At 60.4% G+C, this 57,671-nt stretch carries 49 protein-coding genes and 1 pseudogene (1 of these 50 running past the window's edge); 27 read left to right on the forward strand and 23 right to left on the reverse strand.

What is annotated here, in order from left to right; all coding sequences use genetic code 11:
• The coding region (locus J3489_RS23505; RefSeq protein ID WP_207002169.1) for an aminotransferase class IV at positions 1 to 276 on the reverse strand (276 nt) is incomplete at its 3' end.
• A 373-nt stretch (positions 277 to 649) separates the two neighbouring features.
• Between J3489_RS23505 and hpaH the strand changes: the two genes are divergently transcribed.
• The 3 genes from hpaH to J3489_RS23520 all read left to right on the forward strand — a co-directional run bounded on the left by hpaH (position 650) and on the right by J3489_RS23520 (position 2,874).
• Positions 650 to 1,453, forward strand: a complete 804-nt coding sequence (hpaH, locus tag J3489_RS23510; protein ID WP_207002171.1) for a 2-oxo-hept-4-ene-1,7-dioate hydratase — start codon at positions 650 to 652, stop codon at positions 1,451 to 1,453.
• A 139-nt stretch (positions 1,454 to 1,592) separates the two neighbouring features.
• A complete protein-coding gene (locus J3489_RS23515; RefSeq protein ID WP_207002172.1) occupies positions 1,593 to 1,997 on the forward strand; it encodes a pyridoxal-phosphate-dependent aminotransferase family protein in 405 nt (134 codons plus the stop codon).
• 190 nt (positions 1,998 to 2,187) lie between these two features.
• Entirely contained in the window at positions 2,188 to 2,874 is a 687-nt protein-coding gene (locus J3489_RS23520; RefSeq protein WP_207002173.1) for a FadR/GntR family transcriptional regulator, read from the forward strand.
• Positions 2,875 to 2,934: 60 nt separating this feature from the next.
• On the opposite strand, the gene J3489_RS23525 is transcribed toward J3489_RS23520, so the two are convergent.
• The 14 genes from J3489_RS23525 to J3489_RS23590 form a co-directional block, all read right to left on the reverse strand.
• Positions 2,935 to 3,837, reverse strand: a complete 903-nt coding sequence (locus J3489_RS23525) for an SMP-30/gluconolactonase/LRE family protein (protein ID WP_207002319.1) — start codon at positions 3,835 to 3,837, stop codon at positions 2,935 to 2,937.
• 79 nt (positions 3,838 to 3,916) lie between these two features.
• The gene (locus J3489_RS23530; RefSeq protein ID WP_309491410.1) at positions 3,917 to 6,025 is read right to left on the reverse strand and encodes an ABC transporter permease; all 2,109 of its coding nucleotides are present in this window, start codon (positions 6,023 to 6,025) and stop codon (positions 3,917 to 3,919) included.
• 40 nt (positions 6,026 to 6,065) lie between these two features.
• Positions 6,066 to 7,595 carry a sugar ABC transporter ATP-binding protein gene (locus J3489_RS23535; RefSeq protein WP_207002175.1) on the reverse strand — a complete coding sequence of 510 codons (1,530 nt, stop codon included), beginning with the start codon at positions 7,593 to 7,595 and terminating at the stop codon, positions 6,066 to 6,068.
• Between the two features lie 57 nt (positions 7,596 to 7,652).
• Positions 7,653 to 8,804: a sugar ABC transporter substrate-binding protein gene (locus J3489_RS23540; protein WP_242540239.1), complete on the reverse strand. Its 1,152-nt coding sequence runs from the start codon at positions 8,802 to 8,804 to the stop codon at positions 7,653 to 7,655.
• 22 nt (positions 8,805 to 8,826) lie between these two features.
• The gene (locus J3489_RS23545; protein WP_207002322.1) at positions 8,827 to 9,576 is read right to left on the reverse strand and encodes an N-acyl homoserine lactonase family protein; all 750 of its coding nucleotides are present in this window, start codon (positions 9,574 to 9,576) and stop codon (positions 8,827 to 8,829) included.
• 133 nt (positions 9,577 to 9,709) lie between these two features.
• Entirely contained in the window at positions 9,710 to 10,642 is a 933-nt protein-coding gene (kce, locus tag J3489_RS23550) for a 3,5-dioxohexanoate:acetyl-CoA acetone transferase (RefSeq protein ID WP_207002176.1), read from the reverse strand.
• A gap of 40 nt (positions 10,643 to 10,682) precedes the next feature.
• Positions 10,683 to 11,480, reverse strand: a complete 798-nt coding sequence (locus J3489_RS23555; RefSeq protein ID WP_207002177.1) for an SDR family oxidoreductase — start codon at positions 11,478 to 11,480, stop codon at positions 10,683 to 10,685.
• Positions 11,481 to 11,620: 140 nt separating this feature from the next.
• On the reverse strand, positions 11,621 to 12,304 hold the full coding sequence (locus J3489_RS23560) for a GntR family transcriptional regulator (protein ID WP_207002178.1): 684 nt from the start codon (positions 12,302 to 12,304) through the stop codon (positions 11,621 to 11,623).
• Positions 12,305 to 12,530: 226 nt separating this feature from the next.
• On the reverse strand, positions 12,531 to 13,352 hold the full coding sequence (locus tag J3489_RS23565) for an ABC transporter permease (RefSeq protein WP_207002179.1): 822 nt from the start codon (positions 13,350 to 13,352) through the stop codon (positions 12,531 to 12,533).
• A gap of 13 nt (positions 13,353 to 13,365) precedes the next feature.
• Positions 13,366 to 14,622 carry an ABC transporter permease gene (locus J3489_RS23570; RefSeq protein ID WP_207002181.1) on the reverse strand — a complete coding sequence of 419 codons (1,257 nt, stop codon included), beginning with the start codon at positions 14,620 to 14,622 and terminating at the stop codon, positions 13,366 to 13,368.
• Between the two features lie 17 nt (positions 14,623 to 14,639).
• A complete protein-coding gene (locus tag J3489_RS23575) occupies positions 14,640 to 15,701 on the reverse strand; it encodes an ABC transporter substrate-binding protein (RefSeq protein WP_207002183.1) in 1,062 nt (353 codons plus the stop codon).
• A 2-nt stretch (positions 15,702 to 15,703) separates the two neighbouring features.
• Positions 15,704 to 16,891, reverse strand: a complete 1,188-nt coding sequence (locus J3489_RS23580; protein ID WP_207002185.1) for an ABC transporter ATP-binding protein — start codon at positions 16,889 to 16,891, stop codon at positions 15,704 to 15,706.
• A 33-nt stretch (positions 16,892 to 16,924) separates the two neighbouring features.
• Complete coding sequence (locus tag J3489_RS23585) at positions 16,925 to 18,076, reverse strand: SRPBCC family protein (RefSeq protein ID WP_207002187.1); 1,152 nt, start codon at positions 18,074 to 18,076, stop codon at positions 16,925 to 16,927.
• A 123-nt stretch (positions 18,077 to 18,199) separates the two neighbouring features.
• Positions 18,200 to 19,126: a LysR family transcriptional regulator gene (locus J3489_RS23590; protein ID WP_207002189.1), complete on the reverse strand. Its 927-nt coding sequence runs from the start codon at positions 19,124 to 19,126 to the stop codon at positions 18,200 to 18,202.
• 199 nt (positions 19,127 to 19,325) lie between these two features.
• On the opposite strand from J3489_RS23590, the gene J3489_RS23595 reads away from it, so the two are divergent.
• The 4 genes from J3489_RS23595 (at position 19,326) to argE (ending at position 23,041) form a co-directional block, all read left to right on the forward strand.
• Entirely contained in the window at positions 19,326 to 20,666 is a 1,341-nt protein-coding gene (locus tag J3489_RS23595; protein WP_207002191.1) for a flavin-containing monooxygenase, read from the forward strand.
• A gap of 93 nt (positions 20,667 to 20,759) precedes the next feature.
• Positions 20,760 to 21,197, forward strand: a complete 438-nt coding sequence (locus J3489_RS23600; RefSeq protein ID WP_207002323.1) for a RidA family protein — start codon at positions 20,760 to 20,762, stop codon at positions 21,195 to 21,197.
• 10 nt (positions 21,198 to 21,207) lie between these two features.
• On the forward strand, positions 21,208 to 21,885 hold the full coding sequence (locus tag J3489_RS23605) for a DUF1028 domain-containing protein (RefSeq protein ID WP_207002194.1): 678 nt from the start codon (positions 21,208 to 21,210) through the stop codon (positions 21,883 to 21,885).
• Positions 21,878 to 23,041, forward strand: coding sequence for an acetylornithine deacetylase (argE, locus tag J3489_RS23610; protein ID WP_207002196.1), 1,164 nt, complete (start codon positions 21,878 to 21,880; stop codon positions 23,039 to 23,041). Before J3489_RS23605 ends, argE begins: the two co-directional genes overlap by 8 nt.
• A gap of 42 nt (positions 23,042 to 23,083) precedes the next feature.
• Here argE and J3489_RS38620 read toward each other — a convergent pair whose 3' ends face one another.
• Positions 23,084 to 23,575 (reverse strand): helix-turn-helix transcriptional regulator, encoded by a 492-nt coding sequence (locus J3489_RS38620; RefSeq protein WP_309491412.1) that lies wholly within the window; start codon positions 23,573 to 23,575, stop codon positions 23,084 to 23,086.
• 196 nt (positions 23,576 to 23,771) lie between these two features.
• Entirely contained in the window at positions 23,772 to 24,710 is a 939-nt protein-coding gene (locus J3489_RS23620) for a S1C family serine protease (RefSeq protein ID WP_207002200.1), read from the reverse strand.
• A 317-nt stretch (positions 24,711 to 25,027) separates the two neighbouring features.
• Here J3489_RS23620 and J3489_RS23625 point away from each other — a divergent pair, with 317 nt between their 5' ends.
• The 6 genes from J3489_RS23625 (at position 25,028) to J3489_RS23650 (ending at position 32,289) form a co-directional block, all read left to right on the forward strand.
• The gene (locus J3489_RS23625) at positions 25,028 to 26,002 is read left to right on the forward strand and encodes an NAD-dependent epimerase/dehydratase family protein (protein WP_207002202.1); all 975 of its coding nucleotides are present in this window, start codon (positions 25,028 to 25,030) and stop codon (positions 26,000 to 26,002) included.
• Between the two features lie 335 nt (positions 26,003 to 26,337).
• Positions 26,338 to 28,272, forward strand: coding sequence for an SMP-30/gluconolactonase/LRE family protein (locus J3489_RS23630; protein ID WP_207002204.1), 1,935 nt, complete (start codon positions 26,338 to 26,340; stop codon positions 28,270 to 28,272).
• 538 nt (positions 28,273 to 28,810) lie between these two features.
• Positions 28,811 to 28,951, forward strand: coding sequence for a hypothetical protein (locus J3489_RS23635; protein ID WP_207002206.1), 141 nt, complete (start codon positions 28,811 to 28,813; stop codon positions 28,949 to 28,951).
• Positions 28,952 to 29,136: 185 nt separating this feature from the next.
• Complete coding sequence (locus tag J3489_RS23640) at positions 29,137 to 30,147, forward strand: CobW family GTP-binding protein (RefSeq protein WP_207002207.1); 1,011 nt, start codon at positions 29,137 to 29,139, stop codon at positions 30,145 to 30,147.
• On the forward strand, positions 30,125 to 31,438 hold the full coding sequence (locus J3489_RS23645) for an alkene reductase (RefSeq protein ID WP_207002209.1): 1,314 nt from the start codon (positions 30,125 to 30,127) through the stop codon (positions 31,436 to 31,438). The genes J3489_RS23640 and J3489_RS23645 overlap by 23 nt, the downstream gene beginning before the upstream one ends.
• A gap of 11 nt (positions 31,439 to 31,449) precedes the next feature.
• A complete protein-coding gene (locus J3489_RS23650) occupies positions 31,450 to 32,289 on the forward strand; it encodes an SDR family NAD(P)-dependent oxidoreductase (protein WP_207002211.1) in 840 nt (279 codons plus the stop codon).
• A 9-nt stretch (positions 32,290 to 32,298) separates the two neighbouring features.
• Here the strand turns inward: J3489_RS23650 and J3489_RS23655 are convergent, their stop codons facing one another.
• Positions 32,299 to 33,249 carry a LysR family transcriptional regulator gene (locus J3489_RS23655; protein ID WP_207002213.1) on the reverse strand — a complete coding sequence of 317 codons (951 nt, stop codon included), beginning with the start codon at positions 33,247 to 33,249 and terminating at the stop codon, positions 32,299 to 32,301.
• Positions 33,250 to 33,349: 100 nt separating this feature from the next.
• On the opposite strand from J3489_RS23655, the gene J3489_RS23660 reads away from it, so the two are divergent.
• Positions 33,350 to 34,768: an aldehyde dehydrogenase family protein gene (locus J3489_RS23660; RefSeq protein WP_207002215.1), complete on the forward strand. Its 1,419-nt coding sequence runs from the start codon at positions 33,350 to 33,352 to the stop codon at positions 34,766 to 34,768.
• 371 nt (positions 34,769 to 35,139) lie between these two features.
• Here the strand turns inward: J3489_RS23660 and J3489_RS23665 are convergent, their stop codons facing one another.
• Complete coding sequence (locus J3489_RS23665) at positions 35,140 to 36,546, reverse strand: replication initiation protein (protein WP_207002217.1); 1,407 nt, start codon at positions 36,544 to 36,546, stop codon at positions 35,140 to 35,142.
• A gap of 1,045 nt (positions 36,547 to 37,591) precedes the next feature.
• On the opposite strand from J3489_RS23665, the gene J3489_RS23670 reads away from it, so the two are divergent.
• From J3489_RS23670 to J3489_RS23680, 3 genes are all read left to right on the forward strand, one after another.
• Positions 37,592 to 38,803 (forward strand): ParA family protein, encoded by a 1,212-nt coding sequence (locus J3489_RS23670; protein ID WP_207002219.1) that lies wholly within the window; start codon positions 37,592 to 37,594, stop codon positions 38,801 to 38,803.
• Positions 38,800 to 39,768 carry a ParB/RepB/Spo0J family partition protein gene (locus J3489_RS23675; protein WP_207002221.1) on the forward strand — a complete coding sequence of 323 codons (969 nt, stop codon included), beginning with the start codon at positions 38,800 to 38,802 and terminating at the stop codon, positions 39,766 to 39,768. Before J3489_RS23670 ends, J3489_RS23675 begins: the two co-directional genes overlap by 4 nt.
• A gap of 3,011 nt (positions 39,769 to 42,779) precedes the next feature.
• Positions 42,780 to 43,187 carry a hypothetical protein gene (locus J3489_RS23680; RefSeq protein WP_207002223.1) on the forward strand — a complete coding sequence of 136 codons (408 nt, stop codon included), beginning with the start codon at positions 42,780 to 42,782 and terminating at the stop codon, positions 43,185 to 43,187.
• 731 nt (positions 43,188 to 43,918) lie between these two features.
• On the opposite strand, the gene J3489_RS38940 is transcribed toward J3489_RS23680, so the two are convergent.
• Together J3489_RS38940 and J3489_RS23690 are read right to left on the reverse strand one after the other, a co-directional pair.
• A complete protein-coding gene (locus J3489_RS38940; protein ID WP_207002225.1) occupies positions 43,919 to 44,527 on the reverse strand; it encodes a group II intron maturase-specific domain-containing protein in 609 nt (202 codons plus the stop codon).
• A gap of 545 nt (positions 44,528 to 45,072) precedes the next feature.
• Positions 45,073 to 45,217, reverse strand: a pseudogene (locus J3489_RS23690) (IS6 family transposase); the annotation flags it as partial.
• A 393-nt stretch (positions 45,218 to 45,610) separates the two neighbouring features.
• On the opposite strand from J3489_RS23690, the gene J3489_RS23695 reads away from it, so the two are divergent.
• The 3 genes from J3489_RS23695 (at position 45,611) to J3489_RS23705 (ending at position 48,925) form a co-directional block, all read left to right on the forward strand.
• A complete protein-coding gene (locus J3489_RS23695; RefSeq protein ID WP_207002226.1) occupies positions 45,611 to 45,880 on the forward strand; it encodes a hypothetical protein in 270 nt (89 codons plus the stop codon).
• Between the two features lie 812 nt (positions 45,881 to 46,692).
• Positions 46,693 to 47,622, forward strand: coding sequence for an EAL domain-containing protein (locus J3489_RS23700; RefSeq protein WP_207002228.1), 930 nt, complete (start codon positions 46,693 to 46,695; stop codon positions 47,620 to 47,622).
• 58 nt (positions 47,623 to 47,680) lie between these two features.
• On the forward strand, positions 47,681 to 48,925 hold the full coding sequence (locus J3489_RS23705; protein WP_207002230.1) for an EAL domain-containing protein: 1,245 nt from the start codon (positions 47,681 to 47,683) through the stop codon (positions 48,923 to 48,925).
• Between the two features lie 111 nt (positions 48,926 to 49,036).
• On the opposite strand, the gene J3489_RS37810 is transcribed toward J3489_RS23705, so the two are convergent.
• Positions 49,037 to 49,231 (reverse strand): oxidoreductase, encoded by a 195-nt coding sequence (locus J3489_RS37810; RefSeq protein ID WP_207002232.1) that lies wholly within the window; start codon positions 49,229 to 49,231, stop codon positions 49,037 to 49,039.
• Between the two features lie 31 nt (positions 49,232 to 49,262).
• Positions 49,263 to 50,369: a LacI family DNA-binding transcriptional regulator gene (locus J3489_RS23715; protein WP_207002234.1), complete on the reverse strand. Its 1,107-nt coding sequence runs from the start codon at positions 50,367 to 50,369 to the stop codon at positions 49,263 to 49,265.
• A 440-nt stretch (positions 50,370 to 50,809) separates the two neighbouring features.
• Between J3489_RS23715 and J3489_RS23720 the strand changes: the two genes are divergently transcribed.
• The 7 genes in view from J3489_RS23720 to J3489_RS23750 are tightly spaced (at most 55 nt apart) and all read left to right on the forward strand, a layout consistent with a single transcriptional unit that may run on beyond the window.
• Complete coding sequence (locus tag J3489_RS23720) at positions 50,810 to 51,574, forward strand: SDR family NAD(P)-dependent oxidoreductase (protein ID WP_207002236.1); 765 nt, start codon at positions 50,810 to 50,812, stop codon at positions 51,572 to 51,574.
• A gap of 53 nt (positions 51,575 to 51,627) precedes the next feature.
• Positions 51,628 to 53,166: a sugar ABC transporter ATP-binding protein gene (locus tag J3489_RS23725; protein ID WP_207002238.1), complete on the forward strand. Its 1,539-nt coding sequence runs from the start codon at positions 51,628 to 51,630 to the stop codon at positions 53,164 to 53,166.
• Positions 53,163 to 54,140 (forward strand): ABC transporter permease, encoded by a 978-nt coding sequence (locus tag J3489_RS23730; protein WP_207002240.1) that lies wholly within the window; start codon positions 53,163 to 53,165, stop codon positions 54,138 to 54,140. The genes J3489_RS23725 and J3489_RS23730 overlap by 4 nt, the downstream gene beginning before the upstream one ends.
• 1 nt (position 54,141) lies before the next feature.
• Positions 54,142 to 55,206 (forward strand): ABC transporter permease, encoded by a 1,065-nt coding sequence (locus tag J3489_RS23735; RefSeq protein WP_207002242.1) that lies wholly within the window; start codon positions 54,142 to 54,144, stop codon positions 55,204 to 55,206.
• Positions 55,207 to 55,246: 40 nt separating this feature from the next.
• On the forward strand, positions 55,247 to 56,491 hold the full coding sequence (locus tag J3489_RS23740) for a sugar ABC transporter substrate-binding protein (RefSeq protein ID WP_242540240.1): 1,245 nt from the start codon (positions 55,247 to 55,249) through the stop codon (positions 56,489 to 56,491).
• A gap of 55 nt (positions 56,492 to 56,546) precedes the next feature.
• Positions 56,547 to 57,122: a hypothetical protein gene (locus tag J3489_RS23745; protein WP_207002244.1), complete on the forward strand. Its 576-nt coding sequence runs from the start codon at positions 56,547 to 56,549 to the stop codon at positions 57,120 to 57,122.
• A gap of 22 nt (positions 57,123 to 57,144) precedes the next feature.
• Positions 57,145 to 57,671: the 5' portion of an N-acyl homoserine lactonase family protein gene (locus J3489_RS23750; protein ID WP_207002246.1), read on the forward strand. It continues 367 nt past the right edge of the window; only the first 527 of its 894 coding nucleotides appear in the window; its start codon is at positions 57,145 to 57,147; the stop codon falls past the right edge of the window.

Below are 57,671 nucleotides of genomic sequence, written 5' to 3' on the forward strand. Positions count from 1 at the left end.
CACCTGCAGATAAACAAGCCCATCGTCGAGCTTGTTTAGTGAGATCAGCTCTTCGTGGATCTCCTTGAGGCGCGTCCCACTCATATCGAGCACCATTCCCACTTCGTTCAGGGATCTCATCAAACGCGCCATATGTGCGTCGAACTCGAGCATGCGTCCCTGCATCACGGAGGTCACTTCGTAGACGCCGTCTCCCATTGTGAAGCCGCGGTCGAAGATCGACACGGCGGCTTCGGATTCGCGAACAAATCGCCCATTTACAAAGACTACTCGCATACGCTGAACTCCTGCCATTTACAGTAAGTATTGAGCGCCAGTCAGCACACCGACGCCCGTGGCCTCCGAGCGCAATGCCGGGCCATCGCTCGCCGCTCTCCACGTCGAAGCTTCGTACACAACTTCTCTCACTGAGGCGCACACCTCAGTGGAGACGGCCTTCCTCTGAAGGGCGCGTATCTACGATCGACGCTTCCTCCATCTTTCCTCGCACGATTTCATCGAGCCCGGTCACCCCCGCGCCACCGGCGGGACCCGACATACACTTGGTCGGACCATTATTGCACGGAAGCGATATTTTCGCTTGCTCGCACGCAAATCACAGATTAGTATTGGTCCTACCAACATCAACATACGCCAGTTCGAGGACCCTATGCTTGACGCCAAAATCATCGACAGCCTTGCCCACGCTTACGACGATGCGGAGAGGGAGCGGCAATGCATCCGCCCCTCTTCGGTGGTATATCCGGGCTTCACCAAAGAAGATGCTTATGCCGTGCAGCGTCGTTGGATAGAGCTCAAGGTGGCGCGGGGCAACCAGGTTAAAGGCCACAAGATCGGCTTCACCTCACGCGCCATGCAGCGCCAGGTGGGCATCGATGAGCCTGATTACGGTGCGCTAATGGCCGATATGTTCTACTTAACGGGGGACGATCTCCCAATGTCCCGTTTCGTACAACCGTGGCTGGAATGCGAACTGGGATTCGTGCTGGGCAAGCGACTAGAGGGCCCCAACTGCACGATCTTTGACGTGTTGAACGCCACCGACTACGTCACGCCCGTCTGTGAGATCGTCGATAGTCGTACTCATCGCCTGGATCCCGAAACTGGCAGGCAGCGGTGTGTGCTTGACAACATCGCCGACAACGCCGGCAACGCCGCACTGATCGTGGGCGGCCGGCCGATCAAGCCCACAGAGCTCGACCTGCGTTGGGTGTCCGTGCTATGCCATCGTAACAACACCATCGAAGAAACCGGTGTGGCCGCAGCCGTAATGAACCATCCGGCCAACGGCATTGCTTGGCTTGCCAACAAGCTCGCCCCATTTGACATTGGGCTCGAGCCCGGCCAATTTGTATTGGCCGGCTCCTTCATTGGCATGGTCGAAGCGCGAGCTGGCGATGTTTTCCACGCCGATTTTGGTTCTCTGGGCTCGATTTCGGCACGTTTCGTTTGAACGTAACAGTGACGTCGAACCGTGAGATATTCCCGTTGGTCATCGTATTTTCCTCTTCCGTGAAGGGAAAACGCCCTACCAGAAGTTCGGCGGCACGCCGCCTGAGCACCTGCTGTTCGGCCTGCGGCAGGCGTTCGACATGCTCTTTGAGGAGGCACTCGGCAATGTCTTTCGTCGCCACAGACTGCTAGCAGAGGCGGTGCGCTGCGCTGTCTCAGTCTGGGCCGACAGCCAGGCAATCGATTTCAATATCATCGAACCCAACGCACGCTGCGACACCATCACGGCCGTGCTGACGAACGGCCACTCGAAAATAATCCGGGACTACGCGGAGAAACGGTGCGGTGTCATCTTAGCTGACGGCATCGCTGAACTTTCGGGGAAGGTTTTCCGCATCGCCCATATGGGAATGCTCCTCGCGGCCCGCGAGGCAAGCCCCTTCGCTGCCAAACGCTCGAACACCATCGATGACTTCTGGAGGGAATATCGACCGGCCCCCGACTGCATGCGAGTTCGCCGAATGCGCCACGTTGCCTCCTCGTGACAACGCCCCCATCCGCGCGTCAAACTTCTGATCCTGCGAAAGAGACTCCTAACCGAAAATGGGACGGGTCCGCTGCCCCATGTATACTTCTAGCCCCTACCCTCGCTTTCGCGTTCAGACATCCTGGATGTAATGGGCTAGTACAGTTGCCGACACACTCCAGGACACGAACTACCTCACCTTCATCACCATGACGTCGCTTCAGCTTTTTCATGTAAGACAATCGGACGCCATTGTCTCTCACATCAAGACCCTGATCGCGCAAAGGGTGTTGAAGCCGGGCGATCGGATTCCGTCAGAGCGCGATCTCGCAGCGGAACTCGGACTTGGACGGGGCACCGTACGTGAGGCAATGCAACAACTAGAAGCACTCGGCCTGGTTGAGCGCAAGCAGCGGGATCGATACGTTAGTACGGGCAAAAGTGAGCCCAATGCCGCCAAGACTAGAGCAGTCGAGGACCAGCGTGAATTTCTACTGCAGGTAATCGATGTCCGAATAGGGCTAGAAAGTTGGGTCGCCGCGGAGGTCGCCGCGAAAGCGGAGGCGGCCGATGTTCGGAAGCTGAAGCGCATAGTCAGTGAATTGGATCGCGCTGCTTCGCTTCGGAGCGACATGTTGCTTCTTGATAGAGAGTTTCATCGCACACTGGTGGAGGCCACCAGAAATCCCGTCGTTCTGCAAGTGCTGGACAGCTTGTTGACAATGATAAGCGCCATTGCAGCCTTCAAGAAGTTGACCCTTGATCCCGCCCACGCATTTCGCACGGATCTTCATCATGCAGTTGTCGATGCGATTGAGCGACACGATCCATCTGCTGCCCGTGCCGCAATGACAGCGCATCTGAAGTTCGTGCGCGATGCAGTTCAAGGGTTGTAGCACCGGAAGCAAATGCCGAACGCTTGAAGTATTGCGCTGCCAGACAGAGCGCTCCTTCCTCTAACCAGCAAAGCGCGGTTCCGGCAAGCCTTTCACGCCTATCCCCGTTATTGCAAACAACCCGCCTTTGTCACGCTCCTTCTGTGGAATGCCCCACATTGGCCTGCCCATCGTCGTCACATAGAGCACATCCAGTTCGGGGCCACCGAACATGACACTGGTTAAATTGCGTATCGGAAACGGCACCACGCGATCAATGCGGCCATCCGGCGCAAAGCGAAGAATCCGGCCGCCAAAGACCAGCGCTGTCCAGACGTACCCCTGCTCATCCACCGTTGCACCATCAAAGGTTCCGGCCATGCCCTTCGCTGACGCAAACACTCTGCGGTTTGACACCGCGCCGGTCTCGATGTCGTAATCGTAGGCGTACATCGTCCTGTCGAAAGTGTCGGTAAAGTAGAGCGTCCGGTTATCCGGGCTCCAGCATGGCCCGTTCGAACAACTGATCCCGCCCTCTAGACGTGTCACTGTGCCGTCGCAGTCGAGCCGATAAAGACCTCCGCTGCGAGTGGGACGCTGGCCGCGGTTGGCGTCGTAGCGATCGAAGTCGTAAGCCATCGTGCCTGCTATGAACCGCCCACGCCGGTCCACCTTTCCGTCGTTGAAGCGCGTCTCGGGTTCATCGTGCTCCGGGTCTGCGATGCAACGCACGGTTTGCGCCTCGAAGTCGTAAAAATGCAAACCGTCAGCCAGCGCCACCACGGCACCGCCCTGCTCGCGCAACGCCATTGAACCGATATGCGCCGGCACGAAGTAGCGGCGTACATCGCTTCCATCCGCCTGACAACTGTAGATTTCCGCGGCCGTGCTATCGATCCAGTACAGCCGTTGCTCCTTTACGTCCCACAGAGGCCCTTCACCCAAGTGATTTTTAGCGTCGACCAGCAAGCAGATCTCGACCATCAACGTCCCCATTTCAAACCCCCGAGCCGATGACCGCAGTGACTCGAGTACTGTTCACCCTAGCCAATTCCCGAACATCTCAGGACTTCTTGTCGCGTAACGTGATCACCGCGGCTAGCACTACGATCCCGTTTATGATGTCACGCACGGCTGGCGGAACCGTGGTGCCGGCAAGGAGCGTTCCCAACGCGGTCAATAGCAGTGCGCCGCCGAAGACGCCCAGATAGTGACCTCGCCCGCCCGTGATCAGCGCGCCGCCCACCACCACGATCGCAATCGAAGGTAGCAGGTAAGGGTCGCCCATGCCGAGGAATGCCTGGTTGCTGAAGCCAGCCAACAGAAGACCCGCGAGCGCAGAGCACACACCCGACAGGCAGTACACCGCAATCAGCGTCGGTCCGACACGCACACCGGCAAGCTTCGCGGCGACCTGCGAATTACCGATCGCATGAACGCGGCGTCCAAACGGCGTGCGGTGCAGCAGCAACAATGCGACGACCAGGAACAGTGGAACGGACCACGCAGCCGGCGCCAGAGGGCCGATCCGGCCGTTCGTAAATCCGCTCAGCAGCGGAGGTGCCCAGCCCTGCGGCGACCCGTTGCTGTAGATTAGCGTCAGCCCCTGCAACAGACCATTCGCAGCAAGCGTAACGACGATGGGCGGCAACCCGAGCACGACCACACCGACGCCATTGAACAAGCCAGCCAGCAAGCCAACGCCCAGCGCCAGCGGCACCGCCCAGAGCGCGTCAACGTTGACGCCGTGCGTGATCCCGGTCAACAACACACCGGACAGGGTCATCAGCCACGGCACCGACAGGTCGAGTCCGCCCGTCATGATCACCGCCCCCTGGCCGAGGCCGAGGATAGCGAGGAACAAGGTGAGCGTCAGCATGCTGCTGACGAAGTTCGCGCTGACGATCACGCGCGGCCCGTACACGGCGCCGGTTATCACCAGCACTACGGCGAGAAGCAGGTATGCAGGAACGATGTACTGCACCCATTCGCGGTTCTGTTCGATCCAGTTAGCGATGGCACTGCCTTTCAGTTCCGCGTTCTCCGCCAGACGAGTTGTACCGCCGGCAAAGCGTACTTGCCGTCCAGTGCCGTTTCGAGCGCGCGTACCGGTTCTCCAGGCTCGCATCCAGACGCCGACGTAGCGCACGCTCTGATGGACCGCCGAGTGTTTGCCGACGGACGAGCCAAGTACCGCGAGAATCAGGATCGTCGCCTCCGCGATAGTCGTATAGAACGCTGACACGTTCAGCACGAGCAAGATATTGACCGTGATCATCAGCGTCATCGACGCGAACACCGTGCCGAGGCAGCCACCGCGCCCGCCGCCGAGCAGCGTGCCGCCTAACACCACCGCGGTGAACATCGACAACATCAGCGGACGTCCGACAAGCGGATCCGCCGAACCTGTCTGCCCTGCCACATAGAGACCGGCCAGCGCGTAGCACGCGCCCGCTACCGCGTAGGTCGCGATGCGATAGCGCGTGACCGGCACGCCGTTGGCATAGGCCCCTTCGGGGTCGCTGCCTAGCGCGTAGATGCCGACGCCGAAGCGTGTCTGGCGGATCAGCCACCATGCCAGAAGCGCCGCGGCCACGATGCCCGCCGACATCGGCAGTTTGTTCGGAATCAGATCCGCCGTGACGAGGTTGACGAACTGATCGCCGACGCTACCGCCTGGCTTGCTCTGGATCAGCAGCGTCAGTCCTTGCAACATGAACATCGTCGCCAGCGTGACGACAATGGATTGCAAGCGAAACCACGCGATCAACGCGCCGTTGACAAAGCCCGCGCCCGCACCGATTGCGACGATCAGGGCGACACCGGCGAACTGTTCAAGCGGCGTGCCCCGCACAAAGTGCACAGCCAGCACGTTTGCGAGGGACACCACTGCGGCAGCGGACAAGTCGAAACCGCCGGTCAGTATGACGATCGTCTGGCCGATCGCCGCAAGTGCAAGCGTGGAGCCGCTCGAAATCACCGATCCGATGTCGTACAGACCAACGGGTGTCGCGGACAATGAAATCCACGCCACCATGATGGCGACCAGCGCGAGCACGGCAATGCCCAGTCCGCGATAACGATCGAATTTTGCAATGAGCTTGCAGATCGCGCTCGGACCCACGAGGTCCCCGCCGGGAACCGCAACGGGGTAGTTTGCGATGGTCTTCACCCCTGTCTCGTTACTGCTGCATGTCATGGGCGGACTCCGTCTAGGTCGCGAGCATCTTGCGCATCACGTTCTCTTCGGTCAGTGCGTCGCCCGACAAGGCCGCGACGTTACGACCACGATAAACGACCGACACCCGGTCGCATACGTTCACGAGTTCCGGGACATCCGTCGAATAGAACAGCACGGCTCCGCCGGCCTTCGCAAACTCGCGCATCAACACGAAAATCTGATGCTTGGTGCCTACGTCGATGCCGCGGGTCGGATCGAACATCAGCCACACGCGGCTTTGCGTGAGCAGCCATTTCGCCATGGCGATCTTCTGCTGGTTGCCCCCCGAGAACGAAGAGCATGGCTTGTACAGTGCACGTGGATGGACTTCCATCTGGGCAAGCGCGCCGCCAATCGCCTCTCGTTCGCGCTTGCGGTCGATCAGTCCCAGTCGGGTGTAGCCGCCGATCGTCGGCAACGACACGTTGTCGCCCCCTGACAAACGCAAGAACAGACCTTCCGTCTTGCGGTCCTCCGGCAGGAAGCTCGTCGACACGCCACTCTTGAGCGAGTCCGCCGTCGACGTCAGGGTCAATTTCGTGCCGTCGATGTAAATATCGCCCTCGTCGATGAGCCGCGCGCCGAAGAGCCCTTCGAACAACTCGCGTTGCCCCATCCCCTGCAGCGCGGCGATCCCGTGCACCTCACCGGCCCGAAGGGTCAGGTCGAAGCCATTGACGACCCCGTCGATGTGCACGCCGCTCGCTTCGAGCGCCGGGGCGCGGTCGTTCTCCACACTCGGCGCGAGCGTTTCCGGCGCGGGCTCTTTCGGCGGATACTTCGCCTGAAGCGACCGGCCGATGACAAGCCGGATGACCTCATCGTCGGAAATATCCGCAGCGTCGAATGCGCCCACGTCCTTGCCATTGCGGTAGATCGTCAGGCTGTCGCAGTACTCGCGAACTTCCTGCATCCGATGCGAGATGAACACGAAGGTGACGCCGCGCGCCTTCAGCTCATCGATCCGGCGCGCGAGCCATTCGACGTCATGGCCCGACAGCGCCGAGGTCGGTTCATCGAGCAGCAACACATCCGGATGCCGAACGATTGCCTTGGCGATCTCGATCTTCTGCCGCACCGGCAATGCAAGATCGCCGACAAACGCGCCAGGCTGCACATCGGTCAGCTCGAGCCGCTCGAGCCACTCGGCCGTCATCCGTTGCGCCTCGCGCCGCCGTATCCGGCCGAGCCAACCCGTCGGCTCATACGACATCAAGAGGTTTTGCGCGACCGTCAGGTCGGGCACGAGCGTCATCTCCTGAAATGCCGTCTGCACGCCGGCACGGTGGGCATCCCTCGGGCCGTGCATCTGCACCTCCTTGCCCATGATCGAAATACGCCCCGAGTCCGGCTTCAGGAGCCCGGACAGCAGCTTGACGGTGGTCGATTTGCCCGCTCCGTTTTCACCCAGGAGCGCGTGCACGGCTCCGCGCCGCACGCGGAAAGATGCGCCGTCGAGCGCGACGGTTGCGCCAAAGCGCTTGGTCACATTCGACAAATCGAGCGCAAGATCCGTCTCCATGACACCCTCCTTCAGGCCGCCGCGCGACGCCGCGCGGCGAGCGATTTCCGACTCGCTTCAGTCCGGTTTGCCGTTCAAGGCAGCACTCAACCCCAGGTTCGAAGTCTCATCCGAGTAAATGTCGGCAAACCAGCCCGGCGGCACCTTGTCCGGAGAGATCGCCGTGCAGCCCCCACGCAGTTCGTCGATCGAACCGGTCGTGCACAGCTTGGCCTGCGACGTTTCGACAAGCGGGAGCTTCAGCGTCACATGATTCGGAAAATCCTTTCCTTCGAGCTTGGCGACGGCGAGCTTGAGCGCGTAGGCGCCCGAAAACGGCGGCGACCCATACGCGATGGACGGATAGCCGATCGATCGATACGACCCGTTGCCCTTTACTGTTCCGGCCGGCAGCATCTGCACGAGGTGGCCGTTGGACGACTCACCTGCGCACGGCCTGATCTTGCCGTCCGGCACGCCCGCCTCGAGCTGCATCGAAGCCGCGGTGAAGCAGCCGACTTGCATCCATAGCCCATTGATCTTGTCCCAGCTGTTTGTCGCGAGAATCTTCGACAGCTCGGTCTTCGCGGTTGCCTGACTCCACATGCCGACGCCCTCTGCGACGACCTTGATGTCGGGATACTTCGCGAATACCTGCTTCGCTGCTTCGGTGCGCGCGCGATCGACGGAAGTACCGGGCACGCCCGTAATCATGACGATATTGCCCTTGCGGTTGATCGTCTTCGCAAGCCACTCGGCGGTGGCGCGGCCCGCCTCGTGCTGATCGATCGTAATGTTGTGCGCACAGGGTTCGGTGACCTCGGAGTCGTAGGCGGCAACCACCACGCCTTTGGAACAAGCGTTCTTGATCGCCCGGTTCAGTGCGGTTGGAGAGACCGGGTAGACAATGATCGCGTTCGCGCCGGCCTGCACCATCGAATTGATCTGCTGTATCTGCTTCTGCGCGTCGGTCCCGGCTACCTGGACCTCGAGATCAACCTTGTCGCGCATTTCCGGGCTGGCCGCTTCTGCCTTGACCATATTGGCTGCCTCGGTCTGCCAATCGTTACCGACATAGCTCATCGACAAAAACACCTTGTACTTCCCTGCCGCGGCTGCAACGCCCGGCGTCGCAAGCGCCGCGGCACACGCCATGCCGAGGACGGTTTGGCACGCAATCCGGTTCGCGAGTGGCCTCGCGCGACGGTTCAACTGCATCAATCGATTCATGTCTTCCTCCTAATCTCCATAGTCATTGGGATGCAATGTGAGGCAATCGCGCGGACAACGGCAGCGTCAACCCGCTCGTGCCGGGCACGACGTCCGGGTCGTGTCCAGGTATCACGAAGTCGGCAATCTGCCGGATACGCCTGAGCGACGCGAGTTCCGCCGCGGTTTCGTGGACAATGCCTACCGGCGTCGCATCGACGATGTTCTCCATGCAGTTCGCACAGTCGCCGGTGATCACCACGCAGCCATCTGCGGTCTCCACGGCAACCGACTGATGCCCGGGCGTGTGCCCGGGCGTCGGCACGACCCGCACGCCACGCACAATGTCCGCGACTCCGTTGACGAACTGCCAGCGGAAATACGCAAGCGGTTCCCGGCCGAGCAGGAACTCCTGGTAATACGCGGACTGCGTCGGCAGCGGCTGTCCGGCGTATTCCCACTCCGCGTATTGCACGACGAAGCGCGCGTTGCGAAACAGCGTATTGCCGCCGGAGTGGTCGTAATGCAGATGGGTGTTGATCACGATGTCCACCTCGTCCGCACTCCAGCCCACGTACTCTTTCAACGCGCGTTCGAGACGCTCTTCGGGTGCTTGCTCGCACGGGCACACAAAGCTGCTCACCCAGCCCGGGTCGTGGATACCGGTATCGACGACGATTTTTTTGTCGGCGCCGACAATGGCTGTCGACCATACCGGCACCTTCACGGACTGGCCGAAATAACGTCCGTAGACTTGCGTGGAGCGATCGACCGTCAGCCAACCGGTCGGCATCGCCACCACCTTCAGTCGTGAAATTGCCACTGTCTTCTCCTATCGCACTTTGCGTCGCGGCAATCCGCGAGTGCAACCTTTCGAACCGGCACAGCACATCCCGTCGATGTCTCGCGACTGACAGCGATCGCGATCAGAAGTTGACCTCGTTCGCACCTTTCAGACCCAGCATGGCTCTAGCCTCGGCAGGTGTCGCAATCTCAAGTGAAAGACCTTCGATCACCTGTCGAATCTTGGCGACCTGCGCGGCGCTCGACTCCGCGAGCTTGCCCGGTCCAATCCACAGCGAGTCTTCGAGTCCGACACGTACATGAGACCCTTGGGCCACGCCCGTTGCGCCGAGAGGGAGCTGATTTCGTCCCGCGCCAAGGATTGACCAGACGTAGTCCTTGCCGAACAGGCGGTCGGCCGTGCGCCGCATGTGCATCAGGTCTTCCGGGTGGCCGCCAATCCCGCCGAGCAGGCCGAAAACGCTCTGGATGAAGAAGGGCGGCTTCGCAAGCTTGCGCTCGACGAAGTGCGCAAGGTTGTAGAGATGTGAGATGTCGTAACATTCAAACTCGAATCGTGTCCCGTTCGCCGCACATGACGTCAGGATGTACTCGATATCCGCAAAGGTGTTCTTGAACACCAAATCTCGACTGTTCTCGAGATGCTGACGCTCCCAGTCATACTTGAGGTCCATGAATCGATCGAGCATCGGGTAAAGCCCGAAGTTCATCGAACCCATATTCAGCGATGCAAGCTCCGGTTGGAAATGATGCGCGGGGCGCAGTCGCTCCGCGACGCTCATGTGCGGACTGCCGCCCGTCGTAATGTTGACGACGGCATCGGTTCGCGCCTTGATGTTCGGCAGAAACTCGTGGAACACTGCCGGATCCTGTGTCGGGTGCCCATCATGCGCATCGCGTGCATGGAGATGCAGGATTGCCGCACCTTCCCTTGCGGCAGCGAGCGCCGCATCCTCGATTTGCTTCGGGGTGACCGGCAGAAAGGGCGACATCGACGGCGTATGGATTGCACCGGTTGGAGCACAGGTGATAATGACTTTATGTTGGGTGGCCACGAAATGATTCTCCTGTTAGTCACTTGATTCGCAGAGCGTGCTACAGCACTTCGACGTTGCCGCATACCGAGATCGCCTGGCCGGAAATCCCGCTGCCCGCCGGCGAGCAGAGGAACAAGGCCGTTGCCGCGACTTCTTCCGGTGTGGTCATGCGTCGCAAGGAAATCTTTTCCAGATACTTCGCTTCCATTTCCTGGTAGCTCAGTCCCAGCTGTTCGGCGCGCGCCGCAATCACGCCCTGCATGCGGGGGCCGCGCACGATGCCCGGCTGGATTGCGTTGACGCGAATACCGGACGGCCCCAGTTCGATCGCAAGGCTCTTGGTCAGGCCGACCAGCGCCCATTTGGTCGATGAATAGGGAGTTCGGTAGGCATAGCCGAGCCTCCCCGCAACGGATGACAGCGCAATGATGGAGCCGCCGTCAGGTGCCGCGCGCAGCAACGGCACTGCTCGACGCGCAAAATAGAATTGCGCATTGAGATTGATCGCGACGGTCTCTTCCCATTCGCCTACATCTATCTCATCGATTCCGCCTGTCGGCCCCGCAATGCCTGCGTTGTTGACGAGCACGTCAAGTCCGCCCAGCTCGCGCTCGACGTCGCGAAAAACGCGTTCCACTGCGCCCTCATCGGCGACGTCGGCAAAGGTGCCCGAAATCGAACCGTTGGCCCCGTGTTTGGGCAACGCATCGAGCGCATCCTGGTTAGCGTCGCAAACATGCACACGTGCCTTCGCCTCGAAAAAGGCCTGTGCAATTGCCAATCCGATTCCTGAGGCGCCGCCTGTCACCAGGACACGCAACCCATTTCGTGGCTGCAGCAGCTGTAAAACAGTCATCTCCCTTTATCTCCATTTTTGGCTGCCTTTCGGCGCGCCTTCAATTCCATCCGGCAATTATAAGGATGACTAATTGCTGTGTTTGTAGCTCGAGGCAATGAAGCACGAGCATCTGCTTCTTCCTATTTCGGCTAATGGAGCTAGCCGCTGGCGCGTTTTGGCATTGCCGCGGATTCGACGCTCAGCCGTCCCTTCAAATCCTGCGCCGCATCGCCAATGTCTTTCGCGATGCCGGCGTGGGCGCCTGGACCATCGCGGTTCCACAGCGCATCGACGATCATCTTGTGGGCAGTCATCGAGCGGCGCATGTGCCGGACGTCCGGCGCGACCATATTCAGAAACGGGCCGATTCGCATCCAGAGGTTCTGGATGATGGCGAGCGTGACTTCGCTTGCCCCTTGGGCATAGATCGCCGTGTGAAATGCGAAATTGGTGCGTAGGTACGCCGCCGCGTCCCCTGCATTGACGTGCGCATCCATCTCGTCGTAGATCTGCTGGATCGCATTCAAATGCTCATCCGTCATCCTTGAGGCGGCGCGTTCGGCCACGCAGCCTTCGAGGGCAATCCGGACGTCGCGTAGCTCTTCGAGCATCTCGACTGTGATTGGCGGCACCATCAAGGCGCGCCCCGGACCGTCGACGAGCGCGCCTTCAGCCTGCAATCGCGTCAGTGCTCCGCGGACCGGCATCGTCGACGAGCCCACCGCCTCGGCAACGCCACGCAGGCTCAAGGGCTGACCAGGCGGAAAGCGGCCGCTCATGATCGCTTCGCGCAACTGCTGGTACACCTTCGTCCCCAACGTTTCATGAACCACGGTCTTCATGGAGGGAACCACACGCGAGACCGAACGAGCCGCCACGACCTACTCCCTTAATTTGAGAAGTTGTGATGTGTGATCACAGGCGAACTCAGTTTGATCTTCGGATTTCGGAAAGTCAACGCGAAAGCCGTCAGGGAAAACGCGAGCATGGGTTGCGTCGCGTCTGGCTTCAGCTTCGGTCGTGACAATATCGGCTGCCGCCCACGAAACGCTCGGGCGCGGCCGGCAGTCAGGTCGAGGACGCAGCGGCCGCCCTGCTGCGCAGCCAGTTCATCGCGGTGAAGAGTAACGTCGCGAACACGATCAGCACCGTCGCCACCGCAAGAATCGATGGATCGATCTGGTCGCGGATGCCGCTCCACATCTGACGCGGCACCGTGCGCTGCTCAGGGCCGCCGATGAACAGGATGACGATCACCTCGTCGAACGACGTGGCGAACGCGAAAACGCTGCCCGTCGCGACAGCCGGCGCGATCAACGGCAGCGTGACGCGGCGAAACGTCGTCCACGGTCGCGCGCCAAGGCCGGCGGCTGCGCGCAGCAGGCTCTGGTCGAACGACAGCAGCGAGGCGGTCACCGTGATCACGACGAACGGCGTGCCGAGCGCCGCATGCGCGAGCACCACGCCCAGATACGAGTCAACGAGTCCGAGGGGCGAGAAGATGAGATAGAAGCCGGCCGCAACCACGACGATGGGGATGATCATCGGAGAAATCAGCAGCGGCATCACGATCGCGCGAAACGGGAACACCGAACGGCTCAGCCCGAGCGCAGCGAGCGTCCCAAGGCAGGTCGCTACCAGTGTCGCGACCGCCCCGATGCCGATGCTGTTCGCGAATGCAATCTGCCAATCGTGCGAGCCGAACGCCTGCGCGTACCACCGCAGCGAAATGCCGTCCATCGGATACGAAAAGAACGAGCCCGAGTTGAACGACAGCGGCACGATTGCGAGGATCGGTGCGACGAGAAACAGGAAGATCAACGCGCAATGCACGCGCAGTCCCGCGCCCGCGATACGCTCCGACAGCATTCGGTGACGTTGGGGTTGCATACCGGTCTCCCCGCTAGCCGAATCGCAGCCGGTCGATACCGACCAGCCGATTGAAGACGAAATAGAACACGGCCGTGAAGATCACGAGATAGCACGACAACGCGCCCGCGAGTCCCCAGTTGAGCTGCTCGTTCGTCTGCGATGCGATCAGCTGGCTGATCATCTCGTCCCCCGCGCCGCCGAGTAGCGCAGGTGTGATGTAGTAGCCGAGCGCGAGCACGAAGACGAGAAAGCAGCCCGCGCCGACACCCGGCAGCGTCTGCGGAATATAGACCCGGACGAACGCCGTTATCGGATGCGCGCCCAACGACTGCGCGGCGCGCACGTACATCGGCGACACGCCCTTCATCACCGAGTAAATCGCGAGGATCATGTACGGCAGCAAGATGTGCGTCATGCCGATCAGCACGCCGGTGCGGTTAAAGATCAGCGGCACCGGTCGATGGACGATGCCGAAGCGCATCAAGGCGGTGTTGATAACGCCGCCCGGCTGCAGCAGCACGTACCACGCGGTCGTGCGCACCAGCAGCGAAGTCCAGAACGGCACGATCACGAACAGCATGAGCCGGTTACCCTGTTTCGGCGGCAGCGTTGCGAGCAGATACGCGACCGGGTAACCGAGCAGCAGGCACAACAGCGTGACGGCCGCGCTGATCTGGATGGTGCGCACAAAGGCGGCGCGATAGACGGCGCTGTCCGCGGGCACCGACGTCACTGAGCCGTGCGGCGAGACCTGCGCGTCGATCGCGTTGAGCAGGTAGTCGGGCGTCGGCGACGTAGCGGCGCGCTTCAGCAACCGCCATGTTTCGGTCTCGCCCCAGCGCGGGTCCATATCGATCAGCGCCGGCTTCCACGCGACGGGCGTCAGCGAGCGCGACTCGCGTGCCGTTTTCATCAACAGGCTGCGGAATTCCGGCTGATAGAAATTCATCCGGCGTGCGACGTTGCCGAGTTCGCCGGCTTCGGCCGACTGCCGCAAACCTTGCGCGAGCGCGGCAAATGCCGGCTCGCCGGGTACGCTGCTGCCATCCCACGCCCGCAGCGCCGCCGTCAGTTGCGGCATGCTGCCGCGCACTTCGGGATTCTGCACGCTGCGCGCAAGCAGGCTGGCGATTGGCGCGATGAAGGTGGCAAGCAGGAACACGAGCAGCGGCAACGCCAGCAGGAGCGCCTGCACGGCAGCCTTGCGACGCGCCCGCCGCCAGGCGTGACGATCGCCGCTGCGGTGGCTGGCGCCGATCGATGCCGTGGGTTGCACTGACGTGTTCATCGTCGCGCCCATTCGCGTCATTGCGTGAGCCACACCTGGAAGCGCTTGTCGATCGCATCCGCGTTGTCGGCCCAGAACGTCGCGTCGATCTGCAGCGGCCGCTTGAAATTGGCCGGCGCGGTCGGCAGGTCACCAAGGCGGTTCTTGTCGATCAGCGGAATCGCGTCCTTGCGCGGCGGCGCATAGGCGATGTACTTGGAGAAGTCCGCGTAGGCCTGCGGGGTCGATGCCGAGACGATGAACTTTGCCGCGTCAGCCGCATGCTTCGCGCCTGCCGGGATGCCCCACCACTCGTAGTCGTACACCTGCGCGTCCCAGACGATCTTGAACGGCTTGCCGTCCTTGTGCGCCGCATCGTCGATGCGGCCGTTATACGCCTGCGTCATCACGACCGCGCCGTCGGCGAGCAGCTGCGGCGCCTGCGCGCCGGTGTCCCACCAGACGATGCTCGACTTGATCGTGTCGAGCTTCTTGAATGCACGGTCGACGCCTGCGGGCGTGCCGAGCACCTTGTAGACGTCCTTCGGCGCGACGCCGTCGGCGATCAGCGCCCATTCCATCGCCACCTTCGGCGATTTGCGCATGCCGCGCTTGCCGGGGTATTTCTTTAGATCGAAGAAATCGTTGATGGTCGTAGGCGCGGCCTTCAGCTTCGTCGTGTCGTACGCATACACCGTCGACCACACCATCGCCGACACGGCGCACTCGCTGATCGAGCCGGGCAGAAAGTCGCTGGTATTGCCGAGCTGCTTGCGGTCGAACTTCTGCAGCAGGCCGTCGTCGCACGCCGTGATGGCGTCGTTGGTTTCGAGGTCGATCAGATCCCACGTGGGGTTCTTCGCCTGTTCCATCGCCGACAGCTTCGCGAGGCCGCCGTCGTACGATTCCGTCGAGAAACCCACGCCGGTCTTCGCGGTGAACGGCTCGAACCACGCCTTGTTGGCGGCGACCTCGTAAGCGCCGCCGAACGTGACGACCGACAGCGTGTCGGCGGCATGCACCGTCGACGACAGGAAGGAGAGGACCGTGACGGCGGTGAGAACAGCGCCGTGGCGGATACGGGAGCGGGTAGCGTGCATGTTTAGTTGACTCCTGCCATGAGTGGCGATGAGGACGATGAAGGCGAAAATACGGGGCTGTCGCCGGCAGTGACCGCGACACGCGACGCAACGGCGGGAAGTACCTTGCAGTCGTCGCGGCGCCACGTCACGGCTGTGGTATGGCCGAGTGCGGGCAGATCGTGATGCTGCGTGTTCGGCACCTTCACGACGACGCTCTCGCCGTGCGCCAGTTTCAGATGCACGCGATGGTGATCGCCGCAATAGACGAGCTCCTGCACAAGTGCACGGACGACATTCGATTCGCCTCCGCCGCGCACGGCCGCAGCCGCCGCCGCGATGTGCGCGCGTTCGGGCCGCAATGCCAGCATCGCTTCGCCGCCGGTACGCAGGCCGGCGCCCGCACGGCCGCTGATGGTGGTGCCGTCGGCAAGCTGCAGCGTGGCCCACTCGGCGTCGCTCGCGACGACGCGGCCTGTCAGTCCGTTGTTTTCGCCGACGAAGTTCGCAACGAACGCATTCGCGGCGTTCTCGTAGAGTTCGGTCGGCGTCGCGGCCTGCTGGATACGGCCGTCGGAAAACACCGCGACGCGGTCCGACATCGTCAGCGCCTCGTTCTGGTCGTGCGTCACGTAGACGATCGTCAGCGACAGCTCGCGATGCAGCCGCATGATTTCGTATTGCATGCTTTCGCGCAGGCGCTTGTCGAGCGCGCCGAGCGGCTCGTCCATCAGCACCACGCCCGGTTCGAACACAAGTGCGCGCGCCAGCGCGACGCGCTGCTGCTGGCCGCCCGAGAGCTGCGCCGGCCGCCGTTGCGCGAGGTGCGGCAGCTCGACCATCTCGAGCACCCGCGCCACGCGCGCCTTCCGTTCGCTGCGGCCGACCTTGCGTACCGACAGCGGAAACGCGACGTTCTCCGCGATCGTCATGTGCGGGAAGAGCGCGTAGTTCTGGAACACCATCCCGATATCGCGCTGATGCGGCGGCTTGTCGTCGAGCCGCTTGCCGTTCAGGCGGATCTCGCCGCGCGTCGGCGACTCAAATCCTGCAAGCATCATCAGCGTGGTCGTCTTGCCCGAACCGGACGGACCGAGCAGCGACACGAATTCGCCGCGCGCAACGTCGAGATCGAGACCCTCGACGACGCTGTGCACGCCGTCATAAGACTTGCTGACGCCTGCAAACGAAATGAACGATTGGCTGGACATGGTCGTGATCACCCGGTGCGCGGCTCTCGCGCGTCATGACGTGGCGGTTCGCCGCGCGAGATAGTGCGCGAAATCGTAGTTCGGTCGCTCGAGATGGCTCAGGTTGCCTGGCTTCGCGAGCGGTGCATGCACGCCGCGAAACACGGCTTCGACGCCGCGCCGGTCTTCCGCATTGACCTCGTCGAGCAGCGTTTTCAGCGTGGCCATGTATTCGGCCGCTTTCGGATCGTCGAGAAACTCGGGCGAAAGTCCGCCACCGAACTGGATCTGTACCTGGCCCACGCCGCGCGGCTGCAGCACGAGGTACCAGAAGTAGCCCGGCGTGAGCGTCACGAGATGCGTCGGATAGATCGCAAGTAGCGCGGTCGTGCGCCGCCAGTGTCCCTGCAGACGCGTGTTGTCCGGGTGCGCGTTGCCGATCGGCAGCGACGCTTCCTTCGTGATCCAGTGATAGTTGAATGTCGGTCGCCCGGGCGCACACTCCATTTCATCGAGCCGCGAATGCGGGCCTACCGTCGCGCGATGCAGCATCGGCAGGTGGTAGCTTTCCATGAAATTTTCCGCGAGGATCTTCCAGTTGGTGTCCCACACGTGCTCTTCGTGGAAGGTCTCAACGTAGTCCGACATGCCGTACGGCTCGATCAGCCGCGTGAGCTCCTCGAGCTGCGTCGCGACGGGCGGCACGTCGGCATCGAGCGTGACGTAGATCCAGCCCAGCCAGGTTTCGCAGCGAATCGACGGCAGGCGGTAGCTTTCCTTGCAGAAGCCTGCCTGCCGGTCCATCATCGGCGCGCCGGCGAGCGTGCCATCAAGCGTGTAGTTCCATGCGTGATAGGGACACGTGATGCGTCTGACGTTGCCGCGCCCTTCGAGCAGCACCGACATGCGATGCAGGCACACGTTCGACAGTCCGCGCAGGCCACCGTTTTCGTCGCGCAGAACGACAATGGGCTGCTCGTCGATCTGCGCGGTCAGATAGTCGCCGGGATTGCTGAGCGCGCTGGCGCGCCCGACGCACAGCCATTCCTTGCGAAAGATCTCGCGCTGCTCGAGCGCGAGAAACGCGTCGGACGTATAGACCCGCGGCGGCATTGCGCGCGCGTCGTCGAACCGCCGCTCGCAGTTCGCCTGCAGTTCGTGGGCGATCTCGGGTCCAGCATCCGGCGACGTTGCAAGGGTATCCATAAGGCCTCCGGCTCAACATTGCGTTGCGATGGACACCAATCTATCAAGTCAAATTGCCAGCCAAAATATTGTTTTCGGATGTAAAAGCCAGCTTTTTCCTATGCAGCCCGCCAGGCGCCCGATTCAGCCATTGCGATGCAGTTCGCGGATCTGCGTCTCGCAGAACTCCGCGAAGCGCTTCACTACCTGACGCGGTTTCAGTTCGCGCGATTGCGCGACGCCAAGCATCGTTGCCGTTACGTCTTCCTTGAACGGCTTGACCACGAAGTCCGCTCCGTCCACGGTTCTGAACGATTTCAGCGGGAAGTTCAGGATGCTGTAGCCGAGCCCGTTCGCGACCATGCCGCGCACCACTTCCGGCTGCGACGAACGAAACGCGGGCACCGGCCGCGTTCCGGCCGCGTCGAACAGCGCCGCGAAGTATTCGCGGCTGTGCGGCAGGTCGAGCATCACGTATGGCTCGTCGAGCAGTTCGGTCAGCGAGACGGCACGGACGCGGGCGAGCCGGTGCAGCTTCGGCAGGATCACGTAGGGCGGCAGCGAGACGAGTGGCATGAACGCGATGTCGTCGGTGAGATCGAGGCTGTAAGTGAGCGCGAGATCGAGCGTGCCGTCGCGCAAGCCTCGCAGCAGGTCGTCCTGATGCGCTTCCTGGGTGCGGAAGGTAACGCCCGAATGGCTCGCAATGAAACGGCTGATGAGCGCCGGCATCACGGGCGGCGCGAGCGAGACCATGCAGCCGAGCGCGATCGAACCCGACATGCCGCCGTCCAACTCGCGCGCCGCGGACTGCAGTTCTTCCGCATTCTTCAGCAGATTGCGCGCCTGTCCGAGCATGTCGCGACCCGCCTGGGTCAGCGACAAGCCGCTCGCGTGATGGCGGATGAACAACTGAACGCCGAACGACGCCTCCAGCTCGGCGAGCGCCGTCGAAACCGATGGCTGCGAGATGTGCAGTTTCCTCGCCGCCGCGGTGAACGACAGCACTTCCGCGGTGACCACGAAGTACCGCAGCTGCCGCAGCGAATAGTGCAATTGGCCCGCTTCCATCGCATGTCCCTCGACGTTTCATCTGTCGCGATTGTGCGTCGACAGAAATCCGTCTGCATAGGTAAAAGCGATGAATTGCATTTTTGAAATATGTTTTTCGGATGCGCAGTGCGCGCGTAGATTGCACGCAACGAATCCGGCGCGGCGTGCCTGCAGCGCCGCCACGGACCATGCCCGCACAGTTCAGAAGGGAACACCCATGTCAGCTGAAAAAACGTCAATCGATACGCTTGTCGTGGGCGCCGGCCAGGCCGGCGTGGCCATGAGCGAACACTTGAGCAGGCAAGGGGTGCCGCACCTCGTCCTGGAACGCAGCCGTATCGCTGAACGTTGGCGCACGGGACGTTGGGATTCGCTGGTTGCCAACGGCCCGGCCTGGCATGACCGGTTTCCTGGTCTGGCGTTCGACGATCTCGATCCCGACGCCTTCCCCTCGAAAGAGCGGGTCGCGGACTATTTCGAAACCTATGCCAGGAAATTCAATGCTCCGATCCGCACCGGTGTGGAGGTGAAGAAAGTGGTGCGTAGCGCGGGCCGGCCCGGCTTCACCGTTGAGACATCGGAGGGCATCGTCGAGGCCAACCGTGTCGTGGTCGCTACCGGAGCGTTCCAGCGCCCCTTGATTCCGCCGATCGCGCCAAAAGACGAGACACTCACGCAGATCCACTCTGCCGATTACCGCAATCCAGGCCAACTGCCCGAGGGTGCCGTGCTGGTGGTGGGCGCCGGGTCGTCAGGGGTGCAAATCGCGGATGAACTGCAGCGGTCGGGCAAGAAGGTGTATCTGTCGGTTGGACCGCACGATCGTCCTCCACGCTCCTATCGCAACCGTGATTACTGCTGGTGGCTGGGCGTTCTTGGCGAATGGGACAGAGAGGTCGCCACGCCGGGCAGGGAGCACGTCACCATTGCCGTAAGCGGTGCGCGTGGCGGTCATACCGTCGACTTCCGGGCGCTTGCGAATCAGGGCATCACGCTAGTCGGGTTGACGAAGTCGTTCGATCGCGGCGTCGTCGCTTTCGAACCGGACCTCGCAGGCAACCTCGCTCGCGGTGACGAGAACTACATGGCGCTGCTCGATGCAGCTGACGCGTATATAGCCCGGAATGGACTGGCCCTTGCGGAAGAACCCGAGGCCCGAAAGACGCTTCCCGATCCGGAATGCGTGACCCATCCGCTTCTCGAACTCGACCTCGCCGAAGCTGGCGTGACCTCGATCGTCTGGGCAACCGGCTATGCGGTCGACTACAGCTGGCTGAACGTCAACGCCTTCGCCGCAAACGGTAAGCCGCAACATCAACGAGGCGTCTCGACCGAACCCGGGGTCTATTTTCTGGGTCTGCCGTGGTTGTCGCGTCGTGGCTCCAGTTTCATCTGGGGCGTTTGGCACGATGCCATGCACATTGCGGACCATATCGCCACGCAGCGCAGATATCTCTCGTATCGTGATGCGTCGCAGCGTCAGGCAGCGGACGGTCAAAAGCCGGGCCCTGATGGCGCACACCCTGATTCGCAACATCTCGCGGACCTTCTCGACTGACACGGCAGGGACGTCCGCCGGCGCCGCGGCTGCCTGTCGGGCTCCCTCTTCATCGGGCTGGACGGATTTCTCTCACTACGATCAAGGCGCATGATGAACCAACCTACGCACACCCGTATCCGCATGTTCAACACCAAGGAGACGTACCCGAACCAGTCGCTGGATAACGACCTCTGTCAGGCCGTGCGGGCCGGCAACACCGTTTACGTGCGCGGGCAGGTGGGCACGGATTTCGAAGGCAACCTGATCGGGCTCGGCGATCCGCGGGCTCAGGCCGAACGGGCGATGAAGAACGTCAAGCAATTGCTCGAGGAAGCGGGTAGCGACCTGTCCCATATCGTCAAAACCACCACCTACCTGATCGACCCTCGCTATCGCGAGCCGGTATATCAGGAAGTCGGCAAATGGCTGAAGGGGGTCTTCCCCATTTCGACCGGCCTCGTGGTAAGCGCCCTGGGGCAGCCTCAGTGGCTGATGGAGATCGACGTGATCGCGGTCATTCCGGATAACTGGAAGCCGAATCAGGCTTAAGGAGAAGGACATGACATTCTCCATCGTCGGACGCTGCGCGGAGACCGGCCAGCTTGGGATCGCTATCAGTTCGTCCAGCATCGCGGTGGGGGCTCGATGCCCGTGGGTGCGCGCGGGTGTAGGGGCGGTGGCGACACAGAATGTCACGCTGCCCGCCCTCGGGCCGCAGATCCTCGACTTCCTCGAAGACGGACAGCTCGCGCCCGCTGCGGCCCTGGACCGGGCGCTCGACGCCGACGGATGGAGCCAGTATCGACAGGTGACGGTAATCGATGGCCGGGGCCATACGGCGTTTTTCAGCGGTGAGGAAACGCTGGGCGTTCGTCACGCCGTGGGGGGGAAGCAGTGCGTGGCGGCCGGCAACATGCTGGCGGGCGCGGAGGTGATCGAAGCCATGGTTCAGGCATTCGAGAAAGCGCCCGGCATGCTTGCCGACCGCCTGCTGTCGTCGATGCTCGCCGCAATCGCGGCCGGTGGTGAAGCGGGACCGGTGCACTCGGCGGCGCTCAAGGTGGTGGGCGACGTGATCTGGCCGATCGTCGATCTGCGGGTCGATTGGGCGGATGCGGACCCGATCGGACAACTGGATGCGCTGTGGCAAGCCTATCGACCGCAAATGCAGGACTACCTGACGCGGGCGTTGAATCCGACTGCAGCGCCAAGCTACGGGGTGCCCGGTGATGAATAAGTTGTCGAGCCATCGACTACTCGACAGGCTGATCGGCTTCGCCACCGTCAGCCGGGATTCCAACCTCGAGATGATCGCTTTCATCCGGGATTATCTGGAGGAGCTCGGTGTGCAGAGCGAGCTCTTCTACAACCCCGAGCACACCAAGGCCAACCTGTTCGCCACCATGGGTCCACGGGACCGAGGCGGCGTTGTGCTTTCCGGCCATACCGACGTGGTGCCGGTCGACGGGCAGGCGTGGACGGTAGAGCCATTCCGCCTCACCGAAGCAGACGGGAAGTTGTACGGTCGCGGCACCGCCGACATGAAGGGCTTTATCGCTTCAGTGCTGGCAGCAGTGCCGCGCTTTCTCGAGCGGCCGCTGAAGCTGCCCGTACACCTCGCCTTCTCCTATGACGAGGAAGTGGGTTGTCTGGGTGTACGGCCAATGCTGGAGGAGATCAAGAGGCGTCCGCACAAGCCTCGCCTGTGTCTGATCGGCGAACCTACAGGGTTGAAACCGGTGCTCGGCCACAAGGGCAAGCTGGCCATGCGGTGCCATGTAAAGGGAGCGGCGTGCCACTCGGCTTACGCACCCTATGGAGTCAACGCTATCCAATACGCCGCGCGACTGATCGGCAGACTGGAGGAGATCGGCGCGGCGCTCGCGCAGCCTGAACATCACGATCGTCGCTTCGACCCGCCGTTCTCGACCGTGCAGACCGGCGTTATCAAAGGCGGTCGTGCGCTGAACATCGTGCCGGCGGAATGCGAATTCGATTTCGAGGTACGCGCGCTGCCGGACTTCAATGCAGAGGAGGTGTCGGACAGGCTGCAGACCTATGCCGAGGCCGAATTGCTGCCGAAAATGCGTTCGGTGCAGCGGGACACCGACATTCGCCTCCAGCCGTTGAGCGCCTATCCGGCATTAGCCACCTCCCCCGACAGCGAGGCGGCTCGTCTGTTGGCGCTGCTAAGCGGTTCTACCGAGTTCGGAACGGTCGCGTTCGGAACCGAAGGCGGCCTGTTCGAACACGCGGGTATTCCCACGGTAGTCTGCGGGCCGGGAAGCATGGATCAGGGCCACAAGCCGGACGAGTTCGTCACGCTTGAACAACTCACGGGTTGCGACGCAATGATGGCTCGTCTGGCCGAGTATCTCTCCAGTCCTGTCTGATTCTTTGGCCAGCGCAAGGTGGATCGCGAGCCTCCGAGCAAGCTATACCATGATGAATCCGTGCCGCATGCCGAGCATCACCGCTTCGGTGCGGTTGGTCGCGCCCAGTTTGCCGAAGATGGAGGAGAGGTGGAATTTCACCGTATTGTCCGAAATGTCGAGTTGCCGCGCGATCTCCTTGTTGCCGAGCCCGTCGGCGAGCATCGCCAGTACTTCGATCTCGCGTAACGTCAGGGTTTCGAACAGCACGTCGGATGCCATCTGACGCGGTAGTGTCCGTCCGGCCATCAGCCTTGCGAGCTTCTCCGGCGACAGCACGCAAAGGCCCGCGATCACCGCTTCAATGGACACGACGATTTCGCCTGGCATCGCGTTGCGCGGCAGGATCGCCGTCGCATCGCTTGGCAAACCATCAAGGATCCAGTCGCTGTCTGCATCGTCGGTCAACACGACAAGCGGCAGTGGCGTGTGCTCGAGATCGAATGCCGCCTTGAGCGCGTCGCTCGCCTCTGGTTCCACGTCGATCACGACCACATCGGGCGCCGAACCGGCGAGGCAATCGGCCAGCATTTCGGCGCCGGCTGCGCTACCCGCGAACCCGAGTGCTGGGCTTGCCTCGACGAGCGCTTGCAAGCTTGCGCGCACCTGCGGCGACTGCGCAACAACCGCGACCCGGACCGACCTCGTGTGTGCCATCTGTCCGTTCGACATTTCATCGCTTCCCCGGGTCTCACCTACATGAATCCCGTGGGGGGCGTTCGCCCACGGTTACGAAACACTCGTTGCGTTCGCCACCCCGGATCAACACGATTTTCATCTGCTGTCCGATGCTTGCGGAGCCAAGTGCGGTGTGGACGTCGTCTATGCCGCGACAAGGCTTGCCGTCCAGTTCGATCAGAATATCGCCGATGAGCATACCCGCTTGCTCCGCAGGGCCGCCGGGCGCGAGCGAACTGACCAGCAATCCGCGACTGGAAGGCAGGTTCATTTTCTTGATCCACGTGTCCAACAGGTTCACGTGCTGCGTGCCGAGGCCAAGGTAGCCCCGTGAGACGTGCCCTTTAGCCAGCAGTTCATCGGCGACACGCTCCACGGTCATCGCCGGAATCACCATGCCGGCATCGCGCGCAAGCGCCGATGTGCAGATGCCCATGACCCGCCCGCGCACATCGGCGAGGGCTGCGCCGGAGAAACCTGGGTGCAGGCCGCCGTCCAGTCGCACGAGCGCATCGAGCTGACCGCCCCGCCAGGTGCGCCACGGACCACCCGTGCTGCCGATCACGCCAAAATCGGCGCAGACGCTGAACCCGTCCGCCCGCGCGATGGCGAGCACAAGATGGCCCGCCTTGAGTGAGCGGGCATCGCCGGACTCGACCTGATCTAGGTCCACACCGTCCAGTTTCAGCGCGGCGAGGTCGGTGCCGGCATCCCGGCCCGCGAGGACTGCGGCGACCGTACGGCCATCGGGCAGCGTGACTTCGATGCCGTCCTCACGCCTGAGCGTGTGCGCAGCCGTGATGACGACGCCGTGTCGCCAGATTACCCCACTTGACGGAATGCGATGCCGGCCGTGTACCGCGACGACGCTCTGCCCGACCCGCTCGACGATTTCTGCGAGATTGTCCGACAGGTCCTGCAAAGGATTTCCGCTTGACGATGTGCCTTCCACGTTAGTCTCCTATCAACTGCGACACGACTTGCTGGTGCCTCACGCCGTCCACAATGCACGAATCCTTCGTGGATAGCGTGACTACGAGCGGGTTTAGAATGGCAGAACCACAATGGGAGCGCACCACCCGAACGGGTAGTGGGGTGGGTGCACGGAGCTCGGACTTCACTGTGGCGTCTGCCGCGTCGGATGAACTACCATGCAGGATCGCGGTTCAGTGGTGTCGGAAGTGACGTTCGGTTCGGTGGGGTCGCGAGGCCTTTTCCCGTGCGTCGACTTGACCGCGTGCCTTTGGATGGTCCCTAAACAAGGGCAATATGGCCGCTATCTTTCTGACTGGCGCCAGCGGTTTTCTGGGCGGGCATTTGTTGCGCGAACTGCTTGCTGCGGGCCACGAGGTGCGCGCGCTTTCTCGTCGAATTGATTCCGACGCGATCATCGCCGAACAAGGCGGTATGCCGGTTCGCGCCGAGTTAGCGGATCCCACATCTCTGAATGTCGCGCTGGCCGGTTGCGAGGCGGTGTTCCATGCAGCGGCGGATACCAGCATGTGGAGATCGAGGGCAGCGATACAAACGGCCACCAATCTGCAGGGGACCCAAAACCTGCTGAGAGCGGCCGAGTCGGCCGGTGTGCAGGCCTTTGTGCACACGTCTTCGGTTGCGGCGTACTCGCACCTCGCGCGCGGGACGCTCGATGAGTCAGTGCCGCAGCGAGGGGGCGAGAGCTGGATCAATTACGAGCGCACCAAGTTCCTTGGCGAACAGGCCGTGCGGGGCTCCAGCGTGCCGTGGATTGTCTTTAATCCCTCCCACATCCTCGGTCCGGGCGATCGTCACAACTGGGCCCGCCTCATCCTGATGGTGGACCGCGAGGCGCTACCTGGCATTCCTCCGGGCAGCGGTTCTTTTGCCGATGTACGAGAGGTCGCCAGGGCTCAGGTGCAAGCTTGGCAACGGCGACGGTTTGGCGAAGGTTATTTGGTCGGTGGCGAGCATGCAAGCTACGTCGAACTAGTGCATCGCGTGGGCGCTGTATTAGGCAAGCGCACACCTAACGATGCTACGCCGGCGTGGGCATTGATGACTTTCGCTCACCTTGCCGAAGCATCGTCGTGGCTCACTCGCAAGGAACCTGACGTGACCCCCGAAAGTGCGACGCTGGTCTGCGGAACACTCCGCGTCGATTCGACCAAGGCCCTGCGTGAACTGGACTACGTTGAAACGTCCTTGGATCGTCTGCTTGCAGATACCGTCGCCTGGATGAGGAAGGAAGGTTTGGTCGGTCGCTGATTGCAATCTTCTCGTGGGACAGCGTTCGGCCGATTTTGGCCGATCGACTTCGCTTGGTGAATTGCCGACAAGACGGGCGAGCTTCGCTCAAGACCGCAATTCACGTCCGCATGCAAAGTCGCGCGAGCTTGTAAAGACGCAATGAGTTGCATATGTTCATCAGTTGGTCATCCTGTCCGTGCGACCATGCGAGCCGCGCCTGCAGGGTCTCGTCCACCCTCGGAGTTCCAGCGGGCAATCACTACGCGAGGTGCTCTATATCAGACAAAGACATCGGCAATAAAGAAGTAGAACGAATCATGTGAATGATCGCTACATTCAGGAGAGCATCAGTCATGGTCGAAACAAAACGAATTCATGCTGCGCTCCTCGCCGCAGCGATCGCCACGATTGCGCCGGCCAGTCATGCGCACAACACCACCGACTGGCTGGCGAACACCTATGGCACCCTCGCCGCCCACGTGGGTAACACCGCGCGTTCCATGTGGGTCGCGCGCGAAGGCGCCATCTATACGGCCTCCATGTGGGACGAGTACGAGGGCGGCGTCGCAATCTACCAGAACGGCAAGAGCCTCGGCTCGATCGGCTCGCACGGCGAGTTTCAGGGCGGCGCGATCACGGGCAACGCAACGTCGATCTTCGCGGCGCTGCAGTACAGCAAGTCGTACGGCAGCGGCGCGGTGGGACGATACAACCGCGCCACCAGGACTCGCGATCTTTTCATTCAGGTCAGCGCGTGGAACAACCTGCCTCGGGTCGACGTCATCACCGGACTCGCCACGGCGGGCTCGCTCCTCTATGCGAGCGACTTCTACGGCAATCGCGTCCGGATCTTCACCACCGACGGTGTCTGGCAGCGGGACATCAACGTCTCGGGCCCGGGCGCGCTCGCCCTGGATGGCGCAGGCAACGTCTGGATCGCACAGAAGAGTGCGGGCACGATCGTCGAGTTCAGTCCAACCGGCGCCCTGCTGAACACCATCCAGATGCCCAGCGGGTCGCAGCCGTCGGCGCTCTATTTCGACGCGTCATCGGGGCAGCTCATGGTCGGAGACGAGGGCCCCGACATGAACATCAAGCGCTACAACCTGTCGCGCACGCCGACGCTGGCTGGTACATTCGGCATTCAGGGCGGTTATCTCGACACCACGACGGGAATCAAAGGCCAGGTCGGCGCAAAGCGCTTCACCCGCGTCACTGGCATCGGCAAGGATACCGCCGGTAACCTCTATGTGCTCAACAACCCGTGGGGCGGCAGCTGGGACCTCGGCCGCAACGGCGGCACCGACATTCACGCGTATGACAGTGGCGGCAACCAGCGGTGGACGCTTCAGTCCCTCAACTTCGAGGGCGTCGCTGCCCCGGACCCGGCCACGGATGGCGCCTTGTTCTACGGCGGCACCAACATCTACACCGGCAGCGCTGGAGGCACCTTCGTCGCGAACACCGTCGATCCGTTCACCTACCCGGCGGATCCGCGCGTCAACATGAGCGATAGCCAGCGCGACGAGCATTTCGGGCAACTCGTCACCGTCGGCGCTAACCGGATCCTCGTGGCGTCCGGCCAGAACCCTCCGATCTTCTACTTTTTCCATTTCAACGCGGCGCATGGCTACATCGCCATTCCGGACGCATCGATTCCGGGCGCCGCGTTCAACACGACCCGGCGTGTCACAGGCGGATTCTGCATCGACAGCAAGGGGGGCGTGTGGGCCGGTCTGGACAAGACCGGTTACATCTACCACTACCCGCTGACCGGCTTCGACGACAGCGGCAAGCCGACCTGGGGACCCGGTATCCCCATCCGGATTCCGGAGAGCATTCAGCCGCTGACGCGCATCGTCTACCTCGCGGACAGCGACACCATGATTCTCGGACAGGGCATCGTCGGGAGTCCGGACTGGACGTCGATAGGCACGCGGATCGAGGTGTATCACGGCTGGAGCGCGGGCAACACCACCACCCCCAATCCGGTGATCAACCTCACCGACGTCGGCGCCAAGTCGATTGACGCGGCCGGCAACTATCTCTTTGTCGGCTACTGGTTCAGCAGCAACGGGCAAGCCAGGCCGAACATCGATGCCTTCAGTCTCGCTACAGGCAACCTCGACGCCACGCTGGTCAACACCAGTATCGGTACCGTGGACGCCAGCAGCGCGGTCGATTCGATGTACGGTATCAGGGCATACCTTCGATCGACTGGCGAGTACGTGGTCACGAAGAACAACGTCAAGGGCAACAGCATCACTGTTTATCGCTGGACGCCCTGATCGTGCGTTTCGTCCATGAGAGAGGTCAGCTTACGGGTAGGACCCCGGACGCTCATTGAGCGGTCTCGCGCCGGTGATCTTCGAAGCGACTGGGAGTATCGTTACTGGATGGCCGCTCGTTTCGGCCTCGTTTCCCAATCGCTCGGTTGCACGGCGGGCGGGACTTGCACCTATTGAAGCCCGGTTCGATCGAGAGCGAACGGGCCCCGAGCACGTCTGCCGAAGGTGTGCTGTTGCTGGGACGATGCTCGTTGTCAGGTCACTCGGTGGCCGATAGCCGTCAGTGATTCCTGCACGGCCAATCGAACAAAGGAGACTCGCATGAGCACATGCAACGAACCTCATCACGCTCACCATGACCATCAGCATGGCCCGGGCTGCGGTCACACCGCAATTAAACATGGCGACCACATAGACTATCTGCACGACGGCCATTTGCACCATCCGCATGGCGATCATGTAGACGAGCACAAGATCGAGGTCAGCGCAAAAAATCCGGACCAATGTACGCCAGACTGCGGTGGCCATGAACCGGGCCATGCACACGGCCCAGGCTGCGGACACGAGCCCGTACCGCATGGCGATCATGTCGATTACCTGGTCAACGGACACCTTCATCACCCGCACGGCGATCACTGCGATGATCACGGTCCGGTGGACCTCGCCTGAGCGCCATTGAAACGCGGCGGGGAGCCGGATTCCTTGCCCCCTCCCCGCCTCGATAGACCCTGCTCACAAATATTTCGACTCCGCCGACTTTTGCGCATGTGATGATATGTTATATCATTGCACAGACGTCATATCCGATGACCCAATCCGGCGAGAGTCAGGGCGAGGGCGGACCGTCGCCGCAAGGAGAACACGATGGCAAATGCAGGCGAAGTCCGACGTATCCCGACCACGATCCTCACCGGGTTCCTCGGTGCCGGTAAAACGACATTGCTCAACCGCATTCTCACCGAGCATCACGGCGGTCGGGTTGCCGTAATCGAGAATGAGTTCGGAGAGGCCGGCATCGATAATGAGTTACTGGTTCGGGACGGTAGCGAACAGATCATCGAAATGAACAACGGATGCATCTGTTGCACGGTGCGTGGCGACCTTATGCGGATTCTCTCGACGCTCGCGGCGCGACGCGAAGCGGGCGAGCTCGTGTTTGAACGCGTCGTTATCGAAACGACAGGGCTTGCCGATCCTGCCCCCGTCGCACAGACATTCTTTATCGACGACGTCATCCAGGAGAAGTACCTCCTGGATGCCATCGTGACGGTGGTCGACGCGAAGCACGGTAATTCCCAACTCGATGAACATCATGAAGCCCAGGAGCAGGTTGGATTCGCAGACCGGATCCTGGTATCCAAGGTCGACCTGGCAGGCGCAGGGGAGACTGAGGAACTGATGCAGCGGCTACGCCAGATGAATCCGCGTGCGCCCATTCGGCCCGTGCATTTCGGCACGACAGATTTGACCGATCTTCTCGACATACGGAGTTTCGACCTGGACGCGATCGTCGAAATCGAGCCGGATTTTCTGGAGGACGTCTCGCACGAGCATGATGATGATGTGACGTCCTTTGTCTATCGCAACACTGCGCCACTGGATCGAGACAACGTTGAAGCGTTCTTCAGCAAAATCGTCGAGTTATACGGCGCGGACATGTTGCGCTACAAGGGCGTGCTGAGCCTCGCAGGCGAGAACAGGCGGGTTGTCTTCCAGGGTGTGCACATGATCTTTGGCGCGGACGTCGGCGCGCCGTGGAGAAAGAACGAAGCGCGCGAGACCAGGATCGTGTTCATCGGCAAGCAATTGCCCTCGGCGCTTTTCAAGACGGGCCTCGATGCTTGTGTCGCCGATGATCGACGAGCGCGCTCCTAGCGCTTATTTCAACCGCCTCGCCCACAAAAATGCGGACAGGGTCGAGCAAGGCAGCGGCAGCATTATCAACATCTCCTCGACCTACGGACACGAGGGTGCCGCGGGGGCCTCTGTCTATGTCGGCAGCAAGCACGCCGTTGAAGGTATCACCACGAGAGAGTCCGAGCTTGCGCCCCGCTGCCGACAACCCACCAACGTTTGCCGCTTCGACAAAAAGCCGGAAGCCGCCGAGGCTGTCCACGATATTTCCGCTTTTTTTGAAAATGATTCAACCGGTATCCCAATTATCAAGCGGGACCGGACTCCGGACAATGCGGCACATCCTCAACGAAGTCCGGAGATCAGCATCATGTCGATTACCGCCTCGCCGCTTTTCACGCCTGCAGTCGTCGCCGGATGGCAGCTCGTGACCGACGCGGTCCATTCGGCAGGCGGTCGGATCTTTCTGCAACTCTGGCACGTGGGCCGCATGTCCCATCCGGATTTCCACAACGGCGAGTTGCCGGTGGCACCCTCCGCCGTTCCCTTCGACGGCCAGATCTGGAAGGTCGACCCCGCCACCGGCATTGGCGCCATGGCCGCCTCCCCGACGCCGCGCGCACTCACCCGCGACGAGATTGACGATGTCGTGGCGGATTTCCGCCAGGCCGCTCGCAATGCACTCAACGCGGGCTTCGACGGGGTCGAGATCCACGGCGCCAATGGCTATCTCATCGACCAGTTCCTGCGTACCACGTCCAACGTGCGCACCGACGAATACGGTGGCTCACGTGAGAACCGGCTACGTTTTCTCAAGGACGTCGTCAACGCAGTGGCGGACGAGGTGGGCGCGGAGCGCACCGCCATTCGACTCGCGCCGTTTCTGACCGCGCGTGGCATGGCGTGTCCCGACATCCTGCCGACCATCCTCGAAGCTGCCGAATTTTTGCAGGGACGCGGCATTGGCTATCTGCATCTGGTCGAAGCGGATTGGGACGACGCGCCGCAATTCACCGAGGAATTCCGCCAGGCCATTCGCGCCCGGTTTAAGCGGCCCATCGTCGTAGCCGGTAACTATGACAAGGCGCGCGCCGATTGGGTCGTGTCCCGCGGCTACGCCGACCTGGTCGCCTTCGGCCGGCCATTCGTCGCCAATCCAGACTTCCCGCGCCGTCTCGCCGACGGTCTGCCGCTGGCCAGCTTCGACGGCAGCACGCTGTTCGGTGGTGGTGAGCGCGGCTACACCGACTATCCCGTTGTGCCGGAAGCCGAGGCATCCGACCAGGATCGTGACGCGGTCAGCCTTTCCTGAAGTCCGATGTCGTGCGCTACGCCAATGCCGGTTCATCCCGCAGCAAGGAGCAGAAAATGTTTGTTTATCGCGGGTCGACCGCTTTGATTACCGGCGCATCCAAAGGGCTTGGAAAAGTCTTTGCAGAGGCCCTCGCCGCACGCGGCATGAACCTTGTGTTGGTCGCCCGATCCGGCGACGCTTTGCAGACCCTCGCGGTCGACCTGACCGCCAGGCATGGCGTGAAATCCATCGCGCTCAACGCGGACCTCGGCGATTCCAACGCAGCCGCGCAGATCGCCGAGGAACTCGAGCGCCGCGGTGTTCAGGTAGACCTGCTGATCAACAATGCAGGGCTTGGCCTGACCGGCAGCTTCCTCTCGCACGATCTCAGGAAGAAGCAGTCCGAGATCCAGGTCAACGTTCAGGCGCTCGCCGCACTCAGCCACCTGTTTGGCAGCGGCATGGCAAAACGTGGCAGGGGCGGCATCATCAACCTCGCTTCCAACGCGAGCTTCCAACCAATCCCTTTTATGGCCACCTACGCCGCGACCAAGGCTTTCGTTCTTCACTTCAGCGAGGCGCTGCAGTTTGAACTCGCCGGAACGGGTGTCCACGTGATGGCTGCTTGCCCAGGGCCTACGGCAACGAGCTTCTTTGATGGCGTGTCGACTACTGTGTTACCCGGGAACATGGACCGCCCGGAATCGGTGGTTCAGAAAACGCTCGATGCCTTTGACCGCAGGAAAGCCGTCGTTTATCCGGGGCGGGCCAGCGTGAGAGCCGCTACCTGGTTGTCGCGGTTGCTGCCTCGAGCGCTCGTGGTTCGCATCGCGGCAATGGCCAGCGGCAAGATGGGGCTCCACGGCTGAACGCAAGCACTAGCGCCGGACGCTGCGCGCCTTCTTCTTCGAGGACGCGGACTCCCGGTGCGGCCGCTGTGCGTCGGCGTGTTCGCGGATCATGTCAATTAGCGCGCGCAATCCGGCTGGCACATGACGGCGGCCCGGATAATACAGGCAGAGGCCGTCGAGCGGAGGCGTCCAGTCTTCCAGCACGCGCATCAGCGTGCCCGCCTGCAGATCTGCGGCGACGTTCCACTCGGTCAGATATGTGAGCCCGAGACCCGCGCGCGCGGCGTCCAGCATGAGACCCGGTTCGTCGAGCGTCAGCGAGCCTTTTCCGTCGATACGCACTGCTTCGCCATGCCGCTCGAATTCCCATTGATAAATCGCGCCACTCGGCATCCGAGTGCGAATGCAAAGGTGCGCGTTCAAATCGGCAGGCGTACGCGGCGGTTTATGTCGTGCGAAGTACCCCGGGCTGCCAACCACGGCGAAGCGCAGTTTATGGCCGAACGGTACCGCGATCATATCTTGTGGTACCAACTCGGCAAGACGGATACCCGCATCGAATCCTTCGACGACGATATCGATCAGCCGTCCTTCGGTCACGATATCGAGCTTCATGTCCGGATAGCGCTGCAGGAACGCGATAAAGATCGGCATCGCTTGCCTGGCGGCGCCTGCCGACGTATTGATGCGTAACGTGCCCGACAGCGTGTCACTAAAACTGCTTGCTTGTTCGATCGCGACGCGGATCGTCGAAAGTGCGGGCGCGACGCTGTCGACGAATTGCGCGCCCGCTTCCGATAACGACACGCTGCGTGTCGTGCGATTGAAGAGCCGCACGCCGATGCGGGCCTCGAGCGCGGCCACCGTGTGACTGAGCGCAGACGTCGAGACGCCCAGTTCGGTCGCGGCCGCGCGAAAGCTGCGATGCCGCGCGACGGCCAGCACCGCTTCCAGTTCGCTCAGACCTGACGTTTTCATTGTCCCGAATTATTCAATACCGCATGCGAAATTGTACGGCTAGTCGACGCAATGGCATGGGTCTATCTTTTGCCGATCAAAATGCCTTCCAGGAGCAGCCATGCAGATCGTCGACAAGATTTATATCGATGGCGCGTTCGTCAAGCCGCACGGCGACGAACTTTTCGACCTCTTCAATCCGGCGACCGAACAGGTGATTGGCCGCGCGCTTCTCGCCGATGCGCAAGACGCACGCGACGCGATCGCCGCCGCGAAGCGCGCGTTTCCGGCGTTTTCCACCACTGACAAGCGCGAGCGCATAGAAATGCTGATGCGGATGCACGACGCCGTCGTCGCGAAAGAGGAGGAGCTATGCCTGGCCATCACCGAAGAATACGGCGCGCCGGTGTCGCGTGGCCGGTGGATGGCTCAGCACGCGAGCAACGTTTTACTCGAAGCGGCGAAGGTGTTGGAGGACTACGCGTTCACGCGCCGGGCAGGCGCAGCCGAAGTGGTGATGCAGCCGCTTGGCGTCGCCGGACTGATTACGCCCTGGAATAGCGACGCGGGCTTTATCTGCGGGAAGCTGGCTTCCGCGTTGGCGGCAGGTTGCACAGCCGTCATCAAGCCTAGCGAAATGAGCGCGATCCAGACCCGCATCGTCACCGAGGCGCTGCATGAAGCGGGCCTGCCGTCCGGCGTGGTCAACATCGTCACTGGCCGCGGCGAAACGGTCGGAGCCCAGATCAGCTCGCACCCCGATGTCGCCAAGCTGTCATTCACCGGCTCTACGGCCGTCGGCAAGACGATTCTGCGTGCTGCTGCCGATACCTTAAAACGCGTCACCCTCGAACTGGGTGGAAAATCGCCCGTAATCGTGCTGGACGATGCGAACTTTGACGATGTCGTACCGCTTGCGATTCAGGCCGGCTTCATGAACAGCGGCCAAGCATGCATCGCGGGTACGCGTATTCTCGTGCCTCAAAAACGGCTGGAGGCGTTCGAAGCGCGCGTACGTGAAGAAGTGGCGCGCACACAGGTGGGCGATCCACGCGATCCGCAAACGACTGTCGGTCCAATGGTCAGCCAGAAGCAGTGGGAGCGAGTACAACGCTATATCCGCATTGGCACTGACGAAGGCGCGCGTTTGATCGCGGGCGGCGAAGGTCGGCCGGATGGTATCGGCGCAGGATGGTTCGTGCGACCGACCGTCTTCAGCGACGTCACGAACGACATGGCGATTGCCCGCGAAGAAATCTTCGGCCCTGTGCTGTCGATCATCACGTACCGCGATACGGAAGATGCGATCTCCATCGCCAACGACACCAACTACGGCTTGCAGGCGTACGTGTTTTCAGCGGATGCGAAGCGTGCGCGCGAGGTCGCGTCGCGGATCGAAGCCGGCCGCGTCCTCGTCAACACGCTCGCGCACGAGCCGGCCGCGCCGTTTGGCGGCTTCAAGCAGTCGGGTATCGGCCGCGAGTACGGCACCTTTGGGCTCGAGGCTTTTCTCGAGCCGAAGGCTGTTCTCGCAGCGTAGTGACGCACAGCCCAGGTTCCCAGACTCATTGGCGTATCCTGGCCTGTAGTCGCTCTAGGTCCGCTTTTGAGTGCGGAGGCAACCGTCGCGCGGACGATATCGGAAGTGCGCGCAGTCGGCTGCACGCACTTTAGGGGACTTTCCTCGTAGGACCGCGCAGTGTGTCCGCCCATGGCGGCCGGGGACATCGACAACGGCTGTGGCTGGCCCGGCCGAGGCCTGTGCCGATACTGTCACGGTCTTGCTGGGAAGGTGTCCAGGTCGGCACGCCTGACGGAAGACTCGTGATCGTCAGCGTGTACAACGACTAGCTCGAGTTGCAACGGCTCTCTGGCCGTCAGGCGTTTTGCTTAGGTGCTTGTGCGGACACGTTAGGCCGATGCGCTGGACGAGCCCATCCTCCCGAACACGAATTGCCCCAGGTACCAAACCAGTTCCGAGTTTGCGAGGATATCCTCCTCCGTAACTGTCGAGGCCTCAAGCTTCATACGTCGCAGCATGAGCTTGCCCTCCCTCGACGTAACCCATGCGTGGACCAGGTCCTTCCGGGTTTTAGCGTCGGCCGCGTTGAAGCGCTCACGTCCCTTAAGCGACTCCTCGGTCATGCGTGCCCGTGCTTCTTGATCGCGCGAGGCAATACTGCGCGCAACTGAACTCTGTGTTTCAGTTTTCGCGACCTCTGCTTCGGTTTCCTCGGTAAGCATTTTTGCCTGAACCTCGACCATTTTCCGTTCTGCTTCCGACATCTTCCAGTTGTCGCGCAGGGCTTGCATTAGGTAGCCGGCGGGACTCTTTTTCACCTGCCCACGATTGAGCTTGAAGCGTGTGTATTCGACAGCCTGCTGGATGCGTGCATCGGTCCAAAGTTCGCGGTTCTCGGAAATCTCGCTGAATTGCTTGGTCGACAGGTTGAATTCTTCTTTGAGAATCTTGTACAGGTGGCTGGCGTCAGCCAGGCTCGCCAGGGCAGCGTCGGCGGTGTCCTTGCGTTTGAGCAGAAACCTTATGCGGTCGATTTTTTTCGACGTGCTGGATTCGGTCCTGGTTTCATAGGACAACTCGATGTCGGATACCTCGTTGATTTCACGGACGGCGGGCTCCAGCCAGTCGCGCTTGAAGTATTTGAAGATGGCCGCGTTCGCTCCCATTCTGCCGGGCCAGCTTCGCATGTCCTCAAGAGGTATCCATTCCGTTCGGCCATCCCGCACACTCGGCAGGACCTGATCGTAAATCGCGCGCGCCAAGCTGCGCGTGAAGGCCGTCGAGATGCGCAGGCTCAGCCAGTGGGATTTTTTGGGGTCACGAATGTGCGGGACCAGGCGCGGATGCACGTCGAATCGAATGCGTCCTCTATGGAATCCCACCATCCCCATCAGTTGGACCGAGGCCCACAGGTCGTCTTCGTTCGGGTCCCGGTCGAGCGGAGTATCGGTGACCTGAATTTTAGCGTCCTGGGCTTCCCCTGCGATTGTGCGCAAGTGCTTGAGATTGCGGCTGTCGTAGCGCATCAGCCACTTGAAGTAGTTCAGCTCGACGTCGTACTGGTCTTGTGCTTCTGCTTCTTGTGCGACGATGAAATATGCGGCGTCAAGAAAGCGCCGGGCCGGCAGCCCCATGTTCACGATTTGCGTGAAGAAGTTATTGCGCTGGTACCCGATTTCACGGCTGGCCTCGTTGATGGGCAGGCCCACGTCGAACATGTCCTCGAACAGCGCGAGTGCCATCTGACGAGGCGTCACCTTCGATTTGCCGTCTTCCGGATCATCCGCGGCCGCCATGTATTCTTCCGTTCTTTATTTGGACTTCCGGGAATGTAGCATGCCTAGGTGAGCTGTCAACACAATGAACCTCACCATCAGGGCGCGGCGCGGCCCGATTGAGGCCTACCCTCGCCCACGTTGCACAATCAACCTCACCTCAGCACAATCAACCTCACCATGTCTAAAACGGCCCGCCCGTCAAAGCCTTTTGCCATGGGGCTTCCAGCAGAGTCCATAGATCGCAGCACATTCAACCTCACCTTTGTATGAACCGACCCTGTCGCGCACATCTGGCCTCACCTTTGTGCGGAACGGGCCTCACCAACCCCACACAACGCAACTCACCTCCATGCACAGCCAACCTCACCTCGGGCACAACGGACCTCACCTTTGCGGGGTTAAGGTATTGAAAATAAACGTCATCGTGTCGCTCTGTTGGTTTGTGGGTTCGTTTTTTTTAAAAACAGCAAACCAACGAGTCGCGCGAGAAAGTTGCGAGGCACAACTTTCATGGTGAGGTCAATTGTGCGAGGCACCGAAGAATGGTGCATGGTGAGGTCGATTGTGCGGCGCTGAAACTTTCGTGTTGGCGCATCTCTGCAGAACCGCGGTTCCAGAACCGGGAGACTCGTGATTGAAGGTGAGGTTGATTGTTCACAGCCGGGCGAGAATGGCACTTCGAGTCGTTTTGGACGCGTGCGACTTGGGACGACCGGTTGGAAGGTGAGGTCCATTGTGCGGGTTTAGTGTCGACGCCAGGCGTAGCAACGGGGACAGCACAAACGAACTCACCATTTGCCGCTTTTTTGTGCAATTTTCCTTTCGCCTGGCGACAGGCGCGCTGCGAAGAAGCACAAACGACCTCACCTTGCCGGCCTAACCTTGGGCGGTCGGGCGTCGGCGGGGGGGTGTGATAGGTAGCTTTTCGCGCGGCAACCGGACCTCGAACACATGCAAATACAACAGGTGGTCGATTTTCTCAAAAAATTCATGGACATATACGGCATAGTTCAACCATTTCCTGTATTCTGAGGTTTACAAAAATTTCCGGGAAAACCTCAGAATGGTGAAAACAAGCCAACTTCCTGCTGTAGACCGAACGGTTCCGCTGGGGCAAATTAGTGAGTTCGCTGAAAAGGTCTCAATTTTCACGGATGAGCTTCGTGACACCATTTTGGCACCCCGGCCGCGAAAAGCTCCGCCTGTCTTCAAAACGGGAGAGATCGCTGAGATGTGCAACATCTCTCACTCTCAAGTCCAGTACCTCGCGACCAAGAGTGATGGCGAGTTGCCGGCGGGCACCGCCGCGGGCACGGGTCGAACCCGCACCTTCACGCTGGAGGAAGCGCGCGTCTGGGTCCAGAAGGTTTCAGACATCTATCAGACGCCGCTCGTGACCGGGACACGCGAACCGGAAGGAAAAATCATCATTACGGCCCAACTGAAGGGGGGCTCGGCAAAAACAACCACCACGATGTGCCTCGCGCAAGGACTGACGCTGCGAGGCCGCAAGGTGCTGGTGGTCGACCTCGACCCACAGGCATCACTCTCGGAGCTGTGCGGCTTGTACGCGGAAAAGGACGTGACGCCGGAAGACACGGTGCTGCCGTACATCTATGACCAGGAAGTAGACGGAGGACTGGAAGCACGGACTCAGTCGAGTTACTGGGACGGCCTTGACGTGCTTCCGGCTCACACTGAGCTGATTGGCGCCGAGTTCCATCTGCCCGCGATGCAGAAGATGCGGCCAGGCTACAAATTCTGGACGGTGCTTCGACAAGGTCTCGAGCCGCTTCGCAAGCGCTACGACTACATCCTCATGGATACGTCGCCCTCTCTGTCGTATCTCAATCTGAACGCACTGCTGGCGGCGGACGCCATGGTCATGCCGATGGTTCCCGAGAACCTGGACTTCATCAGCTCGCTGTCGTTCTGGCGGCTGTTTTCGGATGTGTCCAAGAGCTTCATCAAGTATGAGCAGGACAAGAAATACGACTTCATCTCGCTGATGCTTTCAAGAGTCGACTATGGGCGCACTTCTTCTGCCCCTATCGTGCGCGCGTGGGCACAGAGCGCATATGAGAGCTGGCTGCATTCCATTGAAGTTCCGGCCAGTTCAGTCATGAGCACAGGAGCGCTGGCATTCTCAACGGTGTTCGACATTAGCAGTACCCACAGCGCGGCGAAGTCGTTGCAGCGGGTAAAGCAGCCCCTTGTCGACTATTGCCGATGGGTGGACGAAATCTATGCAGAGAAATGGAGGAACGCGCAATGAGCAACATGCGTGAACAGCTTCTGGCCAAGACGTCCGGCATCCGATCGACCTCGTCTATCAAGGAAGAGGAGGTCAAGCGCAACAACAAAACGCAGACGGCGCCGGGCCTCGCCGGTGCACTGGCAGTGGCGCAACTCCGTGTGCAAGAGCTCGAGTCCAACGGGACCTCATCGCAGTTACCCGTGGCGGACATCGTCGCCAATCCCTGGCAGCCAAGGCGGGTGTTCAACGAAGCAAAGCTGTCGGAGTTGGCCGAGTCGATTCGTGAAGTGGGGCTGATGCAGCCAATCGTGGTTCGCCGCGTCGAGGACAAGTATCAGATTGTGGCTGGTGAGCGTCGGTGGCGCGCGCACAAGATGGTAGGAATCGACGACATCAAGGCTGTAGTTGTGGAGTGCTCCGACGAAGACATGGCTGTGCTGGCCTTGGTTGAAAATATGAGTCGTGACGACTTGTCCGACTATGAAGTGTCTCTGTCCATCCGACAGACGGAGAAGGAGTTTCCAGGGCGCAAGCGGATGGCTGAAGCGCTCGGCATGTCCAGAACAGGTTTGTATCAGTTTCTCTCCTTCGAAAAGCTACCAGACTTCATCCAGAAGGATCTGGACCTGCATCCGCGTCTCCTTGGTGGAAACGCAGCTGAGGCTATCGTGGCGGCAATCCGCAAGCATGGCGAGGCGGGCGTCGAGGCTGCGAAGGAAATCTGGCCGCTCGTCGTTGCAGGCAGCATGGACCAAGGAAAGGTGTCCGCGACTATTAAGGCGCTGGCGACCCGTCGTGCGACGATGAACTCGGCAAGTGAACGCAGCATCGACAAATTTTTCTCGGGTAAGGAGCACGCAGGCTCCATCACAAAGGACGTCAACAGCTTCACGGTGAAAATCAAGGCGGGCGTGCTCACTGAAGCGCAGGAGACTCAGATTCGGGAGTTAATCAGCGAGATGTTCCATCCTCAGCCAAGCTGACTTTCTAGGCCTTCGAAGCGCCCGCCGCGAGCGGGCTTTTTTTCGTCATCACCAAGGCAAGGGACCATTGGGCGGGTTGCTTGGGCGTGTGCATAGTATGGACGCCCGCTCGGCACTGCCCTGCTGAATCGCTGGAATCCGGGCGTCTGGCGGTGTGACGAACGATGTGGCCGTGACTCCTGCCGTGTCCATACTATGTACGCGCGGTCGCCTATTCTCGACCGCGGCGCTCGGGCGTCACATCCTTGGGCAAGTAGCTTGCCGGGCAGCGACACGTCGTATCTGTCCATACTATGTACACGGAGAGCGTAGCGAAATCTCAATGCGGCCGGTTGAACGCCGTTCCGGTTGCGGGGCGATTTTAAGTGTCGTCGGCCGACAGCGAGGTGGAGAATGACTCGCGAACCATCCGTCGATGAGAATAGAGGCTACTCTTGGCGGAACACGAGCTCGCTGCCCCACTGGCACGCCGCGTCCGGCTCCGCGGGGCCGGCGGAAGGCCGGGCAGAATTCGAGCGTCAGAAAGAGCGGCTACGTTGTGGGGCGCTGGCGTGTACATAGTATGGACGCACGAGGCAGCCGCCTCGCGCCACGAAGCGCAAGCCCAAAGAAAACAGGCAGGTACGAGCGTAGGAGTTCTCGAAAAGCGCAGCACTGGAGTCGACCCCCGCAGTAGCCTGATCAACTAACACGCGAAGAGCATGGGTTCCTAGACGTTCGTCGTGCCGGACCCGAATCCTGCGATAAGGGCGTGTCGCAGCAGCACCTAAGCGTTCTCGTTAATCGTTTTTATGTATTGAGCGTCTCTGCTCGTTCGGCAGAGCGATGCTTTGCGACCTTGCCTGATACTTCAAAGTGCTTTGATTTGCGTCCACCGATGCGCCCGATGGCCCAGATAAGCCCAACGCAGCCCACGAGGAACAAGCCTCCTTCAAGCCTTCAAGAAGATCCCCGACCGCGTACATTCAGTGTACGCATCCGCGTGCAGTGCCCCCGTGGTCTCTGAAGGAAAAAGCCGAGCCGCGCGGTACCTTCTAAGATAGCGACAAAACAGAGTGTGGCGGACAACAAGGCGACGACGGTAACGGCGGTACGTCCGACCATCTCGTTGTGTCTGCCTCGGCGTAATGGCGTGCCGTAGAACGGTCCCATTGTTGTCGCTCTGGGTCACGGTATTTCCTCTCGTGAATGTGGCTCCGATCTCCCCGGACCAGACATGGGACCATGACTCGAATCACGAGGTGTTTATATCTCCGCCTGCTCAGGAGGCATCACGATCGAGTTTCCCGACTTTCTCCAGGCCGCGGGCGCGTTCGGCCTACGTGTAGCTGGTGGTGGTCTGGAGCGGGACGTCGCCCAGAAAGCGTTGCAACATGTCCAAGGGGCAATTTTCTTGCCGCCGCATGCGTCGCGAACGTATGACGTGCTATGTGCAGCGCCGTCTCGTGCAACCGATGTCGCTGCCGACCATCGAGCGGCAGGGATTCGTCGGCAGCAATGCGCAGCCCTGCTGTAAATACGCTTGGGTTACCGGTCAATGTTGAGACGCTGTTGCGTCACTGCGGGCGCTCGCCCAGAACTGCTACCGCCCAGAGGGCGCTCTCGTCGCCGCCAAGCTCGCGCACCGGTCTGAGTCAGTGGCCTGCGGTGTAGGCGGCATCTTCCGCGGGCGCATGCCGGTGAAGCCCATCAGCAGAATAGCTACACGTGCGTGGCGATACAGCGCGGCCGGCAACGCAGCGCTCCTAGCACCCCGCGGGATGCCCTACAACGGGAAGGCGAACTTTACGCAGGTGCGGTTAAGGACGCAATCAACGCGCGTGAGCAACTCCCAGAGCTTCTTTGACAGCGCCTTGTCGATGGCCATAACGAGCTCTCTCCGTTCTGTCAGCGGATTTTTGACACCCGGCCACGGGTTGCCCGCCAAGCGTGGAGCACACTGATCATCCGCTCAAAAACCCGCGTAGCGCGATCACCGCGTAGCGCGTGGCGCGGCAATCCCAACGTAAGCAACCCTGCGAATGGGCGCCAGCTCGGCGTTTTAATGCTGACCCAGTCCGGGCTCGGCTGCGTCAGGGAGTCCTCGTGCTGCGCACACTTTTCTACCGAGAGGTGAGAGGGCGCCATAGGCCGCTTGAGGACGCATCAAAGGAGGCTGCGCCTCAACTCCATCTGATATGCGCCGGCGGTCCTTTCACGGACAAGTATGCAGGTAGGCGTGCACCGCATTGAAGTTGTTGCACGCAGAGATAGGACAGAACCCGGGGCGCTCAAGCGCCGACGCATTGACGTCGAGCCAGCATTCAATCGCGCGCGTCATATCGCGGACGATGCGCCGGAAAGCCTACCGCACGACCGGAAAGGGCGAAAGGTTCGTCAGGTGACGTGTTCAAGCGATAGCGCTGGTGACTTCGTGAGTTCGGGCCTGCAGCTGTTCGGGTACTACGTTGTCGATTAGTCCAATCCGCTCGACCGAGCGATTTGCGACGGAACGGCTATTGGAATGTAATAATATCGTAATATTTCCGCCGAAGCCCAATCGCTTCTTAAGTGATGTCGTTGTGCCCCAGACTGTCCGACAGACAAAACGACAGTCCGCCGTCGCTCGCAGCAGTCGCGGGCGCCGATCATCGCGATGAACCGCTGGCCGCCTAGCTGCTCAAGGATGGAGTGCCCGAGCTCACTTTGGTCGCCGGACGTCTTATCAACGGTGCACATGGGGAACGCCTTGGCTGGGGAGCGCTGTCGCACGGAGGATCATGCCCTCATCCGGTTGCTCAAAACGTGAGCAGGTTCGAGAAGGGTGTTCCGGCACGTGTTTTTCCATGTAGCACGCATCCGAGAAAATGATCGCGATGCTTGATCTTTTGCCTCGGCAGATCATCGATATTACGGGTTTACCCTTATCCGGCTTGTCTGAATCCAGAGCAACAGTTGCCGTGAGACTCTTCGCGATTGCGCGACGGAGCGGAGGTGAATAGGGAACGGAACAGCGTCCATTTGGGCCTCCCGTGCTGGACTTCCCCGCGGCGCAGGACCGCTTCTTACGGCACGTTCTCGACAAACTGCAGGCACCCGATTACGCCTTGCAGCACGCATTCGGTTTGCTGGTGACGCGCGCCCGATCAGCAGACGCGTTCGTGTTCGTACTTGCAGGCCGCCAACGTGTGCTAAGACAGTCCGCCGGCCGGTCGTGCGTGAAGAAACAATCATATGACGTTGACATCCGTCTCACGTTGAACGTTTTGCCGCTTGATTGGCAAATGGGAGAGGCAGAAATCTCAAGCTCCGCACGCGAATGGAGCGACGGCTTCCTGTCAGGGCGGCAATTTGTGGAACATCGAGTGTCAGGCTGGGAAACGCCGAAAGCCCAACGCAGACAAGGATATCCGCCTTTTTCAAGGCTGATTTTCCCCTGATGTTTCACGGAGTGGTGCGTTGCAGAGGTGCAAGAAACGGTCGAAACCAGGCGAGTTCGCAGCGCAGCTCGTCGCTGCTGGCATGGCGTATCGAAAATTACGTAATTTGTAGCGTTGATACATGCCGCGAAATTTACCGCCCCCCGCGACCTATAGAGGACGTTCGGCGCCTTAGCGATCCCGCCAGATGAAAAGGCACCTGGTGATGCGGCCTGGGCTGGGCCGTTCGATTGGCGAATTGTGCGCAACTAACGGTCTGCGCTTATCCTTTCCCGCTTAACCGCTGCTGCGCAGCGGCAAGCGAGTCTCCAACGGACCGGCCAGTGTCGACCGCTACAGCGCCAGCTGCCGTATCCGTCGCTGGCAAAGCGTCGGGGAGGCTACGAACCAGCGATGACGATCTGACCTCGAAATTCCGGGGCAAGCGCTGCGCTTCGGAAGCAATTGCCGCCTCGGCGGCGACCGTTGATAGTCCATGCAATCCGTCGGCGGTTGCCGCTCCCATGTCGCACCGGACTGTATGACCGAAGTGTCTTTCACCGACGCTGACGTGGTATGCCGCCAAATCGATCGAACACGGTTGGTCCGGCAATGGGCGCTGTCGGGTAGCTGGGCGCGGTTACCCGCGTCCAGCCCCCTCGGAACCGTGCATGGGTCTTTCGATCCACACGGCTCAAGCCTCTGCAAAGGCATCTCTCGACACCCGGTTTCACAACGGTATTTTCGGCAGACTAATGGTTTATACGGCAATCGAATTGGTGTACTTGAAGATTGCTCGCTGCGTTCGATCCGCCTTCGGTTCTTTTCACGATACAACGAACACCCCACGGGATGCCCGTCGTGATGGGTTCCTGACAGTCAGGACACAGGCCGTCCTGACTGAGCCAGACGCGGTACAGCTTCGCACGGCCTTTTAACGAGTTCTGCATTTTCGTGCGCCGCCGGGACTCGAAGTAATGCTCCCATTCTGGGTCGTGTGGATTGGCGTTAGCTCTGATCTTGACATGCCGCTGGATTGGCGTATCCGATTCTTGTAGCGGGGTAAGCTCGCGTTGCGTTCCATCCTCTTGTTTTTCTGTGGCGGTGAATACCCAGTTCCGGGCGCGCCGAGTTTTGAAGTATTTTCCCTTAACGCAGTGGGCTCCCTTGCTCGGATGCTTTCTTACCGCCCATCGCCATAGCATTGACCAGACATCGGCATCAACCCGAACGAAGGTTTCCTTAGCGACTACATGGCTGTGGTAATTCGCCCATCCACGTAATGCCGGATTGAGCAGCCTTATCAGGTTTGCCTGAAAGGTGGCTCCGGAAATTCGCACAGTGGGACAAGTGGAGGACATGATTGACAGCACGCACGCGTTGGCGGTGTCTCGGCAGGCGAAGCTGATTGGAATCAGTCGTCCGGGCGCTTAACACCCGCCACGTGCGGTGAGCGACACCGGCCCGGCGTTGATGCACCGGAATGACGAATTGCATCTGGAGCATCCGCTTGCCGGCGCAATGTAAGCAATCCTCTTTGTTTCGCTCAATCTCGTCCTCATGTCCTTGCCGCGACAAAACCGTCTCTCGTACGATGCGAGCACTTTCCCGAATGAGAGCGCTTCGTCCGCACCCGCTTTACGACCGACGGTTTGAATTAGGACGTTGCAACCCCTCTTCTCCTTCGCGTTGCAAGATCATGCACCGCAACCTTTTGCCGCGTGCGCCCGCGCTTCATGGCGGCAAGCGCCTACGATTCGAATTGCTCGATCTGGAAGCACCTGCCCGCCGGCTATTCGGCCTGAAGCGCGTCGCGTATCTCGCGCAGTTCCGCCCGCTGTCTGTCCAGCTTCGCGCGAAGTTCGTCGATCTCGCGCAAGGGTTTTTTTGCAGTAAGGGTTGCGGATCGCACGTTCAGCGACCATTTCTTCAATGTGACGCAGGCTTGGCCGATAGGCGACATACCAGCGTACGCACATCAGGATCACGTCGAGCGGGTAATGCATGCGCTTAAGCATGCGCGCCATAGTTGGATTCACGCGCTGCTTCATCGATCATATCGTTCGTCTTCACCCCTCGAACATGGCAGACCGCCTTACTGCGACAGAAGCCATCGATGCGGTTGTAGCGGTTCAATCGCTTCCCGCGAGTCGTCATTGATTCGCGCTCCAGCCATTCAGCTTCAAAGCCCCTCTCCCATTCCGATGATCGTGCTTTGTTGACGACTCCATGCCGTGTGTCACACGCCACGTACCACTAGCATTCGCTTCTGACCAACGCGTTTCATTCGAGTTGCGACGACGCGACAGTTTTGACGGTTATTGCATAACCGATACGTCGACCTAAATTTATTGCGATATCGGCCGATATTCCATCCACTTAATCTCGAACGAGGCCATTCCGCAAATTCGGGTTGGAATGGCCGCAGTCAGGAGTTTACGCAAATGACATTATCAAACGCTGAAAAGCAGCGCCGATATCGGGAGCGTCATCTTGGATCAGGCGGTGAAATGGAGCAATTAAGCGTGATGGTTTCAATTGCAACAAAACGCAATCTCGAACGGATATCCAGCCATTACGGGTGCACGATGACCGGAATGATCGAAATTCTAATTAACGAACGAACATCCATCGTCTTAAGCTGTTTGAGCGAAATCGAGAAGCACGAATTTTACGGCGAGATACCTGTTCACATGCGACAGAACGCCAGATGAGTTCAGCGTTCAAATCGAATCTTATTGAGATTGGCGCTAAACGCGCCGTAGGAGATTGGCATTCTCGCATGCGCATTTCGACAACGCGTACGGCAAAGTCGGTGCATGCGGCGCACAGGTATGAAATCGTGCCCGTTTTCACACAACCCACACACGGCGTGCGCTCGGCACCTTGAACATAAATATAAAAAATGACCGCAGATATCGAATGTCCCAAAGCATCGATAGACTCCCGCTCGCTGTGTTTGTGCCGACTCAAATCAATTTACATAGTCGCGGCCTTGTGTACGCTTGCAAGCCAGATGACATATGCGGGCACATCCATTGAAGGGTTCACGGACCAGACGGGACGGAACATCGTCATTGCCAAAGTGAGACGGCGGCCGTTGAAATGGACGGGCCCACTAGATGCGGCGACACCACAGTTTCGAAGCGGCTGCACGGTTTCGTTTGGGCTTCCAGTTCCGGCTGCGCTAGCAGGCACTGATTCAGGATCGCTCGCCCAGTTTATCGGACACGTTCGGTGCACTTCCCTGCGCAACACGCAGGACTCCGGCATCGGGGTCCTCGTCAGCCCGTCTGAGGTTGGAGCGACAGAAGACGGATCCGCCGTTGCGCCGACATCACGGGCGCTGCCACCTGAATTGACGGCTCAAGCGTCCAGTTGGGCGCGTGGACCTACAGGCAGGCCAATCGGGGACCACGCCCAAGCTGTAGTCGATCGGCTTCCCACGGATTTGCCGCGCTCTCCGCGCTGCGGGTGGAACCCGCGGTGCGCCAGCGAAACAGTACCCTCGAAGTCGGCGAAGGTAGTGGACGCAACGTCCTCATGGCGTAATCTCGACTGGTTTCCTGCCCCAGCCACGATCCTCGCCAGTACGGAGGTCATTTTCCTCATGGCGCTTCTTTGTCTGCTGGGTCTCGGATGCTGGGCGCTCTATGAACGTCGATTTACGCCCGACGCTAGACTGGTCCGCGCCGTGAAGGCTGGATTGAAACGCAAGGAGTTCAACCTGGAATATCAACCAGTGGTTAGTACAAGATCCGGAAAATGCGTCGGGGTCGAGGTACTGCTTCGATGGATGAACGGCATTTACGGACTGCGGGGACCACTGTATTACCAAGCCAAACTCGAAGGGACCAGCGGCACAGCTCCGCTAACTCGATTTGTACTCTCTACCGCGATGAAAGAGCTCGGAGCACTGGAACGAGCGGCATCCTTGTATGTGGCAGTCAATGTCGCATGGTCACATTTGGAAAGCGGCTCGTTCATGACAGACGTGATTAACTCGGCAGGTCATCTTTTGCCGCGGTTGGTGCTGGAAGTGACGGAAGGCGGAACTGCGAAGTCAACCCAGCGAGTTTTGGACGTTATGTCGAAGCTGCGAAAAAAACGTGTTCGATTCGCGCTCTCGGGTGTCGGCGTCACGCCGGCGAATTTCGCCTTACTCGAACAGTTCAAATTCGAATTGGCCAAGATTGAACGACAGACACTGAGCCTGGAGAACGACGAACGCGTGCAGGCGCTCTCGGCGTTGGCCGATCTGGGCCGCCGCCTGGGCGCTACCGTCGTCGCTGAGGGCGTCGAAAGTGTAGTTCAATATCAAGCAGTATGCAGAGCGCGGGTGGATATGGCACAAGGATTCTTTCTGGGAAAGGCAATGCGCCTCATCGATCTTTCAACGTTCCTTGAGTCCAACGAATCAAGATTTTCCGCGAATAGAAAGGCGTTTTTGCGATGAAAGCCGAATCCATGGTGATGATGATAGCGATCTCACACAGGGCAGGAGTTCAGTCGACATGACTGCCGAACTCAAGTCCTCTGTTGGACAAGGCCATACCCCCTCGGGCTCTGGAGAAAAGGTCCAGCAACCCGATCCGCCGAACCGTACGGTCTGCGTCGTTGCTTCCATTGACAATCATGCACATCTTTCTGATGTCTACGGGTCCGCGCTAGCATTGACCGTTCGACACATCGTCCACGAGCGCGCAAATCGGCTGTGCAACGGAGCAGGGGATCTGGTGTGTGTCAGCGAGAATCGCCTGCTGCTTATCCTGGAAATCGCTCACCTGGGTCCGCACGAAGTGCCCTCGCTTCAGCAGGAGGGACCGTTGCTGGAGCGGATCATCACGACCCTCGGAAATGACCCGATCGAATCCTGCGATGGCCTGATTTTCCCCGTCATATCAGCAAGGGTCGTGCCGCTGGACGACTCACCCTTTGATCTCGACGGTCAGGCTGATGCTTCAACACAGACCACCCAGGCGTGGCGCAGGCAGTACGCTACCGACATGGCGAGAACGCAGGACATCTTCACCGCACTTGAGAGCGGTCACCTGCACCTACAGTACGAACCGGTGTGTGATGTACGTAATGCGGCGAATGTGCTTTACGATGAAGCTCTGTTACGTAAGATGGTGGATGGGAAGTGGCAGAGCGCCAGTGAGTTCTTCCCGGCTCTCGAGCGCCTCGGGCTCGTTCGCCGGATTGACCAATGGGTCGTAGCGTCAGTCATCGAGACTCTCCGCATCAATCGCGTCGCGCGACTCGGCTGCAATGTCTCTGCCCGAAGCGCTGTGATCGATGGTTGGTGGGCATCCATCCTCTCAGCGCTAGCCGAGTGCCCGAGCATGGCTGCCCGTCTGACCATCGAGATTACCGAGACTGCGCCCCTACATGACCTGGAGTCGGCCAAATACTTCGTCAGGACACTGCAGTCATTAGGCTGTCAGATCGCACTCGATGACATCGGTGCCGGCCATAGCAGCGCCGAGACGCTCATCGCGTTGTGTCCTGACGTCGCCAAGATCGATCGAGCGTACATTCGTCGTGCACGCTCTGACGAAAGGGGCCGCAACCGCCTCACCCAACTGATCGGGTTTGCAGGAAGTTGCGCATCGCACGTCGTCGTCGAGGGCATCGAAACCGATGAGGATCTGCGCGCCGCGCGTTTGAGCGGCGCCACCTGGGTCCAGGGGTATCGGTTTTGCCGCACGGAACCAGACAAAGCCTCATCGTCGAATGAATGTAAGCGCGATTTCTAGCGCACATGGTTTCTCGCAGGCTTAAGGCGCAGCATGTGTCCGCCATTTTTCAGTGGACACACCCTCATGTGGAAATCGCGGACAACGAGCCTGTGGTTGTGCCGGAGAAGCCTACGGCTCTGCCTCGGCCGGCGGCCACCCGTTGAGTAAGCGAGCGACCAGGTCCGGGTTTGCGACGAAGGGTCGACCGAAAGCGATCAGATCGACATACCCCGTATCGAGTGCCGCTCGCGCAGTATGGTCGGTGAAGCCGCCGCACCAGATCACTGTGTCCGCGAACGCCTTACGCACCTCAGATGGCGACACGACGGAAACGAGCGCTGGTTGGCTTCGACTATCAGAAGACGGCTAGCTCCGTTCGAGGGCACCAGACCCATTCATTCCCGGATCGAGAGAGTCCCGTCTTTGGTTTGCGCGCCGACGTTCTGACAATCAGTTCCCCTTCTGTCAATTGTTGTAACGCGACAGCAGCTTCGCCTGAGAGTTGCCGCTCGAGGATGCTGATTACTTGATCGACCATCGTCTGTATCGGCTGAGAATAGGTCGTGAGGCCGAACAGCGGCCACCCAGCCATGTCGATGTTATCGAAGCCGACGATCGAAATATCCCTTCCAGGCTGCAAGCCAAACCCAACTTGTGCCACGTTGACCGCAACGAGGGCCATGTGATCGTTAGCGCAGAAAATAGCGTCCGGCTGCTTTTCGAGTTCCAGCAACGACCTGACGGCGGCTTCTGCTCCGGTAGTGGAATAATTCCCCACCCGTCGCTCGATGTGGCGCACCTTTCGAGCTGAGAGGTAGCCGAGAAAGCCAGCTTCACGATCCCGGTTTGTCGATGAGTGTTCGACGCCCGCGACGAAGGCAAAACGTTTGTGTCCGCCAGCCAGCAGGAATGCCGCGATCATGCGCGCCCCGTTCAGATTGTCTCCGGTGACGCTGGATGCCAGACCGCTATCTGTTTTCCGGTTGAGTAGCACTACTGGTAGACCGAGTTGCATGCATTCGTCGGCGAAATGTGACGACAGACTAGTTGAAATCAGGACGAGAGCATCGACTCGGTAGCGGAGCACCTCCTCGAGGATGGGGTCCGAGCCCGCGATTGCATCGACGCTGAACAGCAGGACGCGGTATCCGATGCGGGCAAGCGCTATCGATAGCGCGTCGAGCGCGGCACTGTAGAACGGATTCTCAGTGCCGGGGACCGCAACGCCCACGATGTTCGACCGACGGGTGATCAGCGAGCGGGCGACCTGATTTGGCCGATAGCCAAGCCGCTTCGCGGCTTCCATCACCTTGATACGCGTTTCGGGCGATACGCTGGCTCCGGGCGTAAATACACGCGACACAGCTGATTGGGAAACGCCGGCGAGCCGCGCCACGTCATGGGCCGTCGTCGGGCGGCGTTCCAGTTCACCTATGACCGTAACCCTGTTCTTGCTTCCCATCTCTCCTCCGATTACCGGTCGCGGGTCACATGACCCGCCTTCCATTCGCCCAAAAGCATACCGTCAATTTAGCGAGCTATATAGCGTTCCCAGGGTTTCTGGGGCGGACAGAGCGGCAGCCCGACGCCTACACATGTGTCATAGGGGTAAACCTGATCGTTCGCAGCGTAAAAATGTATTGGCAACGCGCCACCAGCTTTCTATACTTTGTCACTGCATACGTATGCATTCGACGTGGTGGAGGAGTGTGGGGTGACAGTGAAACAAGCGATTAGCAGGCGAAAACTCATCATTACGAGAAGATCGCATACGCATGCATCAGAGGCGGAAAAGAAGGTCGGATTCGGACAGCGGGCTCGTTCTGCCGAGTGTGCTCAGGGGCGCGAGTGCCAAGCTGTGTATGTGGTTGCCTCGCGAGTCACTGGACCGGAGGCGCGACCATGAGCGCCTCGTTCGCTCTTGCAGGAAAAGTGGCAGCGGTAACCGGCGCCGCGGGTGGTCTGGGTGGGGCGATCTGCCATCGCCTCGCGGCGGCCGGCGCGACAGTAGTCGCTGGGTATAACCGTTCCGACAGGAGCGCGGCATTGATGGTCGAGCAACTGCCCACGCCACTAGGGGCGCGTCATTTCGCGCTGTCAATGCCGGTCACCGATTCGGCCGCGTTGCGCGAGGCGGCATCGACGATTCTGAAACGGTCGTCACGACTCGACCTCCTCGTGAACAGCGCGGGCACGACGCGCTTCGTCCGGCATGACGATCTCGACGCTCTGGACGACCCGTTGATCGACGAAATCCTGACGACAAATGTACGAGGCCCGTTTGCCGCGATTCGCGCGTTTCGGCACGCGCTGGCTGCTAACGGCGATGGCCTTGTCGTTAACGTGTCGTCGATTGCGGCACAGACAGCAGTGGGCAGCAATGTGATCTATTGCGCGTCAAAGGCAGCGGTCGACAACATGACCCGGTCTCTGGCGCGGGCGCTGGCGCCGCAAATCCGCGTCGTATCGATCGCGCCGGGCCTCGTCGACACAGAGTTTGTGAAGTCGATGGATGTCGACTGGCGGGACGGCCAAGCGGCGAAGACGCCGTTGGGGCGCCTCGCGTACCCCGCGGAAATTGCCGATGCTGTGATCGCGGCGGCAACGCTGCTGCGCTTCTCGACCGGCACGGTCATCGCTGTAGACGGCGGCCGCCCCCTCTTGTAGGTACCCGTAATTCGGTCGTTGCGGATGGGGCCGGATAACGGAGTCAGGAGACGATGATGGAAGTAAAAGACGGGCGGGACCTGCTGGAATTGAGCGATCTACGAAAGTCGTACGGGCCGACGATTGCTGTTGGTGGCGTAAGCTTCTCGATCCGCCGAGGCGAAGTGCATGCGCTTCTGGGCGAAAACGGTGCCGGCAAGTCGACGCTGGTCAAGATCCTGAGCGGTGTCGTGCCGGCTGACACCGGCTCCATGACGTTGAACGGCACCTTGTATCAGCCGGCTTCGATCCTCGATGCGCGCGCAGGAGGCGTATCTACTGCGTTTCAGGAGCACAGTCTGCTGACTAACCTGACCGTGGCCGAAAATCTCGCGTTGCCGACACTGAAAAAAGGCATGGCTCGGCTGGTCTCCCGACGCGAGAACGATCAGGCTGCCGAGGCGATCTTGCACGAGTATGACCTGGAGCATTTCGATCCGCGCACGGTGGTATCGGCGCTCACGCTCGCCGACCGGCAACGGTTAGAGATAGTACGGGCCCTGAGCAAGCGTCCGAAGCTCCTGATCCTTGATGAGCCGACAGCGGTACTTGCTTCGACTGACTGGCTGTTTGCGCTGATTCGCGCGGAAATCGCGCGGGGTACCTCTGTCCTCTACATTTCGCACCGCCTCAATGAAATCCGTGAACTGTGCACACGCGGTACTGTCCTGCGCAGCGGCAAGAGCGTTGCTACGACCGAGCTCAAGGACACCGACGATGCAGCCATCTTCGAAATGATGGTCGGCAGCCGGATCGCATCGTTCACGCGTGACCGCGTTGCCATCGACGCCAGCGCCGAGCCCAGGCTGCATGTCAGCGATCTCAGCGCGGGCATGGTGCGCAACGTTGGATTCAGCGTACCGGCGGGTTCCGTCGTCGGCGTCGCCGGGCTCGACGGACAAGGACAGGCCGACCTGTTTCATGCGTTGTTCGGACTCAAGCCGCTTCAGTCAGGCGAAGTCAAGATCGATGGCAAGGCGGTCCGGATCAAATCACCGGCGCACGCGCTGCGCGCTGGCATTGAAGTATCTCTCCTTCCTGAAGAGCGAAAGACACAAGGCATCTTTCCAACGCTTTCTGTACAGAAGAACATAACCCTCAGTGCGTTACGGCGTATTTCGTCGCTAGGTGTAGTGCGCGGCCAGCGCGACGCCGCGCTCGCGCGCAAGGTCGCTGAACAAGTCGATCTTCAGGAGCGTTACGTGAGCTTCCAGATCGGCGAGCTTTCTGGCGGAAATCAGCAAAAGGCGTTGCTCGGCCGCGTTCTCACGACGGGTGCCCGAACCCTGCTTCTTTTCGATCCGACGCGTGGCGTTGACGTCGGGACCAAGCAGGCCATCTACAAGGTGATCCAGGAATATGCGAGGGGCGGCGGCGCAGTCTTGATGTACTCATCGGAGCTGTCCGAACTCGTCCAGCTTTGCGATGAATGTCTGGTCATCTACGGTGGCCGGATTGTCAGCCGGCTGGAAGGGGAGCGGCTCGACGAAAAGGCAATCATCGCCGCGGCGACAGGACACCATGAAGACTCCTCAGTGAGGGCGGCAGCATGACAACCCCAATCGGCCGCAAACGCCTCCGGTTGCAAGGTGTGCTTTCAAACGGCGTGACGATCGTCTCGTTGCTTTACTTGATCCTCTACGCGCTCTATGTGCGTACGGAGGCGGGCGCGCTTAGTGTGTCGTCGTTCAACGATCTGGTCAACAACGCTATCCCGCTCGCGATCGCGGCGGCCGGCGGTACGCTCGTCATACTGTTGCGAGGCTTCGATTTGTCGGTGGCGGGGGTCCTGTCGCTCGTCAACGTGGTGCTCGCATCCTATCCGCTACCCGGTCCGTGGGGAGCGCTTGTCAGCCTCGTTCTGGCGCTAGGCATCGGCGCGCTGGTCGGCCTGTGTAACGGGGTACTTGTGGCGTACGGCGGCTTCCAGTCGATTGCCGTGACGCTCGCGATGATGATTCTGACCCGAGGTCTTGCGCTCGTCGTTCTTGATGCGCCCGGTGGCAGCGTCTCCGATTGGATTAGTGGGACGCTTACCGACACGCTATGGGGCGTTATCCCCACGTCAGGACTGTTCGCGATAGCTGTTGCCGTGCTGTGGGCGATCTTTCGCAGAACTGATACCGGTGTCGCCCTGTATGCGGTTGGTAAAGATGAGACGGCTGCGGCTCTCTCGGGCATCAACGTGAAGAAAACCCGATGCATCGCTTTCACGCTGGCCGGGATGCTTTATGGCCTGGCAGGCTTCATGCTGTCGGCGCAGACCGCCTCAGGCAATCCCAATGCGGGGAACACGCTGCTGCTGTTGACCTTCGCGTCAATCGCGCTCGGCGGCACTGCGTTTACCGGCGGTCAGGGCGGACTGTACGGCAGCATGATAGGGGCGGGCGCGCTGATGCTGCTTCAAAAGGTGCTGTTTTCGTCGGGCGTCGAATCCTTTTACATCGGCTTGTTCCAAGGTCTCGTAATGATTGCAGCGGTCATATTCATGAGTGTCGTGAGCCGGCTCGCGGGCAGGAGTCGTTGAAATGCGTCAATCCCACATCCGTACCCAGCAGCAAGACGTCGAACGGCCCGATAGCCTCGCCCGGCAGTCGGACGAGCGTGGATCGATACGAATCCAGCGCGAAACCATTGGTGCGGTCGTGGTCTACCTAGCCTGCATCATTGCACTATTGCTGTCGAAGCTGATCAATCCTGAGTTCGGCAGCTTGCAACAGTTGCAGACCATCGTGATGCTGGCGTCGTTTTTGATTGTCTGTTCGTTTGGTCAAGGGCTCACGATACTGATCGGTGGCCTTGACCTGTCGGTGCCGTCTTTAATTACCCTTGGCGGTGTCTTGACGGCCTCGTGGATGGGCGGCACATCGCCAGATGCCGGCGCATGGTGGCAGATTCCGGTGATTCTCGCCGTGTGTGCATGCGCGGGCGCATTCAATGGCGTCGGCATCGTTTTCTGCAAGGTCCCGCCGTTCATCATGACCCTGGCCTCAGGCATCGTCGTCTACAGCCTTTGCCTGGGCGCAACGGGTGGCAGCCCTAGCGGTGCGTCGCCACATGCGCTTAGCGCGTTGATGAGCGGAAGACTGGGCGGCATGCCGATCATCACGTTCTTCACTATTGCGTTCTGTGTGCTTGCAGTCTTGATTCAGGGAAAGACGACCTTCGGCCGAAGCCTCTACGCTCTCGGAAGCAATCCCGTCGCGGCTCACATTGCCGGTATCCGCGTCGACCGCGTCACGATCTTGACCTATGTCGCGTCAGCCGCGCTCGCCGGGTTCACGGGAATGATGCTGGTGGGCTATTCGAACGGTGCGACTCTTCGAATGGGCGAGTCCTACTTACTGCCGTCGATCGCAGCAGTGGTGATCGGCGGATCGTCAATCCTGGGTGGTCGCGGCGCCTTCATCGGGACCATCGGCGGGGCGATCCTGCTGACGATCCTCGACATGATTATCACGTCTCTCGGACTCGCGCAGGGATGGCGCACGATGATCGAGGGCGCTCTGATTCTCGCAGCGGTCGTGCTGCAGCACGAGAAGGCGCTGGACACCGTTCGGACGGCGCTGCGCGGCAAGCGTGGTGCCCAGTAGGGCATTAAGGCATTTCTTTGATAAGCAAGGAGACACATAAATGAAGAGCTTTAAATTGTTGCGTCGCTATGTCGGTGGCGCAGCATTGGCCACAGGGATGGTATTGCTGGGCGCACAGGCAATCTCGACTGTTCATGCTCAAGCCGCGCCGAAGAAGGACAAGTATCTGATCTATCTCAGCCTGAGTTACAGCGGCAACGCGTGGCAGTCGGAGGCCGCGAATATCGTCAAGGCGCTGGCGAAGACGCCTCCGTATGACAAGGAAGTCGAATTGAGGGAGGTGATTTCCGGCACAGACGTTCAGTCACAGATCTCGGCATATGAAAGCATGATCGCGGCGCACGCTGACGGTGTCATCAGCTTCCCGATCTCTCCTACAGCGCTTAATCGCGTCGTAAAGCGCGGTTGTGAAAGAGGCACGGCCTTTTTCATGTACGACGCAACCGTGACCGAACCGTGCGCCTATAACGTCAGCTATATCACGGCGGGCTTCGGCGAAAACACTGCGCAGGCACTCGCCAACGAGTTGCATGGAAAGGGAAACATCTTCATGAGTCGCGGCGTTCCGGGCAACTCCGTCGATAAACGCCACTACGATGGCGCGATGAGCGTCTTTAAAAAGTATCCCGGAATCAAGGTGGTCGCCGAGTACTACGGGTATTGGGATGATCGTACAACGCAGCAGGAGACCGCAAAGGCACTTGCAGCTCACCCTGACGTAGACGGAATCTGGGCGGAATTGGGGGAAGACGGCGCGGTGAAGGCGTTGGTGGCCGCCGGCAAGAAGCTGGTACCCGTGACCGGTGAAGACTCGAATGGATTCCGGCTCGCACTGGCCAACCAGGACATGCGTGCGAAAGGCCTGCAGGGTGTTTCGTCGGGCTCTCCCCCGGCGACTGCGGGCTTCGCATTCAAGCTGATGATGGAAATGCTTCAGGGCAAGCGCAAGCTCGACACCCACAACATCCAGTACCCGTTGCCTTGGGTGCCGGCAGAGAAGGTGAAGATTTGCTCCGGTGATCGGCCAGAGGGCGGGTGTAACACCTTTCCTGCCAGCAAGGTGGCGGATTCGTTCGTGACTGAGGTGTTCAATTCGCACCTGCTTCCCGAGTTGTCGCTGGACTCTGCGTTGAACGGGACGCCGACGCCGGGCCAGACGATCCAGCCTTTGCCGGCGGACGCGGTAGTGAAGGCGCCCGACCAGCCGGGGATCAACTGCCAGCAGTGCTCACTTCCGGCGGACGCGTATCAGCCCACCCATATCCAGCCTTTGGCGTATAAATAGGGCAATGTTACAGACCGGCGCCCAAGTCGCCGGTCGGACGATTTAAGAGGGACGTATGGATCTGGAAGCTTCGGAAATTAGCGCATTCTGCATGCCGTTGGTGCACGAGTATGGCTGCGATGCCTTGGACATACCGCCGGACGATCTCGACCCGCAAGCTGACATTAGCACGACCCGCGACGACCTGATCGCGTACGCGATCACGTTGCGGCCGCACTACGACCGGGCCAACCGCGTCATCGGGCAACTCGCGGGGCTTTTCATACTGGCGCAGGCTCGCGGCCGTTTCGAGGCTGATTATGATGCCGTCGCGACGTGCATCGAACAGGCCGCGGCGTGCGTCGATGCAATTGCCGGAATTCGGCCGCCGCCTTTGGCGAAGCGTCAGTACTGGTGCATCAGCCGCGCGGTTGCGTTGGTCAACGGCGTCACCGCTGAATTTGCGGCGTCAACACGCGATCCAGCACAGGTTCGGGAATATGTTGGCCGCTGGAACGAGCAGCTAAGGCGAGCGAATGCGCTTATACGATGGGCTTCTGAGCGGTCTTTGGGCTTGAGCCCTATCGACCTCGGTCAGGCATGCTGCAATTGCGGTTCCGCATCACGCGCGACAACGGCTATTAAAGACTAGGGAAACGGATCAGGAGATGGGAATGGATAGTAAATACTCCATATGGGTGCTCGAGTATTCCTATGTCAAGGACTACCACCTCAGCGGCATCATCTATGGCGCTCATAACCAAGGATACAGGAAGCTTCCGTACTGCTATGCTTTGATCAAGGGGCAGGGACATGTGGCCATGGTTGACGTCGGCTACAACCAACACGACTATGGCGCAGTGCTCAGCGAGAGGTTCAGCGTGGAGAACTGGCATTCGCCGCGCGAAGTGCTCGCCGAATGCGGCGTGGCACCCGAGGACGTCGATACAGTCTTCATCACGCACGCCCATTTCGATCATCTCGGCAATACCGATCAATTCCCGAACGCGACGTTCTACATTCAGGAGCGTGAGCTCAGCAAGTGGATATGGGCTTTGTCTCTTCCAGATCGGATGCGCTGGATGATGGGGGCGGTGGACCCATCCGACATCCTGCGTGCGGTCGAACTCGCGAGGCAGGGGCGGTTGGTTATCGTAGATGGCGATCGCGAAGACGTCCTTCCCGGAATCGACCTGCATGC

Origin of the sequence: Trinickia mobilis (assembly GCF_017315705.1) — a bacterium.
GTDB classification, from domain to species: Bacteria; Pseudomonadota; Gammaproteobacteria; order Burkholderiales; family Burkholderiaceae; genus Trinickia_A; species Trinickia_A mobilis.

Coding starts and splice junctions, on each gene's coding strand:
- J3489_RS23555 (WP_207002177.1), bottom strand. CDS start 11,480: ATGACTGTTTTACAGCTGCTGCAGCCACGAAATGGGTTGCGTGTCCTG.
- J3489_RS23625 (WP_207002202.1), top strand. CDS start 25,028: ATGGCCGCTATCTTTCTGACTGGCGCCAGCGGTTTTCTGGGCGGGCAT.
- J3489_RS23735 (WP_207002242.1), top strand. CDS start 54,142: ATGCGTCAATCCCACATCCGTACCCAGCAGCAAGACGTCGAACGGCCC.
- J3489_RS23725 (WP_207002238.1), top strand. CDS start 51,628: ATGATGGAAGTAAAAGACGGGCGGGACCTGCTGGAATTGAGCGATCTA.
- J3489_RS23525 (WP_207002319.1), bottom strand. CDS start 3,837: ATGGTCGAGATCTGCTTGCTGGTCGACGCTAAAAATCACTTGGGTGAA.
- J3489_RS23605 (WP_207002194.1), top strand. CDS start 21,208: ATGACATTCTCCATCGTCGGACGCTGCGCGGAGACCGGCCAGCTTGGG.
- J3489_RS23590 (WP_207002189.1), bottom strand. CDS start 19,126: ATGGAAGCGGGCCAATTGCACTATTCGCTGCGGCAGCTGCGGTACTTC.
- hpaH (WP_207002171.1), top strand. CDS start 650: ATGCTTGACGCCAAAATCATCGACAGCCTTGCCCACGCTTACGACGAT.
- J3489_RS23565 (WP_207002179.1), bottom strand. CDS start 13,352: ATGCAACCCCAACGTCACCGAATGCTGTCGGAGCGTATCGCGGGCGCG.
- J3489_RS23515 (WP_207002172.1), top strand. CDS start 1,593: ATGCTCTTTGAGGAGGCACTCGGCAATGTCTTTCGTCGCCACAGACTG.
- J3489_RS23520 (WP_207002173.1), top strand. CDS start 2,188: ATGACGTCGCTTCAGCTTTTTCATGTAAGACAATCGGACGCCATTGTC.
- J3489_RS23665 (WP_207002217.1), bottom strand. CDS start 36,546: ATGGCGGCCGCGGATGATCCGGAAGACGGCAAATCGAAGGTGACGCCT.
- J3489_RS23660 (WP_207002215.1), top strand. CDS start 33,350: ATGCAGATCGTCGACAAGATTTATATCGATGGCGCGTTCGTCAAGCCG.
- J3489_RS23705 (WP_207002230.1), top strand. CDS start 47,681: ATGACTGCCGAACTCAAGTCCTCTGTTGGACAAGGCCATACCCCCTCG.
- J3489_RS23535 (WP_207002175.1), bottom strand. CDS start 7,595: ATGGAGACGGATCTTGCGCTCGATTTGTCGAATGTGACCAAGCGCTTT.
- J3489_RS23645 (WP_207002209.1), top strand. CDS start 30,125: ATGATCGACGAGCGCGCTCCTAGCGCTTATTTCAACCGCCTCGCCCAC.
- J3489_RS23655 (WP_207002213.1), bottom strand. CDS start 33,249: ATGAAAACGTCAGGTCTGAGCGAACTGGAAGCGGTGCTGGCCGTCGCG.
- J3489_RS23540 (WP_242540239.1), bottom strand. CDS start 8,804: ATGAATCGATTGATGCAGTTGAACCGTCGCGCGAGGCCACTCGCGAAC.
- J3489_RS23670 (WP_207002219.1), top strand. CDS start 37,592: ATGGTGAAAACAAGCCAACTTCCTGCTGTAGACCGAACGGTTCCGCTG.
- J3489_RS23640 (WP_207002207.1), top strand. CDS start 29,137: ATGGCAAATGCAGGCGAAGTCCGACGTATCCCGACCACGATCCTCACC.
- J3489_RS23595 (WP_207002191.1), top strand. CDS start 19,326: ATGTCAGCTGAAAAAACGTCAATCGATACGCTTGTCGTGGGCGCCGGC.
- J3489_RS38940 (WP_207002225.1), bottom strand. CDS start 44,527: ATGTCCTCCACTTGTCCCACTGTGCGAATTTCCGGAGCCACCTTTCAG.
- J3489_RS23545 (WP_207002322.1), bottom strand. CDS start 9,576: ATGCCGACCGGTTGGCTGACGGTCGATCGCTCCACGCAAGTCTACGGA.
- J3489_RS23630 (WP_207002204.1), top strand. CDS start 26,338: ATGGTCGAAACAAAACGAATTCATGCTGCGCTCCTCGCCGCAGCGATC.
- J3489_RS23695 (WP_207002226.1), top strand. CDS start 45,611: ATGACATTATCAAACGCTGAAAAGCAGCGCCGATATCGGGAGCGTCAT.
- J3489_RS23730 (WP_207002240.1), top strand. CDS start 53,163: ATGACAACCCCAATCGGCCGCAAACGCCTCCGGTTGCAAGGTGTGCTT.
- J3489_RS23585 (WP_207002187.1), bottom strand. CDS start 18,076: ATGGATACCCTTGCAACGTCGCCGGATGCTGGACCCGAGATCGCCCAC.
- argE (WP_207002196.1), top strand. CDS start 21,878: ATGAATAAGTTGTCGAGCCATCGACTACTCGACAGGCTGATCGGCTTC.
- J3489_RS23600 (WP_207002323.1), top strand. CDS start 20,760: ATGAACCAACCTACGCACACCCGTATCCGCATGTTCAACACCAAGGAG.
- J3489_RS23575 (WP_207002183.1), bottom strand. CDS start 15,701: ATGCACGCTACCCGCTCCCGTATCCGCCACGGCGCTGTTCTCACCGCC.
- J3489_RS23740 (WP_242540240.1), top strand. CDS start 55,247: ATGAAGAGCTTTAAATTGTTGCGTCGCTATGTCGGTGGCGCAGCATTG.
- J3489_RS23745 (WP_207002244.1), top strand. CDS start 56,547: ATGGATCTGGAAGCTTCGGAAATTAGCGCATTCTGCATGCCGTTGGTG.
- J3489_RS23580 (WP_207002185.1), bottom strand. CDS start 16,891: ATGTCCAGCCAATCGTTCATTTCGTTTGCAGGCGTCAGCAAGTCTTAT.
- J3489_RS23635 (WP_207002206.1), top strand. CDS start 28,811: ATGCACACGGCCCAGGCTGCGGACACGAGCCCGTACCGCATGGCGATC.
- J3489_RS23675 (WP_207002221.1), top strand. CDS start 38,800: ATGAGCAACATGCGTGAACAGCTTCTGGCCAAGACGTCCGGCATCCGA.
- J3489_RS23570 (WP_207002181.1), bottom strand. CDS start 14,622: ATGAACACGTCAGTGCAACCCACGGCATCGATCGGCGCCAGCCACCGC.
- J3489_RS23560 (WP_207002178.1), bottom strand. CDS start 12,304: ATGAAGACCGTGGTTCATGAAACGTTGGGGACGAAGGTGTACCAGCAG.
- J3489_RS23720 (WP_207002236.1), top strand. CDS start 50,810: ATGAGCGCCTCGTTCGCTCTTGCAGGAAAAGTGGCAGCGGTAACCGGC.
- J3489_RS23715 (WP_207002234.1), bottom strand. CDS start 50,369: ATGGGAAGCAAGAACAGGGTTACGGTCATAGGTGAACTGGAACGCCGC.